General features: G+C 43.7%; 46 protein-coding genes (2 of these 46 running past the window's edge). 17 read left to right on the top strand and 29 right to left on the bottom strand.

Annotated elements, in window-relative coordinates:
* Both hrpA and AB4513_RS08280 read right to left on the bottom strand, forming a co-directional pair.
* A protein-coding gene (hrpA, locus tag AB4513_RS08285) for an ATP-dependent RNA helicase HrpA (protein WP_102258580.1) crosses the window boundary here: on the bottom strand, positions 1 to 1,363 show its start. 2,720 nt of this gene lie to the left of the window's left edge; the window shows 1,363 of its 4,083 coding nt (coding positions 1–1,363); the start codon lies at positions 1,361 to 1,363; the stop codon falls past the left edge of the window.
* A gap of 227 nt (positions 1,364 to 1,590) precedes the next feature.
* Positions 1,591 to 2,904, bottom strand: coding sequence for a MipA/OmpV family protein (locus AB4513_RS08280; protein WP_102258581.1), 1,314 nt, complete (start codon positions 2,902 to 2,904; stop codon positions 1,591 to 1,593).
* 81 nt (positions 2,905 to 2,985) lie between these two features.
* Here AB4513_RS08280 and AB4513_RS08275 point away from each other — a divergent pair, with 81 nt between their 5' ends.
* The 3 genes from AB4513_RS08275 (at position 2,986) to AB4513_RS08265 (ending at position 6,393) form a co-directional block, all read left to right on the top strand.
* Positions 2,986 to 3,471, top strand: a complete 486-nt coding sequence (locus tag AB4513_RS08275) for a hypothetical protein (RefSeq protein ID WP_102258582.1) — start codon at positions 2,986 to 2,988, stop codon at positions 3,469 to 3,471.
* Positions 3,472 to 3,495: 24 nt separating this feature from the next.
* Positions 3,496 to 5,550 (top strand): hypothetical protein, encoded by a 2,055-nt coding sequence (locus tag AB4513_RS08270; RefSeq protein WP_102258583.1) that lies wholly within the window; start codon positions 3,496 to 3,498, stop codon positions 5,548 to 5,550.
* A gap of 393 nt (positions 5,551 to 5,943) precedes the next feature.
* Positions 5,944 to 6,393: a TerB family tellurite resistance protein gene (locus AB4513_RS08265; protein ID WP_009847013.1), complete on the top strand. Its 450-nt coding sequence runs from the start codon at positions 5,944 to 5,946 to the stop codon at positions 6,391 to 6,393.
* A 33-nt stretch (positions 6,394 to 6,426) separates the two neighbouring features.
* Here the strand turns inward: AB4513_RS08265 and AB4513_RS08260 are convergent, their stop codons facing one another.
* The 6 genes from AB4513_RS08260 to AB4513_RS08235 form a co-directional block, all read right to left on the bottom strand.
* The gene (locus AB4513_RS08260) at positions 6,427 to 6,864 is read right to left on the bottom strand and encodes a hypothetical protein (RefSeq protein WP_029222865.1); all 438 of its coding nucleotides are present in this window, start codon (positions 6,862 to 6,864) and stop codon (positions 6,427 to 6,429) included.
* A gap of 5 nt (positions 6,865 to 6,869) precedes the next feature.
* On the bottom strand, positions 6,870 to 7,568 hold the full coding sequence (locus AB4513_RS08255; protein WP_032499115.1) for a helix-turn-helix domain-containing protein: 699 nt from the start codon (positions 7,566 to 7,568) through the stop codon (positions 6,870 to 6,872).
* Between the two features lie 419 nt (positions 7,569 to 7,987).
* Positions 7,988 to 8,683, bottom strand: a complete 696-nt coding sequence (locus AB4513_RS08250; protein WP_017102684.1) for a hypothetical protein — start codon at positions 8,681 to 8,683, stop codon at positions 7,988 to 7,990.
* Between the two features lie 15 nt (positions 8,684 to 8,698).
* Entirely contained in the window at positions 8,699 to 9,055 is a 357-nt protein-coding gene (locus AB4513_RS08245) for an antibiotic biosynthesis monooxygenase (protein ID WP_012604199.1), read from the bottom strand.
* A 369-nt stretch (positions 9,056 to 9,424) separates the two neighbouring features.
* Positions 9,425 to 9,955 carry a 3'-5' exonuclease gene (locus AB4513_RS08240; RefSeq protein WP_009847018.1) on the bottom strand — a complete coding sequence of 177 codons (531 nt, stop codon included), beginning with the start codon at positions 9,953 to 9,955 and terminating at the stop codon, positions 9,425 to 9,427.
* A gap of 87 nt (positions 9,956 to 10,042) precedes the next feature.
* Entirely contained in the window at positions 10,043 to 11,581 is a 1,539-nt protein-coding gene (locus AB4513_RS08235; protein WP_102258584.1) for a sensor domain-containing diguanylate cyclase, read from the bottom strand.
* A 348-nt stretch (positions 11,582 to 11,929) separates the two neighbouring features.
* Between AB4513_RS08235 and AB4513_RS08230 the strand changes: the two genes are divergently transcribed.
* The 3 genes from AB4513_RS08230 (at position 11,930) to AB4513_RS08220 (ending at position 17,550) form a co-directional block, all read left to right on the top strand.
* A complete protein-coding gene (locus AB4513_RS08230) occupies positions 11,930 to 12,562 on the top strand; it encodes a DUF2760 domain-containing protein (RefSeq protein WP_102258585.1) in 633 nt (210 codons plus the stop codon).
* Positions 12,562 to 14,571, top strand: a complete 2,010-nt coding sequence (locus AB4513_RS08225; protein ID WP_102258586.1) for an Hsp70 family protein — start codon at positions 12,562 to 12,564, stop codon at positions 14,569 to 14,571. The genes AB4513_RS08230 and AB4513_RS08225 overlap by 1 nt, the downstream gene beginning before the upstream one ends.
* A 138-nt stretch (positions 14,572 to 14,709) precedes the next feature.
* A complete protein-coding gene (locus tag AB4513_RS08220) occupies positions 14,710 to 17,550 on the top strand; it encodes an Hsp70 family protein (protein ID WP_102258587.1) in 2,841 nt (946 codons plus the stop codon).
* Between the two features lie 172 nt (positions 17,551 to 17,722).
* On the opposite strand, the gene AB4513_RS08215 is transcribed toward AB4513_RS08220, so the two are convergent.
* The 8 genes from AB4513_RS08215 to AB4513_RS08180 form a co-directional block, all read right to left on the bottom strand.
* The gene (locus AB4513_RS08215; RefSeq protein ID WP_102258588.1) at positions 17,723 to 17,938 is read right to left on the bottom strand and encodes a hypothetical protein; all 216 of its coding nucleotides are present in this window, start codon (positions 17,936 to 17,938) and stop codon (positions 17,723 to 17,725) included.
* Between the two features lie 269 nt (positions 17,939 to 18,207).
* Positions 18,208 to 18,681, bottom strand: a complete 474-nt coding sequence (locus AB4513_RS08210) for a DUF2947 domain-containing protein (protein ID WP_029222863.1) — start codon at positions 18,679 to 18,681, stop codon at positions 18,208 to 18,210.
* 120 nt (positions 18,682 to 18,801) lie between these two features.
* Positions 18,802 to 19,389: a ribosomal protein S5-alanine N-acetyltransferase gene (gene rimJ, locus AB4513_RS08205; RefSeq protein WP_009847025.1), complete on the bottom strand. Its 588-nt coding sequence runs from the start codon at positions 19,387 to 19,389 to the stop codon at positions 18,802 to 18,804.
* A 72-nt stretch (positions 19,390 to 19,461) separates the two neighbouring features.
* Entirely contained in the window at positions 19,462 to 21,006 is a 1,545-nt protein-coding gene (gene tyrR, locus AB4513_RS08200; protein WP_102249796.1) for a transcriptional regulator TyrR, read from the bottom strand.
* 187 nt (positions 21,007 to 21,193) lie between these two features.
* Positions 21,194 to 22,246: a YcjF family protein gene (locus AB4513_RS08195; protein WP_102258589.1), complete on the bottom strand. Its 1,053-nt coding sequence runs from the start codon at positions 22,244 to 22,246 to the stop codon at positions 21,194 to 21,196.
* Positions 22,247 to 22,260: 14 nt separating this feature from the next.
* On the bottom strand, positions 22,261 to 23,634 hold the full coding sequence (locus tag AB4513_RS08190; protein WP_102258590.1) for a YcjX family protein: 1,374 nt from the start codon (positions 23,632 to 23,634) through the stop codon (positions 22,261 to 22,263).
* Between the two features lie 211 nt (positions 23,635 to 23,845).
* Positions 23,846 to 24,031, bottom strand: coding sequence for a hypothetical protein (locus AB4513_RS08185; protein ID WP_004734731.1), 186 nt, complete (start codon positions 24,029 to 24,031; stop codon positions 23,846 to 23,848).
* 164 nt (positions 24,032 to 24,195) lie between these two features.
* Complete coding sequence (locus AB4513_RS08180) at positions 24,196 to 25,713, bottom strand: fumarate hydratase (protein WP_102258591.1); 1,518 nt, start codon at positions 25,711 to 25,713, stop codon at positions 24,196 to 24,198.
* A 254-nt stretch (positions 25,714 to 25,967) separates the two neighbouring features.
* Here AB4513_RS08180 and pabB point away from each other — a divergent pair, with 254 nt between their 5' ends.
* On the top strand, positions 25,968 to 27,401 hold the full coding sequence (pabB, locus tag AB4513_RS08175; protein WP_102258592.1) for an aminodeoxychorismate synthase component I: 1,434 nt from the start codon (positions 25,968 to 25,970) through the stop codon (positions 27,399 to 27,401).
* Between the two features lie 121 nt (positions 27,402 to 27,522).
* On the opposite strand, the gene AB4513_RS08170 is transcribed toward pabB, so the two are convergent.
* The 3 genes from AB4513_RS08170 to AB4513_RS08160 all read right to left on the bottom strand — a co-directional run bounded on the left by AB4513_RS08170 (position 27,523) and on the right by AB4513_RS08160 (position 30,559).
* Entirely contained in the window at positions 27,523 to 28,140 is a 618-nt protein-coding gene (locus tag AB4513_RS08170; RefSeq protein WP_102258593.1) for a porin family protein, read from the bottom strand.
* A 177-nt stretch (positions 28,141 to 28,317) separates the two neighbouring features.
* Positions 28,318 to 30,015, bottom strand: coding sequence for an ATP-binding protein (locus AB4513_RS08165; protein ID WP_102258594.1), 1,698 nt, complete (start codon positions 30,013 to 30,015; stop codon positions 28,318 to 28,320).
* Position 30,016: 1 nt separating this feature from the next.
* Positions 30,017 to 30,559, bottom strand: a complete 543-nt coding sequence (locus tag AB4513_RS08160) for a heme NO-binding domain-containing protein (RefSeq protein WP_102258595.1) — start codon at positions 30,557 to 30,559, stop codon at positions 30,017 to 30,019.
* A 324-nt stretch (positions 30,560 to 30,883) separates the two neighbouring features.
* Between AB4513_RS08160 and AB4513_RS08155 the strand changes: the two genes are divergently transcribed.
* From AB4513_RS08155 to AB4513_RS08145, 3 genes are all read left to right on the top strand, one after another.
* Positions 30,884 to 31,483 (top strand): CoA pyrophosphatase, encoded by a 600-nt coding sequence (locus tag AB4513_RS08155; RefSeq protein ID WP_102258596.1) that lies wholly within the window; start codon positions 30,884 to 30,886, stop codon positions 31,481 to 31,483.
* A gap of 309 nt (positions 31,484 to 31,792) precedes the next feature.
* A complete protein-coding gene (locus AB4513_RS08150; RefSeq protein ID WP_009847035.1) occupies positions 31,793 to 33,046 on the top strand; it encodes an aromatic amino acid transport family protein in 1,254 nt (417 codons plus the stop codon).
* A 120-nt stretch (positions 33,047 to 33,166) separates the two neighbouring features.
* Positions 33,167 to 34,528 carry an L-serine ammonia-lyase gene (locus tag AB4513_RS08145; RefSeq protein WP_009847036.1) on the top strand — a complete coding sequence of 454 codons (1,362 nt, stop codon included), beginning with the start codon at positions 33,167 to 33,169 and terminating at the stop codon, positions 34,526 to 34,528.
* Positions 34,529 to 34,631: 103 nt separating this feature from the next.
* On the opposite strand, the gene AB4513_RS08140 is transcribed toward AB4513_RS08145, so the two are convergent.
* The 3 genes from AB4513_RS08140 to queD all read right to left on the bottom strand — a co-directional run bounded on the left by AB4513_RS08140 (position 34,632) and on the right by queD (position 36,875).
* Positions 34,632 to 35,774: an amino acid permease gene (locus AB4513_RS08140; protein ID WP_102258597.1), complete on the bottom strand. Its 1,143-nt coding sequence runs from the start codon at positions 35,772 to 35,774 to the stop codon at positions 34,632 to 34,634.
* Between the two features lie 81 nt (positions 35,775 to 35,855).
* A complete protein-coding gene (locus AB4513_RS08135; protein ID WP_133151993.1) occupies positions 35,856 to 36,053 on the bottom strand; it encodes a hypothetical protein in 198 nt (65 codons plus the stop codon).
* A gap of 459 nt (positions 36,054 to 36,512) precedes the next feature.
* Positions 36,513 to 36,875, bottom strand: a complete 363-nt coding sequence (queD, locus tag AB4513_RS08130) for a 6-carboxytetrahydropterin synthase QueD (RefSeq protein ID WP_009847038.1) — start codon at positions 36,873 to 36,875, stop codon at positions 36,513 to 36,515.
* 326 nt (positions 36,876 to 37,201) lie between these two features.
* Here queD and AB4513_RS08125 point away from each other — a divergent pair, with 326 nt between their 5' ends.
* Positions 37,202 to 38,836: a methyl-accepting chemotaxis protein gene (locus AB4513_RS08125; protein ID WP_102258630.1), complete on the top strand. Its 1,635-nt coding sequence runs from the start codon at positions 37,202 to 37,204 to the stop codon at positions 38,834 to 38,836.
* Between the two features lie 170 nt (positions 38,837 to 39,006).
* Here AB4513_RS08125 and AB4513_RS08120 read toward each other — a convergent pair whose 3' ends face one another.
* On the bottom strand, positions 39,007 to 40,497 hold the full coding sequence (locus tag AB4513_RS08120) for a SulP family inorganic anion transporter (RefSeq protein ID WP_102258598.1): 1,491 nt from the start codon (positions 40,495 to 40,497) through the stop codon (positions 39,007 to 39,009).
* Positions 40,498 to 41,182: 685 nt separating this feature from the next.
* Between AB4513_RS08120 and asnS the strand changes: the two genes are divergently transcribed.
* Together asnS and AB4513_RS08110 are read left to right on the top strand one after the other, a co-directional pair.
* On the top strand, positions 41,183 to 42,583 hold the full coding sequence (asnS, locus tag AB4513_RS08115; protein WP_004734710.1) for an asparagine--tRNA ligase: 1,401 nt from the start codon (positions 41,183 to 41,185) through the stop codon (positions 42,581 to 42,583).
* 322 nt (positions 42,584 to 42,905) lie between these two features.
* Positions 42,906 to 44,282 carry a hypothetical protein gene (locus AB4513_RS08110; protein ID WP_102258599.1) on the top strand — a complete coding sequence of 459 codons (1,377 nt, stop codon included), beginning with the start codon at positions 42,906 to 42,908 and terminating at the stop codon, positions 44,280 to 44,282.
* A gap of 94 nt (positions 44,283 to 44,376) precedes the next feature.
* On the opposite strand, the gene AB4513_RS08105 is transcribed toward AB4513_RS08110, so the two are convergent.
* From AB4513_RS08105 to AB4513_RS08090, 4 genes are all read right to left on the bottom strand, one after another.
* Positions 44,377 to 45,537: a serine protease gene (locus AB4513_RS08105; protein ID WP_102258600.1), complete on the bottom strand. Its 1,161-nt coding sequence runs from the start codon at positions 45,535 to 45,537 to the stop codon at positions 44,377 to 44,379.
* 1 nt (position 45,538) lies between these two features.
* Entirely contained in the window at positions 45,539 to 46,216 is a 678-nt protein-coding gene (locus AB4513_RS08100; RefSeq protein WP_009847046.1) for a hypothetical protein, read from the bottom strand.
* Positions 46,217 to 46,636: 420 nt separating this feature from the next.
* Entirely contained in the window at positions 46,637 to 46,843 is a 207-nt protein-coding gene (locus AB4513_RS08095; protein ID WP_004734707.1) for a hypothetical protein, read from the bottom strand.
* Between the two features lie 127 nt (positions 46,844 to 46,970).
* Positions 46,971 to 48,374, bottom strand: coding sequence for a PLP-dependent aminotransferase family protein (locus tag AB4513_RS08090; protein WP_102258601.1), 1,404 nt, complete (start codon positions 48,372 to 48,374; stop codon positions 46,971 to 46,973).
* A 220-nt stretch (positions 48,375 to 48,594) separates the two neighbouring features.
* Here AB4513_RS08090 and AB4513_RS08085 point away from each other — a divergent pair, with 220 nt between their 5' ends.
* Positions 48,595 to 48,894: a hypothetical protein gene (locus AB4513_RS08085; protein ID WP_009847048.1), complete on the top strand. Its 300-nt coding sequence runs from the start codon at positions 48,595 to 48,597 to the stop codon at positions 48,892 to 48,894.
* Positions 48,895 to 49,192: 298 nt separating this feature from the next.
* Complete coding sequence (locus AB4513_RS08080) at positions 49,193 to 50,719, top strand: HD-GYP domain-containing protein (protein ID WP_009847049.1); 1,527 nt, start codon at positions 49,193 to 49,195, stop codon at positions 50,717 to 50,719.
* Positions 50,720 to 50,941: 222 nt separating this feature from the next.
* On the opposite strand, the gene AB4513_RS08075 is transcribed toward AB4513_RS08080, so the two are convergent.
* The gene (locus tag AB4513_RS08075; RefSeq protein WP_009847050.1) at positions 50,942 to 54,097 is read right to left on the bottom strand and encodes an Ig-like domain-containing protein; all 3,156 of its coding nucleotides are present in this window, start codon (positions 54,095 to 54,097) and stop codon (positions 50,942 to 50,944) included.
* Between the two features lie 261 nt (positions 54,098 to 54,358).
* Between AB4513_RS08075 and AB4513_RS08070 the strand changes: the two genes are divergently transcribed.
* A complete protein-coding gene (locus AB4513_RS08070) occupies positions 54,359 to 55,549 on the top strand; it encodes an amino acid aminotransferase (RefSeq protein WP_009847051.1) in 1,191 nt (396 codons plus the stop codon).
* A 122-nt stretch (positions 55,550 to 55,671) separates the two neighbouring features.
* Here AB4513_RS08070 and AB4513_RS08065 read toward each other — a convergent pair whose 3' ends face one another.
* Positions 55,672 to 56,313 carry an outer membrane beta-barrel protein gene (locus tag AB4513_RS08065; protein WP_102258602.1) on the bottom strand — a complete coding sequence of 214 codons (642 nt, stop codon included), beginning with the start codon at positions 56,311 to 56,313 and terminating at the stop codon, positions 55,672 to 55,674.
* 150 nt (positions 56,314 to 56,463) lie between these two features.
* Between AB4513_RS08065 and AB4513_RS08060 the strand changes: the two genes are divergently transcribed.
* Positions 56,464 to 57,671, top strand: partial view of a DUF294 nucleotidyltransferase-like domain-containing protein gene (locus AB4513_RS08060; protein ID WP_009847053.1) — the 5' portion only. 682 nt of this gene lie beyond the right edge of the window; 1,208 of the gene's 1,890 nt are visible here — the first part of the coding sequence; it begins with the start codon at positions 56,464 to 56,466; its stop codon lies beyond the right edge, outside the window.

Raw genomic sequence — 57,671 nt, 5'->3', positions numbered from 1 at the left:
GACCACAACGACCTTTACGCTGGTTAGCACTCGCTTGAGACACTGGCTCAATCGGTAGGCGCTGTACTTTAGTGCGGTAGCTGTAACGGCTGATACGCGCCGTACCCGGGTCGATGACATACTTAATACCCGGAACGGTTAACGAGGTTTCTGCCACGTTGGTCGCCAGAACGATGCGTCGACCAGTATGAGACTGGAAGATACGGTTCTGTTCACCCGCAGAAAGGCGTGCGTAAAGCGGAACAATTTCGGTATCACGCAAGTTACGTTTACTTAAAGAGTCCGCGGTATCACGAATCTCACGCTCACCGTTCATGAAGATCAAGATATCGCCTTGGCCTTCATCACACAGCTCATCAACGGCTTCAAAGATACCTTCGATTTGATCGCGGTCTGAATCACTGTCATCACCACCTAGTGGGCGGTAACGCGTATCTACTGGGTAAGTACGGCCTGACACTTCAATGATCGGCGCGTTGTTAAAGTGCTTCGAGAAACGCTCAGGATCGATAGTCGCCGACGTGATAATCACTTTCAAGTCAGGACGCTTTGGTAGAAGCTCTCTCAAGTAACCCATGATGAAGTCGATATTCAGGCTACGTTCGTGCGCTTCATCGATAATGATGGTGTCGTACTGGCTTAAGAAACGGTCGTGTTGAATTTCCGCCAGTAGAATACCGTCGGTCATCAATTTGATTTGGGTGTTTTCAGAAATTTGGTCGTTGAATCGAACCTTGTAACCAACGAATTCACCCAACTGCGTTTCCATCTCTTCCGCAATACGGTTTGCAACCGAACGCGCCGCAAGGCGACGAGGCTGAGTATGACCAATTAGGCCAAAACGACCTCGGCCAAGCTCAGAACAGATCTTGGGTAACTGAGTAGTTTTACCCGACCCCGTTTCACCCGCCACGATAACTACTTGGTTTTCAGCAATGGCTTTCGCAATATCATCGCGCTTTTGGCTTACTGGGAGAATCTCTGGGTATTCGATGGTTGGTTTCTGCGCAGCACGCTGAGTTGCCGTCATCATTGACTTGGCAATATCTAACGCAATCTCATCGAAGACAGCGTGCTTAGATTGTTCGTTCTTGATTTTACTCGCGCCAGTAATTCGCTTACTCAAACGGAAGCGATCACGCATCATACATTCGTGGAGCGCTTTACGAATAGATACTGGGCTATTCTGAGATGATTTTGTCTTTGTCGCTGACTGTTCAGCTTTCTTGGCATTTGCTTGTTCAGCATTTAATTGTTTAGCAGGTCGGTTCGATGCAGGCTTATTTGATTTCGCTTCGTTCTGTGGAGAACTTGGCTGTGCTGCATTCTTGTTGTTATCTGCTTTTTCCGGAGACGAAGTCAAAGCGTGTCCTATTCTTGTACTTATTAAACTCGCGCGATTATATCACAAGTCTCAAACAAAAAAGCCTGACAACAAAGGGAAAACCTTTTGCTATCAGGCTGATTAGTCACTCTCACGTTAGTAAAAGCGATGGAAGCGTGACGAACGCAAACCGAATGTTTCAAAAATCACAGTTAAAAACTAAACGCTAAAAACGCCTGTTATAAACTGCCTGCTAAAAAACGCGCTTAAAACTCGTACTGTAGATAAACCGTGTTGTAGTTACTGCCGCCTTTGATTCGACCAAACTGAGAGGCGTTTTCAAAAATAGCAGAGCGGTGATGCAACGAATAGCCGAACCATAAGTTGTTCAGGTCATTCTTACTCATTAAATCACCTACGTTTACGTCGAACGAAAAGTCGAGATAATTAAGCAAGTGGCTCCCGTTATAACCCTTCTCTTTCATCTCTTTCGCTTCGATGTAAGTCAGCGAATCGATGTAAGACATACCTTCTGCCACACCAACACGCCATTGAGTTGGCCAGTCGAAAGTGTAATACGCTTTAATTGCGACAATGTATTCGGTGCTGCTTGACTGAACATCTGAACTCCAGTGATGCGCGATACCTGGCGTTAAGTAGATGTCCAATGGGAAACCGAAGATCTCATCGGTTAACGGGTGGCCATAGAAGAATGAGGTCAACTGGTTGTTGTATTCGTCTTTCTCTCTGTTGAACTTCATGATGTCGCCAATATTCGATGGCGTCGCCCAGCCGTGTGCGACACGTAAATACGGCGCATTGCTCAGCTTAGGTTTTGGCGCTTTGGTTTTATCGTTGAAAAAGCCAAAACCAAGGTAAAGTTCGCCTTGATAACGGTCTTCGACAATCGACGAGTCATAGGCGTTATCATCCAGTCGAGTCACACTGGTTGAACCCAATAAATACAAGTTCGAAAACACATGGTAACGGGCTTCTACACCGACATTCAGGTCCACACCTGCGCCGATGGTTTCACTCGCTGCTGAGTAATACTCGCTGTTGAAATCCGCACTTTTATAACGCAGTGTCGCACGCGGAGTGAGCTCCCAGTCTCCGGTTTCATACTTGGCTTTCGCTCGTAAGTTACCGTGGAAGTTGTATTCACTGTCACTCATAAACTCCGTTTCGACAGACCAAGGCCCATCAAGTTGGTAAGTCAGTTGAGCACCAAAGTCAGCCGTATCACCTTCAATTTCATTCTGCTCAGAAGCAGGGATATCAATAAAGCGCATGCGAGAGATAGCATTAAGAGACCATTTCTCGTCATCGGGTTGATAAAGGTAAGCACCCATCTCAGTTCCATCAATGAACACATAGTCGTTCTTGAAAAATAGCATTGGAACAAAAGAGCTAACCGTTTGGTCGCCACCTGACGTGTCGTAAGGAATACTTGCCGTACGAAACATTGCAGCGATGCCCCACTCTTGCTCTTTCGCAGCCCACGCATTAGCACTTAGAAAAATGCTACTTAGGAAAACCGCGCCCGACGGAGTGAAAGTCGGTAAATATTTAAGCTTCATTCTTATGTAATTACTCTTTGTAATAAATTTTGTGTTACTGAATAGACATTTATTAGCGATAACGGCTAACTAAATTTAGGTTTGAGCGGCATTGGCCGTTACAATGTGGAATATTCTCGGTTAAATGAAAGCATTGTGAAAGTCTCCGAATTACAAAACATTATAGATCACTTACCCCAAGATTCCGATCCGGATATTGTTATTGGTGAAGCGTGGTTGCCTGAGCGTTTGGTGAATACCAACCTAGACGGCGACATGCTATTTCTTGAGTTCGATAATGCCCCTGAAGACAATCAAGGGGATGAAGAAGGCCGTGGTTTTGTTGAACACGAAATTGCTATGATTCGTGAAAAACTAGAGCAAGTGTTAGACGACACATCCGATACTAAGACCAAAGCCGATGCCCTATTGGCAATATTTCTAATGGGCCATGAACTTTCTAGCTCGGAAGTTATCGAACTCCTTGAAGCAGATGGTTCTGAAACACCTGAGTCTGAAATGATCGCGCCCGACATAACAGAGCCTGAAACGAACAAGCTCGAAACAAAACAACACCACGACGACTAGCCACCAACGATTTTAGGTACCGTATTGAAACCCTCTACGACATCATCTCTTCCCCTGTTACTCGCCGGACCCATTTTAAGAAAAACGACTGCAACTGAAGTCGTACTTTGGTTAGCCACCAGCTCGCCTCTGACAGGCAGAGCCGAACTGTATACCCGTAATTCTGACGTAGAGCCAGACCAACCGTTTTATACCTCATCGCTTGAAGATCATGATTCGATTCAAATCGGTACACATGCGTGGGTAACGCTCATCCGCTTACAAGGCGAGTTCCCGACGAATACACCTCTAGAGTATGACGTTCACACAGAGTCAGGCTCATTAAAAGAGCTTGCCCCTCACCTTGTTTACAACGGTAAATCTCGCGTTGAGTTTAAGATATCGACCTCGGCTGATTACATTCTTCATGGCTCTTGCCGTAATCCACATCATCCAAGCAAAGACAGCCTAGTCGCAGCAGATAACAAGATTGCCGATCAAACCGTCGCTGAAAGACCCGATATGCTGATGATGAGCGGCGATCAGATCTACGCTGACCATGTGGCAGGCCCAACACTTGATGCTATTCAGCAAGTGATTCAATTGCTTGGCCTAGTGGGAGAGAGCTTACCGACTGACTCGCAAGTTAACCGAATCAACAGCAGTGACGCCTTATTTGAGAGCGAATATCACTTATATCAACGTGATCAGTACTTGCCACACCACACCACTTCAGCATCCATGCTCGATAAGTTCTTCCCAAATCGTGGCGTACCGATTTTTAGCTCTACCGATTGTGAAAACCACTTGGTCACGCTGTCTGAGTTTATCGCGATGTACCTGTTAGTTTGGTCGCCGACACTGTGGCAGTGTGTCAATCGAGAGCGCTTAATTGAGAATAACTTCACTCAAGGTGGACGCCAATTAACACCGACTGAGCAGCAACAGTGGCGTGATGAAAGCGTCATCATGGATGATTTCATTGCTGGCTTACCGCAAGTACAACGTCTGTTCGCACATATCCCTACGTACATGATCTTTGATGATCACGATGTGACCGATGATTGGAACCTTACCGTGGGTTGGGAACATGCCGTAGACCAAAACCAGTTCGCAACTCAAGTCATTGGTAACGGCCTTGCGGCTTACTGGATGTGTCAGGGCTGGGGTAATAAACCGGAGAGCTTCGACGAGACATTCATCGAGCAAGCAAAACAGCTTTTTGTCGATCAACCGCGCGTTACTAAACAAACGCATAACGCTAAACAAACGCATGACGTTGAACAAACGGACAACCTTAAACAAACGAACAGTGAAACCGGCGATGCCGCGACTACTCACTCTGTTAGCGACATCGAGCCAAACAAGCATCGAGCCTTCATTGAGATGCTGAGTCGCTTTGAGGAGTGGCATTACACAATAGATACTTCACCCAAAGTCATTGTGTTGGATACCCGAACCCGTCGCTGGCGTTCGGAATCTCGTATGAATAAACCTTCAGGTTTGATGGACTGGGAGGCCTTGATTGAATTTCAACATCAATTGATGCATCAAGATAAAGTCGTGATCGTTTCAGCTGCACCGATGTTTGGCGTGAAGTTTATTGAAACATTGCAAAAGATGGCGACTACAATTGGTAAGCCATTGGTGATTGACGCTGAAAACTGGATGGCACATCCGGGCAGTGCCAATACGCTGATCAGTATCTTTACCCATACCAAAACACCGACCAATTTCGTGGTGCTTTCGGGCGATGTTCACTACTCCTTTGCTTACGATATCAAGCTTAGATACCGCCGAAATAGCCCGAACATTTATCAAATCACCTGTAGTGGCATTAAAAATCAATTCCCAGCGCCGCTGCTTAAATTCTGTGATGTGTGGGACCGCCTGTTATACAGTCCTCGCTCAGTTTTGAACTATTTCACCAAGCGAAAGCGCTTAAAGATCGAGAAGCGAAGCCCAGACAATCAAACCTTCTATCGCCTTTCAAACCGAAGTGCGATTGGTGAATTAAGGCTAGATGAGGATGGTAAACCACAGTCGATCACAACACTTAGTGGTGACGGTAAAACCACCCGCTTTCCTGAACCTTACTAGGGCGTGTTGACCTTTCGAGCTAATTTTTGCAGCGAGTTGCTGGGTATTTATACAAGGCAGAGGCTTCGATGTGTAGCTAGCCTACATGAGAAGCCGATAACGTAGTAGAAATGACCAGCAAACGCTGCCCGAAGGGTTCGGGCTGGGCGCCCCCGCAAAAAGCGTTTTACTCTTTGTTGAGGGAGATTTGCTTAGAATGACTAGGCTACTTCCCCCTCGCCGCGATTAAAACGCTTTTATCTCGAACAAAGTTTAACCGCGAAAGGTCAACACGCCCTAAACAAGTGTTCCTTATTGCTGACCTCTTCGTAATGTCAGTTTTAAGTAAAGACGCTTGCGATCACACTCCGTAGGCCCAATAGTAATAATATTCACCATAACTGGAATGCTCTTATGTTTAACTCACTTACCTCGTTATTTAAACAATTAGTTGACGGCTCTGATTTAGGCAAAACGCCCACTGCCTCACCTAACTTAGCCATCGCCAGCTTGTTATGCGAAGTCGCTGGTGCAGACCACGCGATCAACGAATCAGAGCAACAAGCCAAACTGCACTTACTTCAGCGTTTACTGAACATAACCGAAGAAGAATCAAAAGCTTTATTAACACAAGCTGAGCCTCAAGTTGAACAATCTGTTTCTCTGTACGATTTCACTTCTCAACTGCGAGAGCTTTCGCAGCCGGTTCGCATAGAATTAATCAAAGCTATGTGGGAAGTCGCGCATGCGGATGGAGAGATTGACCCACTTGAAGATTCAGTGATCCGTAAAACCGCAGAACTGCTCTACGTTGACCACAGTGACTTTATCAAAACTAAGCTGAACGTCATCGGTAAAAGCTAACCAAAGGCTCGATACTCACGTTTAGTGACTGGATCAACGTAAACGGTCGCCATGCATGATGCCTTTGAGCTCTAACGGCGTGCCCTTCTTAGTGACATAAAGGCCGCGCTGATTTGATACCAACACACTGCGCTTGCCTTGTGTTTGTTGAATGTATAAGTGCTTGATATTGAATGTCTGCTTATCTTGGGCCTGATCTTGATCCAATTGATAAAAGTAGTAATGATTCCCCCAGCGCAAGAACACGCCAAACATCTGCTTAGTTTGAGCGATATTCCCATCGATATCGTAACCAATGTACTGCATTTTGACTCGACCATTTTCCAATCGAAGTGATATTTTTTCCCAGCCTACCATCGGGTATTCTGCGGAAAATTTATAAGTACTTTTGGTTGCGAGCCCAGAAATTAAGCCTACATTTAGAATCACAAAAAACGTGAGTAAGATAGGCATCCAAAACTTACGATTCATATCACTCACCCTCGCTCATCGTCATTATCGTCATCGCAAGACAAAGATTTAAACTGGTGACTCATCTCTTTCCAGCGCCCGTTTATCAATGCGACGGCTTGGATATTCTGGCACCCAACTCCGATGCGATGCAGATAAAGCGAATCAACACCGAGTTCTGAGACGGTATTGAGTTCGGTTAATAATTCTTGATCAAAATTCAAACTGTCGTGATAAACATCCATGCCACGATAGCTCGTTTTATCCATAAAAAAAACGAACTGATAAAACAGCACGAGAAGAAGCGCGCTGACGACCATCCCTACGATACGAGATTGGTGACGAGTGAGAAAACTCTTAACCCTTCGCTGTTTATGAAGTTCCCGTTGTTGGGGTAATACAGATTCGCTTTTACTGTCATCACTGCGATCACTGTCAGTATTAAAAACCTCTAGCTCAACGGTTTCATTAGGAACATTAACTTGAGCTACTTGAGTTTGAATAGCAGAAATGGGTGTTGATAGATAACCACCAAGCTGTTGAGGTCTGCTAAAACTGTACCCTTGCTTCTGAACCGTTAAAATTTTGCACTCACAGTTCAGTTCATTCAACGCTGTACGAATGTTCTTTATCGCTACGTTTAGCGAGCTTCCTGTCACCACCCGCCCAGGCCAGCAATGTTCAAGAAGGAAGTCTCGGCCAATCGCTTTCGGGCTATTCATCACCAAATGTTCAAGGATCAAACTTTCGGATGAAGACAAGGTGACCTGCTTGTTAGAGCTCGAATTAATGAGAGTATTGTTATTCAATTCGATACCCGAAGCGTCTAAGGTGATCTTATCAGGGCTATTGGCGTTCATTTCGGCGAGGTGTTCATAAATAAAAAGGTCATCAAAAAAGTGTTTGTTTGGTCGAATTAATAGCAAACCATACATAGAAAAGAGTAGTGATAAGTTTAGCCAATAATTAAGCCAAATATAAGCTCAGCAAGTAACAAGATAAAATAACAACAAGGTGAGCCAGTCACGAAAACTCACTCACCTATGAACATAGCCAAGTTTAACTCTAAACTTGTCATGGTCCCATATTAAGACCTCGTCGTTACGCAATCTGAAAACGAGGTCACAATTCTGTTCTAGCGAAATTATAGTTCCAGTTTGAATCCAAGTTCACTAATCATAACTTCAGCGAAGCCTAACTTTACTGCATTCAACTGACTGGCAACTCCGCGAGCTTGTTCTTCGTTTTTAGCCAATATTGCCATTGAGTAAATGGGTCTGATCATCGCTTTTTGGTTTGGCTTCTCTTGAGCTATTTCTTGATGTTTTAAGTAAGCAGAAGTAATCACGCCTTGAGCGCTCCAATCGACAACCATTTGTAAATCTTGGCTGATAATCTCATCGACAATGAATTGATTCTCAGGCTCTGTCCAAGCGAGTTCGACTGCGTAGTTTTTGAAAGCGACGTCAGTGTTTAACCACTTATTACCAATGTCTCTGATTTCAGTCACCTCGACAAGCTCTTTGAATTGGAATGGTAGGTTACCAATCAACTCTCGAACGTGCTGTTCACTGTCCGCTTCAATCACAAACTTAATCATCGGAAATTTCTTGTCTCCGATAAAGCTTTCCGATACGAACATATCGTGTACCAAGCCCGCGTCAATTAAGTTAGCAAATGCTTTTTTCTGATGAGGCATCGCCTCAAATACCGCTTGAGCATCGTCGGTTTTCCAAGCGACTGACACACCGTATGCCGCAGCATGGGCATGGGTTGAAAAAAGAGTCGCTGAAAGTAGAAAGCTAAAAATAGCTAAAAAGGTTCCTAGAGTTGTTTTCATTATGTGGTTTCCTGATTAGTCGCGAATAATTTCATACAAGTTAGGGTCAGCAGAAACCCCTTCGATTTTTAAAGGTGGTAGCTCTTTTCTCATCACTTGTATTGCATCATGGAATTGCTTCTTACTCTCCCATTCAGCGACATTGATAAAGCGGTATGTCGCGTCCGAGCTTAAAGAGCGGTGCAGTTTGGTCGATAGGTATCCGGGTTGCTTCATCAATACGTCTCGCGCATTTTCCCAATACGTTAATGTAGCGGCCTCATGGGCCGGCTCTACTGAAAAGGTATTTATCAATACAACGGGTTGTGCCGAAACCAACGCACTTACGCTTAGCGCCCCCAGTGCCAATCCATACTTAATAATGTTCTTCATCCTATTCTCCTTGTTTTGGGTAAGCTAACGCTACCACCTAGCCCTACCCAATCAAGGTCGAGACCTGCGATTTAATATTAATTAAAAAGCTAAACTTCAAACCAATATTAGTCACTCGTAAAATAAGCGATGTAGCCATTCACTATTGATAAACCACTTGTTGAAATTAGGTTTCTTGGGATAGTCATTGCCCTTAACGTGAATAGTCATTGCCCTTAATTTGGATCGTCATTACCCTCAAATAACAGGCACAAAAAAACCACCTAATAAGTAGGTGGCTCTTCATTTTAATAACTCACAAGATTCAGGCTAACTTTAAGTGTTTAACCTTTCAGTATTTAACCAAGCGCCTCTCTGAAATACAAACGATTACAACATCGTCAGCGCAAGCTTTGCCAAGTTATAAGCGTCAACATAACCAGAGTGCTGACGACCTTCCCACTCAATGTTTTTCGCTTCTTGAGCAGCACGGTGACCAATACGTTTTTCTTTCAATCGATTCTGAACTCGATAAAGCGTGGCGATGTTCAAGAACTCGCTGAACGGAGGTTCGATGCCTTTCTCAATACACTCTTTGTGTAAGATAAGGTCGTCACGTCCCCACGCTGCATAGATTTTTTTTGGTCCACCGAAGTTCTTAATCATCGACTTGATGACAGATTCTAATGGACGACCTTGCTTTTCGATTTTACGAGGTGTTATGCCCGTTAGCTCGGCGCAGAACAGAGAGACTTCATCTTTCTCTGGCTTAACGTAGTATTGTGCTCGCTTGACGATAGTGCCAGATGCTAGATCAATTTCAGCAAGACCAACTTCAATGATCTCGCCTGTTGTTCCCACACCGTCTTCGCTCCAACAGCACATTTCCAAATCGAAACATACCACTCGATTGTGATTCATACGTCGCCTAATTCTCTCGTCAAAAATTTTGTCAAATTGTACATGAGCCCAATACAGAACTCGACCCTAGTTGCATCAAGTGCTCATTTAGCCTGCAATTGTAACGCGATTTCGGCCATTTGACTTACTTAGGTAAAGCATACTATCGGTTTTTTGAAGGAGCTCTTCGATGTCTTCTTTACTGCGGATGGTAGCACCGATACTTAGAGTACAACTCAATAGTTGACCTTTATGCTCACAGTGAGACTCGCTCACCGTATCTAAAATACATTCTAAATAACGTGCCAGCGCGTCGTGTTCAATGACGCTCGAAATGATACCAAACTCATCTCCTCCCATACGGAAGACATGATCGCCCTCTTTCAAACTGCCTGAAATCAACTGAATTACATGAACCAGTAAGGCATCACCAGCCGGGTGGCCAAATTGATCATTAATCCCTTTAAATTTATCGACATCAAATCCAATCAAGCTAAACGGCTTGTCACCTTGTATCGCTTTATCGAGCACCTTATTAAAGGCTCGTCGATTATAAATCTCTGTGAGGCTGTCATGATTGGCAAGAAAACGGAGTTCTTCCGTTCTTTCATCAATCATTTTATACAGGCGTACTTTTTCTTGGACTTGCAGTTTAACGATATAAGAAAGCAACAGTGAAATAGTCGTGCCCACGAGGGCAATCCCGGCCAACACCAGGTAACCATTAAACGAAATGCATGAGTCTATCTTGAAGTCGACAACCCATTCACGGTTAGTGAGTGTGATTTTCTTGGTGATATGTTGTCCAGTCACACCCTCATAACCTTTCGTTTCGAACAAGACAGGTGCATCTTCGGCTTCAAAACCGACATCACTAACGCGGACATAAACATTCATATCCCCAACCGTCGAAGCCAGCAAGTTCTCAAAATAGTATGTGGTGCGAACCACACCAATTACAACGCCGAGTAAGTTGTCACTCTCTCCCTCAAAGACAGGGTGATACACCAACATGCCACTCTTTTTTGTGCCTTTATCTAGCCCATCTTGTATCAAGCGAACTTTGTCTGAAATATTCGCCTTACGTGTCTGTTTGATATTATCTAGAACGAGATCAAATCGCTCTCTAGAAGAGTAAAAGCCAAGAACTTTGTTGTTTGGTTCTGTATTGGGGAAAATATCGCTAGCAACGAAAGCTGGCTGACCATCCAAAATGTAGCCATAGGTTTTTGCTTGGTTCTTAGGAATGGTATACAGCTTAAAGAATGGGTACTTTTCTTTCATTTTCGCCGTGTGCTCAGCTATCTCGTCTGCGGGCACTTTTTGCATCCACTGCAAGGCAATTAAACTCTTTGAATCATCTATGGTTTGCTTAGCAAAGCGATCAAACTTATCCCAATTTTCAGGGTCATTTGCGTAGAAAAAATTAGCACCAGACCCAATATATGCAACATCATTATCTATAAAGGCTTCCAAGCTCAATGTCTGGTGAGTAGCAAAACTATCCAAATTCATATTCAGCGCACGCTTTTGATTAAGCATGACTAATACAAAGCACAAAACAGTAATCAAAAAACTGACCGAAAATACGACCAACGGGAGAGTTTGTCTCTTCAACCCTGTTAGTGGGTCAGTAGTTTGGGGCATGCGGGTTCCAAATAGGCTCTATTGAATGAAAAGTATATAACGGACGGAAATAATGCTCCATTCATGTTTAGTCCTAAATGTCACATTAAACGGGCATTTTGTAAATTTTACTGACCCCCATGACCAATAACCAGACAAATCTCGATTAACTTTCAAGCTAACTCACCAAAAAGCCAGTTTATTGAAAACATTAAATAAAGCCCTTAAGCCTTGAATATGCTAGTATCCACCCATATTTATAGCTTGAAAGTGACCATTTCGGCCTTATGCCACTGAGTTTCTTTCCAACCTGTATATTCCTTTAAACCGACGAATATACCGTTAAATCAATTTTAAAGAGAAATCACTATGATCGTTGATTTGAACCTAATCCCACAAACGTTTGATATGCTTCACGCAGGCCTAACTGCATCAAGCGTTTTACTACTGCTAATTGCCGTTTCTCGTAAAACCAAAGTGGTTGAGAAAGTCGTAGAAAAACCAGTAGAAAAGATCGTTGAAGTTGAAAAGCCAGTTGAGAAAATTGTCGAAGTAGAGAAAGTTGTTGAAGTTGAACGTGTGATCGAAAAAGTAGTAGAAGTTGAATCTAAGCTGGCAACAGCACCAACAGATTCTGCAATGCAACTACTGTCTATCATGCAGCAAGAAGCTCGTTTAATTGACTTCCTAAAAGAAGACCTAACGTCATTCTCTGATGAAGAAGTTGGCGCAGCAGCTCGTGTTATTCACACTGGCGGTCAAAAAGTATTAGCCGATTACGTAACGCTGTCTCACATCCGCACTGAAGATGAAGAAACACGTATCACTATTGCTGAAGGTTTCAACCCTCAAGAAATTCGCCTAACTGGCAACGTAACGGGTAACGCACCATTCAACGGCACATTGGTTCACAAAGGTTGGAAAGCAACTAACATGAACCTGCCTAAGCTTGCTGAAAACTACGATGCATCTGTAATTGCACCGGCAGAGGTAGAGCTATAATGGAACACCAAACTCAGCCATCATCGCACGAGTCTTCTTCTCAAGAACATACGCCGCAGATGCATTCACAAGAGCTATCTTCTCAAGAGCAACATCAGGCGCCTAAGTTCAGTGTTGGTATCGATTTAGGTACCACACACTGCGTTTTGTCTTTCATCGACACAACAAATGAAGACGCTCGCGTTGAGGTGATGCCAATCCCTCAATTGACGGCTCCAGGTACAGTAGAAACTCGCAGCCAACTTGGCTCGTTCCTATACCAGCCGCACGAACATGAAATGAATGCGGGCTCTCGCGTTCTACCTTGGTCTTCTGAACCTAAAGCACTGGTTGGTGCCATTGCGCGTAACCTTGGTTCGAAAACCCCTATCCGTTTGGTTGCAAGTGCAAAATCTTGGCTATGCCACGGTGGTGTGAACCGTCGTGATGCGTTCCTTCCTGCAGGCAGCCCTGAAGAAGTTGAAAAGGTATCTCCGCTTAAGACAACTGAGTTGTACCTTGAGCACCTTAAAGATGCTTGGAACCACGCTAACCCAGAACACAAACTGGCAGACCAAGATGTAACGATCACGGTTCCTGCTTCGTTTGATCCTGCGGCTCGTGACCTAACAGCAGAAGCTGCGCGTAATGTTGGTTTCACTCACCTAACGCTTCTAGAAGAGCCACAAGCGGCTCTTTACAGCTGGATTGATAACAGCAACGACACATGGCGTGATGAAGTGAACGTTGGTGACATCGTTCTTGTTGTCGATATCGGTGGTGGTACGACTGACCTTTCGTTGGTTGAAGTAACACAAGATGAAGGCAACCTAAGCCTGAACCGTATCGCTGTAGGTGAACATATCCTACTGGGCGGCGACAACATGGACTTAGCTCTGGCTTACCGTCTGAAGATGAAACTGGCGCAAGAAGGTAAAGAACTGGCTCCTTGGCAGGTTCAAGCAATGACTCACGCGTGTCGCGATGCGAAAGAAGCACTGCTTAACGATGCTGAGCTTCAATCTGTGCCAATCGTTGTTCCAAGCCGTGGTTCTAAACTACTGGGCGCAACACTGAAAACAGATCTGACTCAGCAAGAAGTACAACAAACATTGGTTGATGGCTTCTTCCCGAAAGTAGCGGTGACTGAGCACCCAGTACAAAAGACGCGTGGCGCACTGACTCAAATGGGTCTGCCTTACGCTCAAGACGCAGGTATTACTCGTCACATTGCTGCATTCCTTTCTAAGCAAGCGAACGCGCTTTCTGGAAATAGTGAAACCGCTCAGCAAGATTTCAACCCGTTTGCAAACATGCCCGGTATGCCCGGTACAGAAACGCAAGGTGCAGAAGCACCAGCGGCAGACTTCATCAAACCAACAGCGGTACTGTTCAATGGTGGTGTTCTAAAATCTAACCTACTTGCAGATCGTCTTTCAGACACGATCAATGAATGGCTAATTAATGCCGACGCTGAATTTGCTAAACAACTTTCAGGTTTAGACTTAGACCTAGCGGTTGCAAGTGGCGCTTCATACTACGGCGCAGTTCGTCGTGGCCAAGGCGTTCGTATCCGTGGTGGTATCGCATCTTCTTACTACGTTGGAATTGAAAGCGCGATGCCAGCTATCCCAGGTATGGCTCCTCCAATGGAAGCACTGTGTGTTGCACCATTTGGTATGGAAGAAGGTTCAAGCGTACAAGTGCCTAGCCAAGAGTTCGGTCTAGTGATTGGTCAGCCAGTTCACTTCCAATTCTTCGGTTCAACCACTCGTCGTGAAGACCAAGCGGGTACGCACCTTGATCACTGGGCTCCAGAAGATCTGGATGAGCTTCCTGAAATTCAAGTGACACTGCCTGTTTCTGAAGGTCGTCGCGAAGGTGAAGTGGTTCCCGTAACTTTGGCGTCTCGTGTTACTGAATTAGGCACGTTATACCTAGAAGCGATTGCGACTGACAATGGTCAGAAATGGCATGTTGAGTTCGACGTTCGTGAAGACTCGAATAACGACTCAAACGTAGAAGCATAATGAATCAACGGCACCTTAACGGGTGCCGTTACTTTATCAATGCGATTCCCTAGCCCTGTATTAAAAGCATTCCAAAGACAATAATAAGACCAAGATTATCCATTAACTGGTCATCACTTTGGCAGAATAAGGTTTTGTATGACATCTCCTCGTTTTTTAGTCGGCATTGACTTAGGCACAACCAATACTGTGGTTGCCTACTGTGAAATCAACGACGACCTACAACATGCTCCCGTTTCTCTTTTCGATATTGACCAACTCATCGGCCCCGGTGAAGTGGTTCGCAAGCCGCTACTTCCATCATTTCGTTATCATCCCGCACAAGGTCAGATCTCCCCTTCCGATCTCACTATGCCTTGGGAACCGAGCTTGGTTGAAGGTGATATTCAAAACGTCATCGTTGGTGAGTGGGCTCGCGAACTGGGCGCAAAAGTTGAAGGCCGCCAAGTATCCAGTGCTAAGAGCTGGTTATCTCACCAAGCGGTTGATCGTAACTCCGACATTCTGCCTTGGGCAGGCGCAACTGACGTCGATAAGGTCTCTCCTGTTGTCGCAAGCGCAAGCTACCTGAACCACATCCGTCAAGCATGGAACTACCGTAACCCAAGCAATAAGCTTGAAGACCAAGACGTTGTGGTAACTGTTCCCGCTTCATTCGATGAGACAGCACGTAAGCTGACACTCGAAGCGGCAGAACTGGCGGGCTTAGGTAAGATTCTATTGCTCGAAGAGCCGCAAGCCGTTTGTTATGACTGGTATGCCCGTCACCAACAAACCGCTACAGACGAACTTCAACAGATCCCGCTGATTCTAGTGTGTGATGTTGGTGGCGGTACTACCGATTTAAGTTTGATCGAAGCGAGCTTCAAATCGGATAACGGTGGCAATCAAGAGCTCGCACTCGACCGTATCGGCGTTGGCGAACACTTGATGCTCGGGGGTGATAACCTCGATTTAGCTCTTGCCCACCTTGCAGAGCAGCGCTTCAATCAAAACAAAAAATTGAATGCTTCGAGCCTAACCAAGCTTATTCAGCAGACTCGCGCCGCAAAAGAGAGCCTGCTGTCTGCTAATGCGCCAGACGATGTGAAGATCACCATGCTGGGCAGCGGTTCAAAACTGCTTGGCGGAACGAAGAGTATTGGTTTAACCAAACAAGAAGTTCATCAGATTGCACTAGAAGGTTTCTTCCCGCTTTCAGAGTTTACGGAAGTACCCGACAAACGCCGCAGCGCGGTTGTAGAGTTCGGTCTACCCTACGCAGCAGATCCTGCTGTAAGTAAGCACGTTGCCGAATTCCTAGCGACCCACCAGCAAGTATCTAAAGCCGCATTGGAAAAGTCAGACTCTGTTGAGTTTGATGATACCAAACCTGCAATTCCTGTTGGTGTGCTACTCAATGGTGGTGTGTTCAACAGTGAACTGGTAACAGAGCGAATTACTCAGTTACTTGGCAATTGGAACGGTGCACCAATCACCGTCTTAGATAACCCTCACCCTGACTGGTCTGTAGCCCTTGGTGCTGTAGCTTTTGGTAAAGCACGCCGTGGTGCACAACTGAAAATCGGTGGCGGTGCCGCTCGTTCTTACTTCTTGCATCTACAAGAGAAGAACAAGATGGGCAAAGCGCTTTGTCTGCTTGCCAAAGGTACTGAAGAAGGCCAAGAGATACGCTTAAACAGCCGTCGTTTCTCGCTGACTTTAGGTGAACCAGTACGATTTAATCTACTGACTTCAACCCACGATCAAATTGCTCATGACACCACTATTCAAAATGGTGTGATGGTCAATGTCGACGCTGACTTGTTCTCCCCTCTTCCACCGTATATTTCTACACTGGAAGGTTCAGGTACTGCAGAGCTTCAGGCCAACCAAAAAGAGCGCGTTGAAGTGTTGCTTGCTTGTCAGTTAACCGAAGTCGGCACATTGAAAATGGAATGTGTGAGTACGGAAGATGACACTAAGCGTTGGTTGCTTGAGTTCGAAGTCAGAAACAAGCAAGGCGATGAGTCCGATAACTCTAAACTTCATCCAAGACTGGACGAATGTAAGGAGTTGATTTCTCGTCTGTACAGCGGCAACAAGAAAAGTGCTGAGTCTAAAGAGATCAAAACGCTGGCCAAAGATCTTGAGAAACGACTTGGTAAGCGCGAAGAGTGGGACTTTACGACTCTCCGTCACCTGTTTGATTCGTTCTCATTAGGTCGTAAACGCCGTCGTCGTTCAGAAGCACACGAGAAGAACTGGCTGCGTTTGGCGGGTTACTCGCTGCGTCCAGGCTTTGGCGATCCGACTGACTCATGGCGTATCGAACAAATTTGGGGCCTTTACCAACAAAACATTCAGTTCCAGAACCACCAAGGTTGGACGGACTGGTGGGTATTCTGGCGTCGTGTTGCGGGTGGCCTGAATCAAGAACAGCAAGAAACCATCTTGGCTGATATCGCGAAGTACCTTCACCCAGGTGCAATGAAGAACCCTAAGACAGCGAAAGATGCGCAAGACAATGGCTATGAAGCCATGGTGAGATTGGCAGCGTCCCTTGAGCAACTCGAGGTGGAAGATAAAGTTCTATTGGCTACATGGTTCTTGAGCAAAGCAATTAACCATAATCAGTTCGAACAGGCTCACTGGTGGGCTCTGGGTCGCTTAGCGTCTCGTACACCTTTATACGGAAGCCAACACAGCGTCATTCCAAGAGAGCAAGCAGAACAGTGGTTACCAAAGCTGCTTGACCAAAATTGGCAGAAAGAGCAAATGATTGCTTTCGCGGCAGTGGTGATTTGCCGCAAGACAGGTGACCGACAGTTCGATATCTCTGATGACTACCGTGCTCAAGTTCTTGATAAATTAAAGCAAAGCAAGGTACCTGATTCATGGCTAACGCTAGTGAGTGAAGTCACTGAACTTTCTGAGAGCGAGTCTAAACGCGTATTTGGTGATGCATTACCAAGCGGGTTAAGCCTGATTAATAACTAGGTTTAAAAACGATTAGCTTTAGTTGTTAATGAGTAAAGAAGCTAACGAGAAAAGAAAAAGCCACTTTCGATTCGTTGAAAGTGGCTTTTTTATTGGTGGCTTAAGGCTGGTATGTTTAGTCGACTTATCGCTTTTTGGTTAAGAGCCTCAGCCGTATTGCAGTTCATCATTGTTAATGTTTCGTTCCTGTTGGGTTGATAGGAAAATCCGTATTTTCATAAATATCAGATAACTTTTTCGGTTTCTTCTCTTGAGCTCCTTGGTTCGATTGATTATGAGTTTCGCTTAAAAGCCATTCCTCATGCATTTTTGCTGAATCCAAAAACTCTGGATCTTCCATTGCTTCCTTGCGAAGTTTATTTACACGTTCGAGAGTATCCCAAATCATAATACTTCACCTCCACTAAGGCAGTAATATAAAGATAGCTCAACCCCACAAAACTTCAACTAAGCCAATGAGATAGCGATCTCAATTTCGAAATTTAACTGCCTCTATGTCTGTAAAAATAGTCATCCTCAGCTGAGGTAAAATAATCGTTTCCTCCCGGTGATCTTCGAAGATCGTTAGGCATAAAAAAAGCGAGCTCAATGCTCGCTTTTTGTCTGTCTATCTGTTGATCGGATCGTCAACACTCGCACGATTAAATCACACCGAACTTAAGCACGGTTACCAATTTTAACCGTACCATTTGTAGCAAACCAAAGTGCTTCTGAACGACGGCGACCTAGTAAAATAGGGCCATCATCGTAGAACAAAAAGTTTTTCCAGTGCTTCTTAAAAACTGACCACTTAGTTTCGAGAATGTTATATTTTTCATAACAAAAATAAACAGTTACGTCATCTTGCCAATCAATGAAGTTAAGGATCTCTTCTGGCATTTCAGGCTCATCGGCTTCCCAATTTGCCATCCAGCTGATCTCTTCGTTCCAGTTAGATGCCTTGCTCGGCCAGTCTTGCGAACTTAGTCTCTCAGCATCAGGGCTTTGAGGGCTTACGTTCTCTTTCCAAAACTGAGATGCCCTTGCCTGTGTCATTGGTTTTATCTTTTCCAAATCTTCAGCGGGTAGTGGCATTGACTGGTGAGTGAAAATCCATTTTCTTTGGTATTCTTCCAAAGTTGTATATGACATCAAAATTCCTCAAATATCTTCTCAGGCTTATGGGCTTACCATGCCTATATGTTCTTTCGATACAGCGATGACTTAATTTTATTTATGTTCTCCGCTGTATCTAAATTCAATGTTTTACACTCACACGGAGCGTTTATCTTGCCAGTTTGGGTTTACCAGTGCCGTCAACACGTGATCTTCCCATTTACCGTTAATCTGTAGGTAATCTTTGGCAAAACCTTCTCGAACAAAACCAAGATGCTCTAATACACCCGCACTTCGTTCGTTGTGAGGCATATAGCCCGCCATTAAGCGGTGCATGTTCTGCACATCAAACATGTAGTCTTTAGCCATGCTCAAGCCTCTGCGCATGTAACCGTGGCCCTGTGCACTTTGCGCCAATGAGTAACCGACATTACAAGCGTAGAACGGGAAACGAGACAAATTACTGAACGATATGGTACCTAACATTTCATTTGAATCAGCATTAATCAACAAGCAATAATAGCCTAGCCCCAATTTATGGAGTTCGTTTAACTTAATCAGCCGTTGAGCCCAATCCGCTCTGTCAAAGAACGCATCCTCTCGGGTAGGTTCCCAAGGCTTAAGGTACTCTCTGTTCACCTGAAAGTACTCACTGATCATGCTCGCATCATAGATCTCAGCCGTTCGTAAAATTAGGTTGCCATCACGTTTATCAATACGTTGCTGCGTACTCGAATCTTCCATAGTCTTGTTCTTATTCTTTTGTCTCTTTTTCGTTACCGCCTCACTCTTACCGAATTTAGCAGTCTAATATCATCAGCTCTTTCTGATACCGTAATCACGAAGCTTATTCGCAATTGAGGTGTGAGATACATTCAAACGTTTAGCAAGCTTACGGCTTGATGGGAATGACTGATAAAGCTTCTCTAAAATCTGAGATTCATAGTCTTTCATGATCTCGTCTAGCGAGCCGTCTAAGCTTAAATTCGCCATTCCAGCAGTCATAGTGTCAAGCTGTGGCAGGTGGAATTGCTCAACCGTTAACGTATCTGAATCCAACTCTGTTAGTGCACGTAGAACCATGTTGTCTAACTGACGAATATTGCCTGGCCATTGGTAGTTACCTAATTGGTCGATTAGTTCTTGAGTCAACTTTGGTTTTAACATACCTAACTGCTGTGCGTACTTTGCAACGAATAGCTCCAGTAATGGCGCAACATCGTTTGAACGTTCACGCAAAGCAGGAATCGACAAAGTCAGTACGTTCAAGCGGTAGAACAGATCTTCACGAAACGAGCCCGAGTCGGCTAATTCAGAAAGGCGATGGCGCGTTGATGCGATAATACGAACATCCGCGTGCATCTCTTCTTCTTCACCAACACGACGGAATGAACCATCTTGTAGGAAACGCAGCAGTTTGATTTGTAGATGCGGGCTCATTTCGCCGATTTCATCTAAGAATACCGTACCGCCATTCGCTTGTTCAAAGATGCCTTTATGACCTTGCTCATGGTTGAATGAGCCCGGTGCATGTCCAAACAATTCCGTTTCTGCTACGTCATCAGGCATTGATGCACAGCTTAGAATCAAAAATGGAAAAGAAGATCGATTTGAACGGTTATGACACGATTTCGCCAGCATCTCTTTACCCGTACCTGTATCCCCTTCAATAAGCAGAGGTTGATCTAGCATAGCCAGTTTCTTAGCTTGACTGATCAAGGCTTTATGGCGATTAGAGACACCAACAAAGTGTTCAAAACCTAGGTTATTCTGTTCAGGGATGGCGTCTGGCGCGTTCATTTCTTGGTTACAAGAACGAATCGTCATTACTGCACTCGCCAGTACCGCCTCGTTGACATCACCACCTAGATAAATAGGCAGAATTTCAATAGAGAAATCTAGACCATCTAGCACCACGACTTCACGGTGACGCGTTACATCGCCTTCAATCCAACGAGCGAAGTTGAAGCTAGGAACGAACGTCGCTAGTGGCTCACCGATCACTTCTTCTTCTTGTTTGTTGAAGAGGTTCAATGCAGCGTGGTTTGCCATGTCGACTGAGCCTTTAAGGTCAATCGCAATCACAGGATCAGGTAGGTTTGCCAGCAGGGCAATCAGTTCAGTGTTATGCCTTTCGCTTGGCATAAACTGGATTTTACGTACATCCTTCACACCTGAAATTCGGCGAATTTCAGCCATAAGTTCACTAAAAGCATCAAAATTAATATCCGGGCAATTTAGGTAAATAATACCTTTAACATCAATTTCGATTCCTCGTAAATCAATGCTTTTTGAGGCCAAGATATCGAGCAACTCACGCGTTAAGCCGAGTCTGTCTTCACACAATACTTCAAGACGCACAAATAGTCCTATTATAGGTGTCAGGATAAGTTGACAGTAGTGTGAATTAAGCTCTAAGTTCAGTCAAGAAGAAGAGTAAACATATGTTTACTCTTCGCTCGCAAATCACTCAACTTCCTTGTGTATATAGACTTTATAGGAAGGTAATTCGCTTTATTTCCTACATTTCAATTTTAAGCACTTCGCTTTACTTTAAGGTAATGCGCTTTATTTCAGAAAGGACGGCTTTGCGAAGGTCGGATAGTTTTACTTTTCGCTCACTATGCCAAGGCATAGGACGCAGCAATGTCATGGCTTTTAAGCCCAGTCTCGCTGTGAGGATACCGACACCGAGCCCCTGCCCTGCTCGAGCTGAGACTTTACCTGCAAGATCCATCGAGACTAAGTCCATGCTCGCATCAATCGCCAGCTCACTTGCACCGGCCGCTGCCATGTTGATTAAGACCAACTTGAACAATTTAATTCGAGACCAGTAGCCCAGTTCAATGCCATACACATCAGCAAGCTTGTCTATCATAGTGAAATTTCGCCAAGCCACCAGCAACATATCTGCTGCCGCCAATGGGCTCACAGCAACCAAAGCCGCGGATTCGGTAGAGAACTTAGTGACGATCTGAGTAGCTACCTTATCTTGCTGACTCACGACCAACGCATCGTACATATCCAACACTTCAGCATCGCTGTGCGCTGGGTTAATGCTGTTTCGCCACTTATCATAAGCGGGTGATTCAGCGATAATACCGCCCTGCTTGGCAATGTTTTCACAGAACGCTTTGCCCTTACCGACACTTTGGCTTTGGAGTAGTTCTTCACTCTGCTCTTGCACACTAAAGTGATCTTTAAGTGAGCGCAGTTTCCACAGCTCTTTGCCTATTGCGCCTAAACCCAATGAAGCAATGGCAGCAATAAAGCCAGTCCAACCTAACGCAAGCCAGTCAGCCGTTTGAATCGCGGTAATCACCGAATCAATTGCCTGCCATCCAACTAGACCAGAGAAAGCGACCAATAAACCCGTTCCAAACCACTTCTTCTTTTTACTCGGTCGAATCACTTGTTCCAGTTGCTGCTCTGCGTCACCATCAAGGTCGGTTTCCACTTGTGGTGCAACGGGCACAAACTTCTCTTGTTCCGTGAATAGCTTTTGAGCACCCAAATCTGGGGTAACTTCATTCTTATCCGGCTCATCGAACGAGGTCTTCAACGGTTCATCAAAGACCTGTTTCGTTTTTAATTCACTCATTTCAATTGCCTCAATTACTTCAACTTGTCGCCAATGAGATACTCTAAAACCTTGTCGATTCTTAGATGCTGACAAGGCTCGTCAGAGTGCTGCTCCATCGGCCTAAAGCTCGTAAAATCAAACTGGTTGGTTTCCCAATACTGTTTGTTTGGCAGTTTACGCGGCACCTCTCCCGGATACATGGTTTGAGGGATATTATCTAAAGTCACACCTTGCAACGCCGGAACATTGTCTGAGCCTGACGAGATATAACCCGCGCTGGTCGCTTGAATAGACGCAATGCTCATGCAACTCATGTCGATGTGTTCAAACGCCGCCTGTTGCCAAGCAGGGTGTACCATCTGCTGTAACAGCGATACCAAGTTCGGATGTTGATCCGGTGTCACATGGTCAGCCTTAGTGGCAGCAAACAAGATCTTGTCAATCTTCGGCGCAAACAAGCGTCTTAGCATATTGCTTCGCCCGTACTTAAAGCTCTTCAATAACTGTTCTAACGCACCACGCATGTCCATGAAAGAGTCATAGCCTGCGTTAAGTGGTTGTAAGCAATCCACCAGCACGATTTGTCTGTCGAACGTGGCAAAGTGATTCTTATAGAACGCCTTTACGACTTTCTGTTGATACTCTTCATAACGCGCTTTTAAAACCGCATAGTTGCTGGTTTTTGAGAACTTACCCTCGGGAGCAGCGCACGGAAAAAATTGCAGCACAGGCGCGCCTTCAAGCTCACCCGGCAATACGAATCGACCCGGTTGTACCCAGTGCAATCCGTTATCCTTACAAGTATGAAGGTACTGAGTATAGCTATCGGCAATCGCGACCAGTTTCTTTTCTTCTGCTTCGGCTAGCAAGTCAATGTCGCCACGTATTGTGTTCCACTGTTGCGAATAGGTTTCTCTATCGCCTTTCAACGCGGCAAATTGAGATTGACTCCAAGTATCAAAATCCATGTCCAACAAAGGTAAATCAAGCAGCCATTCGCCCGGATAATCAACAATATCGAGATAAAGGGTGCTGTTTTTGCTCAGCAGCTTCTTTGCGCCTTTAGCTGGCTTATATTTGATTGCTAGACGAATCTCACTAACATCTCGCGTTGGCACTGGCCATTCTGGTGGTTGTGCATTCAACGACTCCATCGCTTCATCATAAGAGAAACGTGGGATCATCATGTTTTGTTGCGGGATGCGCTTTGCGCCAATAATTCTGCCATCTCTCGCCGATGCAAGTAGAGGCAGATTTTTGTGGGTAGACGTATGAAGAAGCTGATTAACCAGCGAAGTAATGAATGCTGTCTTACCCGCACGAGAAAGCCCCGTGACCGCTACTCGAATGTGAGAATCCGTTCCTCTGCTTATAAAGTCACTCATTTCTTGAGTTAGGTGTTTCATTTGAACGACTCCGTGATAATTAGGCCAGTCGGTTATGATAATAGATAGGCTAGCCTATGTTCTTTCCCTATTAGGGTTGTTTGTATGCTTTTGCTTTTTCTTTTACTAATAGTGGTGAGTATGCAATACCCATTCTTAATGCTAGATGAATAAAAGCCCCTGACTACATTCATAATCAGGGGCTTTAGAATTTGTCTGCGGTATCTGACTCTTAATCGTCTTCAATCAACTTGTAGATAACAAACAGTGCAATCTCTGCGATTAGCCAAAGTGCACAAGTAATCGTCACGTATTTATTATCAAAGATACTGATCCCTTTCAAGATCAGGTCGTAACCAACAAAAGCACCAATCACCACTGCCAAGATAATCTGTAGGATCTGAATAAAACGAGGCATTCCTCTCTCCTATGTTCTTATATCAAACTATGTGTTTATCACTATATCATTGATAATAAGACAAAAGTGCAAATAATGCTGCACTTTTGTCTTCAACTTTCTGTCAAGATTTGCAATTCAAACGCTGAAGTTAGCGACAATTACAATTTTTTGGCGTCGGTTAATTATGCTTTTTCAGCTTCAGCAATTTTCACTTTCCACGTGTCAGGGCCGATCTGGTGCGCGTTCACGCCATTAGAGTCAACCGCAACCGTTACCGGCATATCTTCAACTTCAAACTCGTAGATCGCTTCCATACCGAGATCTTCAAACGCAACCACACGTGCTTTCTTAATTGCTTTTGCAACAAGATAAGCGGCGCCGCCAACAGCCATTAGGTAAACTGACTTATGTTGTTTGATTGATTCAACGGTCGCAGGGCCACGTTCTGCTTTACCAATCATGCCCATAATGCCAGTTTCTTCTAGCATCATGTCGGTGAACTTATCCATACGAGTAGACGTTGTCGGGCCAGCAGGACCTACCGCTTCATCACCCACAGCATCAACAGGGCCAACGTAGTAAATGAACTTACCTTTCAGGTCGACGCCTTCTGGTAAACCTTCACCACTTTCAAGCATGCCTTGAATACGCTTATGCGCTGCATCACGACCGGTTAAGATCTTGCCTGATAGAAGAACCGTTTCGCCGGTCTTCCACTCTTGAACGTCTTCTTTAGTAATTTCATCAAGGTTAACAAGGCGTGTATTTGCGCCTGCTTCCCAAGTAATATCTGGCCACTCTTCTAGCTTAGGTGGCGTTAGTTCTGCAGGGCCGCTGCCATCTAATGTGAAGTGTACGTGACGCGTTGCCGCACAGTTCGGGATCAAGCAAACAGGCTTAGAGGCTGCGTGCGTTGGTGCTGTTTTGATTTTCACGTCAACCACAGTCGTTAGACCGCCAAGACCTTGTGCGCCAATGCCCAGTTTGTTTACACGGTTGAAGATATCTAAACGAAGCTCTTCTTCTGCGTTCTCTGGGCCTTTGTCGATAAGCTCTTGGATATCGATGTGTTCCATCAGAGATTCTTTAGCGAGTACCGCGGCTTTCTCAGCCGTACCACCAATGCCTATGCCTAGCATGCCCGGTGGACACCAGCCCGCACCCATTGTTGGTAGCGTCTTCTCTACCCATTCTGCAATATCATCAGAAGGGTTCAGCATAACCATCTTGGTTTTGTTCTCAGAACCGCCGCCTTTTGCCGCGATTTGAATTTCAACTTTGTTGCCTGGAACCATATTAATGTGAACAACCGCTGGTGTGTTGTCTTTGGTATTAATACGCTTACCTGCAGGGTCCATTAGGACAGATGCACGCAATGGGTTATCTGGATTGTTGTAAGCTTGACGAACGCCTTCATCAACCATCTGTTGTACTGTTTGATCCGTTTCCCACCTAACATCCATACCGATGTTCACGAAACAAGTAACAATACCCGTATCCTGACAAATTGGACGATGGCCTTCCGCAGACATACGCGAGTTGATAAGAATCTGAGCAATAGCATCTTTAGCTGCTTGGCTCTCTTCTTTCTCGTACGCTTTTTCTAGGGCTTGGACAAAGTCTAAAGGGTGATAATAAGAAATGTACTGAAGTGCGTCAGCGACACTGCTGATCACATCTTGCTTACGAATAACCGTCATTGCATGCCTCTTTATTGTTCTGGTTCCATGTGGGTTCATCGTTTGGCTATGTGTGCCGAATCGGATTAGATGGTTTAGCTTTTTATTGTGTTGAGCTGTATTTAGTTGCTTTAGCAATCGCTTGCATAGCTGTAAACTAAACCACTTGGATTACTCCGTTCTAATCAAGAACCCATTTTATTTTCAATTTATGATACTCTTGCTTCCTCTCACACGCCATGCAGTGATCGAACTCTTTGTCACAAATTAAACAAATGAATAACAACGAATTTCGCTCTATCCAAATCAAGCCGCTTGAATATCAATCAACTTTAGCTAAACAGCTGTTTTCTCATATTGAAAGCGTGCCGTGGGCAATGCTATTACGGTCGGCCTCAGAAAGCCACGTTGATAGTCGATACGACATTTTAGTTGCTCAACCCATCGCCACCTTCGAGACAATCGGTGCAAAAACGACCGTCAATGTTAATGAGACGTGCGAGGTTTCAGAGTCAGACCCTTTCGAACTACTCGACCAATATCAGCAGCAATTACTACCCGCAATCAGTGAGCACCCTGAACTGCCTTTCGTTGGTGGTGCTTTAGGGTATTTTAGTTACGATTTAGGGCGACGAGTAGAAGCTCTTCCCTCTCTTGCTAAGCGTGATATTTCTGCACCAGACATGGCGGTTGGATTGTATGAATGGGCTGTGATTGTTGATCATAAGCTTAAAGCTGCGTTCCTTGTTGGGCAAAACATTGATACCCATTGGGATTGGTTAACTCAACAACAATCGCCAAGCCAACAAGCAGAACAAGAAGAACAAGAAGAACAAGCAGAACAAGCAGAACAAGCAGAACGAACTCATCAGAAGTTTGGATTAACCACCCCATGGCAATCCAATATGACTGAACAAAGTTATGCCAATAAATTCGATAGCGTTCAAGAGTACTTGTTGTCGGGTGACTGTTATCAGATAAACCTTGCTCAGCGCTTCAATGCCCAATACCAAGGCAGTGAATGGCTCGCTTATGAAAAGTTAGAGAAGTACAACTCAGCTCCATTCTCTGGTTTTATCCGTTTAGCAGGCTGCACCATTCTCAGTGTCTCACCTGAGCGTTTTTTAGAGCTCAATAGTGGCACCATTGAAACCAAGCCGATCAAAGGGACACGTCCTCGTTCTGAAAATTCCATGATTGATGACGCCAATGCACAAGACCTGTTGAATGCTGAGAAAGATCAGGCAGAAAACCTGATGATCGTCGACCTGCTTCGTAATGATATTGGCCGAGTCGCAAAGCCGGGATCGGTTCATGTACCAAAGCTATTCGATATAGAGAGTTTCCCTGCTGTGCACCACTTGGTGAGCACGATAAGGGCAGAGCTTGATGTCCATCATTCAGCACATGACCTATTAAGGGCTTGCTTTCCCGGGGGGTCGATTACCGGCGCTCCAAAAGTTCGCGCGATGCAGATCATTGAGGAGCTAGAGCCTCATCGTCGCTCGGCGTATTGCGGTAGCATTGGTTATATCAGCCGTAATGGCAGAATGGACACCAGCATTACGATTCGTACGTTAGTGGCAGAAAACAATACGCTTTATGCTTGGGCTGGAGGAGGTGTAGTATTTGATAGTGATTGTGCTTCTGAGTACCAAGAGACTCTTGATAAGCTGAGTAGAATATTGCCTGTACTGGCTGATAGATAAATTTAATCTAGATTTATTAAAACGGGTTATTAAAAACAGCTAAAAAGCCAATCTGGAAAGTACTTTAATATTAAAAAAGCTAAGTGGGCAATCACCTACTTAGCTTTTCAATAACACTAGTCTAGAATGTGTATGTCGTCGCCAAATAGAATGAGCCTAGTGTGTGAACGTTAGATAACTCTTTGTTCTTTTCATCTTTCACTTTGATATCAGCTGCTTCCCAATCAATACCTGCACGTAATGCTAGAGCTGGTGCAGCAGGAATTGCATACTCTACGCCCACCCCCATTTTTATACCAGATACGGTTGATGACTTAGTCGCAAAGTATTTATTATTAGCACTGTTTTCAATTTCTGAATTTAAAAAGCTATAACCTAAAAGTGCATAAGGTCGAAGACCAATATCGAACGTATAACCAACATTCGCAGCAACGCTAATTGAACTAAAATCTGTTGTGAATGCTTTTGAACTGCCTACTTTTGTTGTAGACGTTCCATATTTAGTATATTGACCTTCGATACCAATAATACGGTTGATCTGATAACCGGCAATGAGTTTATAAGAAGGTGATTCAGTTTCAGTTGTTGTGGTTTTGCGAGTTATGGCCTTACCAAAACCACCATCATCAAGTTCAGTTGAACCAGCTCCTACTCCGATATAGAAACCATTTGGGTCTTTTTGTGCAGCCACTGCAGATAAAGGTGCAATTAGAGCAAGCGTCACTATCATTTTTTTCATATCGAATCCATTTTTATAGTTTTTCAAACCTCCTTAATATAATTAATAAAAGCGACCAATAAAATAAGTGAACGTATAGCATTGTCAGCTCACTTGTTACATTGACAATATACTCAAGACATTAGAGACAAATCAATAACGTTGCATATTCACTCACTACAAAGGCAATGATATTTATTAGCCCCACTTATTCAGCATTATCACTAAGTCGTTAGCGGTATAGGGTTTACTCAATATATCGTCCATACCAGATTCAATACACAACTCTCGCTCTTCTTTTGTCGTACCAGCGGTTAATGCAATAATTGGTTGGCTATATCCTGAACTTCGCAGTTTCTTCGTCGCTTCAAAACCATCCATGACTGGCATCCGGCAATCCATAAACACAATGTCATACTCATTATTCGACGCTAATTCCAACCCTTCTATACCATTACCGGCAATCGCTGGCTCTATTTCGTATTTGCGTAGCATTTGTTGGATGATGATCTGGTTCATCTTAATATCATCAACCACCAACACTTTAAGCAATGTCAATTCAACCTCAGACTCAAAACCTTTGGCGACACTATCGCGCTCAGCCAGTGTATCGACAACTTGAAGAGGGAGTGAAATGGTAAATGTCGTACCCGAACCAACAATACTGCTCACCTCAATGTCTCCCCTCATTAACGCAGCTAGCTTGCGACAAATCGCTAAACCAAGCCCTGTCCCTTCGTAATTTCGGCTACTTGAGTTATCGGCCTGTGTAAAAGGTTCAAACAGTGTCTTAATAGCAGATTGAGCAATACCAACGCCACTATCCTCAACAGAAAAAATAAATTGGTCGTTAAGCCATTTTATCTCTACGCTCACATGGCCTTGATCGGTGAATTTAATTGCATTGCCGATTAAGTTCACGAACAATTGAGTAATACGCTCTAAGTCACCGTAAAAGTGACTGGGTACCCCAACGGTTACATTGACATCAAACTGGATCTGCTTTTCAAGCGCTCGATTGGTAAAAATACTATCAATGGTATTTTTCAAATCTTGGAGTGCAAATGTTTTGGGAATTAATTCCAGCATACCCGCATTGATTTTACTGTAATCGAGAAGGTCATTAATGATGGTTCTAAGAAACTCACCGGATTGGCTCAAGTTATTCACGATCTCACGTTGAGAACTGCTCAGTTCGGTGTCGCTTATCAACTCCGCACTACCAAGAAGACCATTGAGTGGGGTTCTCAATTCATGGTTAATCATGGCGACAAAGTCACGCGTTGCCCTTTCGGACTCTTCCGCTCGTTTACGTGATTCTATATTTCGGTTAATCGCAAGTTGATGAGTTAACGCACTGCAGATAAGGTCCGTCACTAACAACAGTTGGCTTTGGATGAATTCGTAGTCTTGATCTAACAACCTGACCTGAACGATTAACGCGCCCACAATCACTTTTTCGACCTCTAATGGCACGGTAAGCAAGCAACCTTGCCAATGAGGTTCTTGAATGTCTTTCTCTATTACCTCGACTGTTTCATCACCATAGTCATGGGTTTGTAACTGAGGGATTAGATTGGGGGGTAACACCAAGCGACTGGCTTCAATTAGATAACTGTTAGTTACACTCGCCGTCAATTGGGACAACATCACGTCATCGAGATCACTCCTCAGAAACGCGCGTCCGAAATCAATCAACAGGTTGTCGATTTGTTCTTGGAATTCGATCCGTCGAATATTCGCATTTGAACGCTTTTCTAATTGGCGCAACGCAAGTTCAAGCTGTTGATTGGCCTCAAACAGTTCGAGACTCTTTTGCTCCAACAAGGCTTCAGCCGCTTTCCGTGCTGCTATTTGACGTTTCAGTTTTTTCTCTTGGGCAGATGCCAGATCCATATCACTTTTCTACTTTGAGATTAAACCTAACCACACTTTGGTCATCATTCTGAGGTGTCATTTCTACCACGATGGTTTCACCATGATAGTCAGCACACCCCTCGATTAATCCCAAACAAACGTGAGACATACATCGTGCGCTTTTATAGTCAAAAACAAGTTGCGCTTCGGTCGTGGTGATAAAGCTAAATTGTGGAGGCTCAGCATCTGGGTAGAGCTTCTTCACTTCTACGTGAATGTAACGCTCTACGTGCTGAATAAATTGAAAAGTGGTGTTGCTGTGGGCGAGGCTCGCTTTATTCGGTAATGAGGCCAGTAAGTTCTTAAAAACCGATTGTCCAAAAACACGTTGCAGGCTCGCTGCATCAATCTCGGTTTTCTTACTCAAGTTTATAATCAATCGAACAAGATCTTTGTGGTCGTAACTTCCGACTGATGTGTAGATCCCTTCATCTTCTGACATCTCTAGAACTTCTTCCAAAAGCTCTAACCCAAACTTGTCTTCAACAAGCTCTAAAAATTCGGTGAATATGATTCCTTTCATTTCATACCTTTTCTTCTATTTCTTTTTAGAATGGTCCACTAAGTCATTGTTATCAAATTCTTAAACAGAAAATGTACGTTTCATCACCCAATTTATGACATGGATAACGCTTACTAGTAGAAGTACACATATTCAAATATAGCAAAATCCGTCACTCTTAGAAGATTGGGAACATTTACCTTGAAAAACGCCGCTACCCAGTCCCTTCTTATTTCCAGTTATTGCCGGTACTAACGGAGGAAAGTGAAGGCAAATTCGAAATTGGTAATCAACACACGGTTATGACTATACTTAAAATCATAATAATCAATATATTGGCTTTATATGAACAAAGATAACTTCCTTCAACAATTCCAGCTCAACTCTACCGTTGGCTATCACCCAGAATCCGTTGAGCGCGTTTCACATATCAATGACGATCAATTGCGTAAAGCAGCAGTGGTAGTCGGCTTAGTGGAACGAGAGGATGGTTTACATGTTATTTTTACGAAAAGAGCCGCTCATTTAAAACATCACCCTGGTCAAATCAGCTTTCCTGGAGGGAAACACGAACTCTCCGATCCTTCTATGCAATTCACCGCACTTAGAGAACTTCACGAAGAGGTCGGAATTCGATCGGATCAGGTTAAAATTGTTGGGCAATTACCTACTTTGAGTACCATTAGTAAATTTTTAGTTACACCGATTATTGTAGTGGTCGATTCGGACTATAAACCCATCATCGATGAGAACGAAGTTGCTTCGATTTTTGAGGTACCCGCCACCTATGTTTTAGACCAAGCCAAGTTACACAGCCACACTGTTAACTTAAAAAAAATCAAGCATCGTGTTTTTGCCATGCCCTTCCAAGAGCACCTAATTTGGGGCGTTACGGCTCAAATCATCCAATCACTGCAGCAACATGTAGTGCAACAAATTACATAGAAACTACGTTTTGTTTAATCCTTGTTAACAAACACAGCCTTTTCCATGGAACAGATTTATTAATCCAATTTTACGCAAACGTTTCCCTGGTATAATTCTGTACAACTCCGCCTTTCGCATAAGATTAACTAATAGCAGGCATGAGCATAAATCACCTGTGGCACGCTATTTTCGTGATCAAAAATCCGTTTTTCGCATATCATGTGACACGCCGTTTCATTACATGATTTAGATCTATTTTTTGTAGAAGAAAATTCTGCAGAATTAGCCCCGACTTATTTCCTGTTCCCAAAAAATGAGTAATTTAACATGAACACAACAACTTCTTCGGCAAATGCCGTTACAGATACAAGCAAGTTTAACTATAAAGATTTTACCTGGTGTCTATCACTATTCGGCACAGCAGTTGGCGCTGGTGTACTATTCCTTCCAATCAAAGCTGGTGCGGGTGGTTTTTGGCCACTAGTTATCCTAGCTTTAATCGCGGCACCAATGACTTGGTTCGCACACAAATCTCTAGCTCGTTTCGTACTGTCTTCTAAGAACCCTGAAGCAGATATTACAGACACAGTTGAAGAACACTTCGGTAAGACTGGCGCGAACCTTATTACTTTCGCTTACTTTTTCGCTATCTACCCAATCGTTCTTATCTACGGTGTTGGTATCACAAACACGGTTGACTCTTTCCTAGTAAACCAAATGGGCATGGAATCTATTCCTCGTCCTCTTCTTTCTGGTGCACTTATCCTTGCTATGACAGCAGGTGTTGTATTCGGTAAAGAGCTGATGCTTAAAGCAACTTCAGCAATGGTTTACCCACTAGTATTCATCCTACTAGCATTGTCTTTCTACCTAGTTCCTGATTGGAACACTTCAATGATGGAAACAAGCCCAGAATGGTCAGCAATGCCTTCTATTATCTGGCTTGCGATTCCAATCATCGTGTTCTCTTTCAACCACAGCCCAATCATTTCACAGTTCTCTAAAGAGCAACGTCGTGTGTACGGTGAAGACGCGGTTAAGAAAACTGACGCGATCACTGGCGGCGCAGCAATGATGCTGATGGGTTTTGTAATGTTCTTCGTATTCTCTGTAGTACTTTCTCTATCTCCAGAGCAACTAGCAACAGCGCAATCTCAAAACATCTCGGTTCTTTCTTACCTAGCTAACGTTCATGAGTCTCCACTTATCTCTTACATGGGTCCTCTAGTGGCGTTCGCAGCAATCACTTCTAGCTACTTCGGTCACTTCCTAGGTGCTCATGAAGGTCTTGTTGGTCTAATCAAGTCTCGCTCTGGTTCTTCAATCAGCACGATTGAGAAAGCTTCTCTAGCGTTCATCGTTGTTACAACTTGGATTGTTGCGGTAGTTAACCCAAGCATCCTAGGTATGATTGAAACAATGGGTGCTCCAATGATTGCAGCTATCCTGTTCCTAATGCCTGTATTCGCAATGAACAAAGTACCAGCTATGGCTAAGTACAAAACTTCAGCACCTGTGCAAATCTTTACAGCTTTATGTGGTCTAGCGGCTATTAGTTCTGTAATCTACGGCGCTCTTTAATCTCAAGCCCTTTTTATAAGATGACATTCATCTTATATGGCGAGGTTAGACAAAAAATATAATGATAATAAATGAGCCTCCCTACTCCCCTTGGGAGGCTCTCTTTTTGAGGTAATCGCTATGATTAGTGTATTTGATATCTATAAAATCGGTGTTGGTCCATCGAGCTCACACACAGTTGGACCAATGAAAGCGGGTAAAGAATTTATTGATGACCTACGTTCAATGGGAAAATTGCGCGACATCACTAAAATCACCGTGGACGTATATGGATCACTATCACTGACAGGGAAAGGTCACCACACAGATATCGCAATCATCATGGGTCTTGCTGGCAATACTCCTGAGCGTGTTGATATCGATTCTATTGCAGGCTTCATTGCTCGAGTAGAAGAAACTGAACGTCTACCTGTCGGTATGCACTGTCATACTGTTTCGTTCCCTCGCGACGGCGGAATGAACTTCCACACTAGCAACCTTTCTCTACACGAGAATGGCATGAGCATTCATGCTTGGGTTGATGACGAAGTCGCATATTCAAAAACGTATTACTCAATTGGTGGTGGTTTCATCGTTGACGAAGAGAACTTCGGCAAAGAAGAAGAAAACCCAATTAAAGCACCTTACGAATTCACAACAGCGGAAGAGCTGGTTAATCAGTGTAAAGAAAGTGGTCTTTCTATCAGTACACTGGTTATGAAAAACCAAGCGGCTTTCCACTCAGACGAAGAGTCTCGCACTTACTTCGCTAACATCTGGAAAACGATGCGTGAGTGTATGGATCGCGGTATGAATACTGAAGGTATCCTGCCTGGTCCACTGCGTGTACCTCGTCGTGCAGCAGCACTTCGCCAACAACTGATCACGTCAGAAAAAACAACTAACGATCCAATGACAGTTGTTGACTGGGTGAACATGTTTGCTTTCGCAGTAAACGAAGAGAACGCAGCTGGCGGTCGTGTAGTAACGGCACCAACAAACGGCGCATGTGGCATCATCCCTGCTGTATTGGCTTACTACGATAAGTTCATTCAAACAGTGACAGAGAAAGACTACATCCGTTACTTCGCAGCTTCTGGCGCGATCGGTGGTCTTTACAAGCGTAACGCTTCTATCTCTGGTGCTGAAGTTGGCTGTCAGGGTGAAGTTGGCGTGGCGTGTTCTATGGCTGCTGCTGGTCTTGCTGAGCTTATGGGTGGTAGCCCAGAGCAAGTATGTATGGCTGCAGAAATCGGCATGGAGCACAACCTAGGTCTAACGTGTGACCCAGTTGCTGGCCAAGTACAAGTTCCATGTATCGAGCGTAACGGTATTGCTGCAGTTAAAGCAATCAACTCGACTCGTATGGCACTTCGTCGTTCTTCTGCTCCGACTGTTTCTCTAGATAAAGTTATCGAAACAATGCTAGAAACCGGTAAAGACATGAACGCCAAATACCGTGAGACTTCTCAAGGTGGTTTGGCTGTTAAGGTTGTATGTTAATCAATCTGAATTAACAAACAAATAATAAAAAGGAACGCCGAGGCGTTCCTTTTTTGTATCTGAAATTTGGCGAGGTATTTACTCAGCTCGCTAAATAGCCAGATTAAATCACTTGTGAGATTAGCAAGAAGCAACCAAACAGCAATGAAAAAAGCATCATTGGTCGACCACCTTCAGCACTGTATCGGCCTTCCGCCACCTTCATAAAGCGTTGCTTATGAACCATCACCAGAGGAACAAACACGGCTAAGAACACTAAGATGATGCCTGCATAGTTCAACACTTGTAGGAACTTATCTGCAGCAAGCAGTGAACCCGCCAGCGGCAAGATGAAACTAATGCAGTAAGTGACCGCTGTGTTTTGGTTAAACATGTCTCTGTTCTGGTTGAACAAAGACATCGCTACACCAAAGAAAGAGGTCAACAACGCCAAGCCGGTGAAGGTAGACAGAACGTTACCCACCCAAGGAGACTGAGCCTCAAAAGCCGCCATCAAATCTGATACGTTCTTGAAGCTTCTAAATTGCTCTTCGCTCAAGTTACCGACCACAGCAAACAACCAACATAAGTAACACACTAATGGGATCAGAGAACCGACGATCACCATGTTACGCAGCTGTTTGTCTGTCGCTTCGTGGTTGTAAGAAACCAAGGTTGGAATCACAACCATAAAGCCAAAGCTCGTAAACAGGATGGCACTGGTTTTAATTAGATCGACGTGCTCGTGGCTGGTTACCTGCATTAAGTTTTCTTGAGTCATGCTCGGCGCTAAGAACACCATGGTTGCAAACAAGCTAGCAAGCATCACGAAGAACAATGCGCGGTTGAGCTTATCAATCACTCCGGTGCCACTCGCGACAACTGCACCCGCAAGTAAAGTAAACGTGATTTGGCTCGTCGTTGCGCTAATGTCTACACCAAAATTAGACAGTAACTTACTCAGTAAATCACCTGCGCCCAGAATGTAAGCCATCAATAGGCAAATCAATAGCGCGTAAAGTAGGCCGTTGGTAATCAACTGCCCTTGTTTGCCCAGAGTTTTTCGAGCAATAGAGTTCAACCCTAGACCGCCACCGGCTTTGATGGTCGCTTCTAGAAGTAATAATGCTGCGTAAGTGGTGCCGAAACAGATCAGAACCATCAGCAGTGTGCCGTAAAGCAATCCAAAATGAGCTAATACCATTGGGATCGCAAGCATACCAGCACCGAGAGCGGTACCAGCGATAATTAGGGAGCTACCCATCATTTTAATATTCATTGTTTTTAACTTATTTGTTTAGTTTTTATAGGTGTGAGTCTTCGTACATCAAGCGGATGACAAAGGGGTTCAAATAGAAATAAAGTTATAAAACGAATAACAATAGGAGCGATAAGCAGTAAAGAAGCGTGCAGAGACGTTGTCGAACAGGGTGTTCAAAGGGGAGCTTGTCTTAAAGGAGGTAAAACGAGAAGCGTGAGCGAGCGTTAACTGATGTGGTGAACCTTCTGTAGGTTCAATAATCGGCGATGTAATCTTGAATTTCATGTATGTGTCCAATAATTGAGTCACATTCCATAGTATTTGAAGCAGCGTATCCGTTGCTGCCCTACCTCTAGCATTAGAGGTCTTTTCATCTTATCGAATGAGCCTCGAAACACAACGCTGTAACCACAATTTCTGCTATTAAATTGAACAAAACAGTCATTTGGATATAAATCGACCACCAAACCGCGTAAAACAATAATCATTTTTGATAAAAATCGGAACTATGAACTCCCCACTCCATTAACAACAAAGCTTGTATAAAGAACACCCAAACATATATGACAGCTACAAAAAAGGCGCTCTTGTAAGCGCCTTTCGTTCGATTATAGCTTTTAAGACTATAACCTTGAAAGCTATAGTATTGAAGACTGTTGCCTTGATAACTATAGCTTTGATAACTGTATCCTTGAAATCTACAGCATCGAAGACTTCAGCATCACAAACTACAGCATCGAAACCTTATTCACCGCGGTAGATACAACCCGCTGTGCATGTTTCTTTAATCTCAACCTTGCTCAAAAGTGGCAAGCTTGGTTTAAGTTCATTCCAGATCCATTTAGCCAATACTTCACTTGTCGGGTTTTCTAAACCTTCAATGTCGTTTAGGTAGTAGTGGTCTAAACGGTCGTAAATTGGTTTGAATACAGCTTTAATTTCAGAAAAGTCGATTACCCAACCTGTATGCGGGTCAACTTCGCCTTCTACGTACAAACGAACAAGAAAAGAGTGACCATGCAAACGACCGCACTTATGCCCTTCTGGCACGTGTGGAAGATGGTGGGCTGCTTCAAACATAAACTCTTTGTATAACTCAGTTCTCATTGTGTTTCTCAGGCTAAAAAAATGACACGCAATATTACGTAAAACCAATACACACTACAAGTTCTATCACCACTGTACGGCCTTATTAGCTTCAAGGGGGAGCTTGTTGCTACCCACTCACTTGAGTCACAATAAAACACATATAAAGATGGCTTGAAAATCACCATACGCTTAACCCTCTCGCCAAATGATAAACAAACCCGCTACATCACAGAAACATAACCACAACCGGAGTGTGGTCACACAATCGGTTATACCCCATAGGTGGTAGAGCTGCTTACACGTAAAGTATGCATGTCATTATACTTAATAAAAACAAACACCTTATGCGCTCAACAATCACCTTTAAAATCCTAGTGGCCCTCGCCATCGTGTTCACTTTTCTATTAGCAATATCGACCTACTTTCAATATTCGCAGCAAAAGCAACTTGTAAACTCAGTGTTAAGTGAGCAACTTCACGATAAAGCGAGCAACTATTTCGATAGCCTCAATATGATGATGCTCACTGGCACCATGGCACAAAAAGAGACCCTTCGTCAGAAAGCGTTAGCGCAAGAAGGCATTGAAAATGTTCGTGTATTGCGTGCTGATGCGGTAAGTAAATTATACGGGCCTGGCAATGGCAACCAAACACCTGTGGATGATATTGATAAACGAGCGCTAGCGGGTGAAACCGTTATCAAACCCTTTTCTGCCGATTGGGGAAAAGGCTTGGTTATTGCTCTGCCAATGAAGTCGAGCGAGAACTATCGCGGCACCAATTGTGTGGCATGTCATATGGCGCCAGAAGGGGAAGTATTAGGTGCAATTCGACTTGAATATAACCTTAACCATGTCAACTCGCTGATCAATACTCAAACGATGACAGCGATCGGTATCATGGCAGTGATCTCCTTTGCCGGATTCGTTCTTACTATGGGATTGATTCGTAAGATAATCGTTCGCCCGCTTCAACAAACCTCTCGCTTTATGACTCAAGTCAGCAGTGATAAAAACCTATCAACTCGACTGCCAGAGCAAAGCAAGGATGAAATTGGCACGCTTGCTAACTCCATCAACTCGTTCATGGGCACGGTTTCCGACAGCTTAGAGAGGGTACAAGACACCTCGCACAAACTGAATGCGTCTGCCAACCAACTGACTAGTGTTGCACAAATTACCGAGCAAGCCGCCAGCGATCAACAAAACGAAACCGCTGAAGTACAAAACAATATCGAAGGGATACAGGCGCAGCAAGTTAATGTAGAACAAGCCACTTTAACCGCGTCAGAACTCATCAATCACACCGCCGATGTGGCATGTAAGAGTGCGAACCAAGCACATGATGCAAGCAGTGAGATAAAGAACCTAGTCAGTAGCATAGAAGAAGTGAAACACAAGATACTGACACTCAATGAGCAAACCGGAGAGGTCTCTTCAATATTGAGTGTGATTCGTGGCATTGCCGATCAAACCAATCTTCTAGCCTTAAATGCGGCGATTGAAGCGGCTCGTGCGGGAGAGCAAGGTCGGGGCTTTGCGGTAGTGGCAGATGAAGTTCGAAATCTTGCATCACGAACGGCAGAGGCAACTGGCAGTATTGAGTCAATCATTCATCAGTTCCAACAAGGCAGTGAAGAATCGCTGAATTCTGCTGACCGCGTTTGCGAACAAGCACATCAAAGCTCAACAGATATCGACGCACTGTCCGTTGAGATGAACGGTGTCGTTGAAGAAATGAAACAAGTGTTGGCTCATGCACAAAATATTCAGCAACAGACGCAATCCACCACACAAGCAACCCAAGATGTGCAACAAAAAGTTGAAACCATCACTTCTCACGCCGACAACACATCGCAGTCTGCAGCTGAAACTCGTGGAATCAGTAATGATTTAGAAGAGCTGTCGGATCACCTTGAATCTCTTATCAACCAATTCACCTTATCGAACTCAAATACCAACGATAAAGGTCAGTCATAGGCCGTTAGAACTCCCCTAGCGACATCAACAAAAAAGCGCTCAAAGATGAGCGCTTTATCTTCATAACAATGTCTAGTTCGGGCTTTAAGATTTTAAGATTTTAAGATTTTAAGATTTTAAGATTTTAAGATTTTAAGATTTTAAGATTTTAAGAGCACCTTAAACCACGATTAGTGCGTAATGGAAACCGCGGTTAAATCTTTATGCTTGTGGTACATCGCGTGCTTGAATATCAGATTCGCACTCACGGTATCCATTCCTGCGACCTCTACATAAGCACCCTTTTTTCGGAACTTAAACACGACCTTATCAAGCGCCTCAACCGACGTGTTATCTAGGAACGATGCATCCGATATATCGATCGTCACTAAAGACGTGGCCTTGTCATAGTCAAATAGATCGACAAACGCATCTGAAGAAGCAAAAAAGACATGGCCTTTTACTCGATGGGTGGTGTGCAGTTCGTTAGTCACCACTTCATCAGATATAAAGACCATCGACTTGCTGGCATGCGCATAAAACAAAGCTGACAACACCACGCCAACTGCAACACCTATCGCGAGATTGTGCGTAAACACCACCACCGCTACGGTCGCTAGCATCGTCACATTAGTAGAGAGCGTGTGATCTTTAAGTTCAACAACAGAACGCCATGAAAACGTGCCGATTGAAACCATGATCATCACAGATACTAAAGCCGCCATCGGTATCAGCTTCAACCAATCAGAAACAAACACCACCATTAGCAACAAAACAACCCCAGCGATCATACTGGATAATCGGGTTAAGCCACCTGATTTGATGTTAATGATCGACTGACCGATCATCGCACACCCCGCCATACCACCAAATAGTGAGGCAACGATGTTCGCTACTCCCTGCCCTTTACACTCATTGTTTTTATTGCTTTCAGTATCGGTCAGATCATCGACTATGGTCGCTGTCATCAAAGATTCCAGTAAGCCAACCAGAGATAGAGCGATAGAGTATGGCAGGATGGTTGCAAGCGTATCGAACGTGAATGGAATATTAGGAATCAAGAATACCGGCAGTGAATCGGGAAGCTTGCCCATATCGCCAATCGTTCTCACATCTAATCCGAACAACAAACTAATGATTGTCAGGGCAACAATAGCGACCAATGGAGAAGGTATTGCACGACCAAACTTGGGAAAATATGGAAGCAAGTAGATGATCGCCAAACCCAAAGCTACTAACACGTAAACACTTGAAGGAACGTTGATCAACTCAGGAAGCTGGGCCATGAAAATGAGAATCGCGAGCGCGTTAACAAATCCAGTAATCACCGATTTGGAAACGAAATTCATTAGGTTACCAAGCTTAAGATACCCGGCTGCGATTTGAATGACGCCAGCTAAAGATGAAGCAGCGAGTAGATATTCTAGTCCGTGCTCTCTCACCAAGGTGACCATTAATAGCGCCATAGCGCCTGTTGCACCGGAAATCATTCCCGGACGACTGCCAACCAAAGCAGTGACGACACAAATACAGAACGAGGCATAGAGCCCTACTTTAGGGTCAACGCCTGCAATAATTGAAAATGCGATGGCTTCAGGGATCAATGCGAGTGCAACCACAATCCCAGATAATGAATCTCCTTTAACGTTTGATAACCAGCGTTTTTTTAAATAATTAAGCATGTAATTCTCTTTTACTTGTACAGCCAGTCCTGCCTTGTTGAGACATAATTTGATCGACTGTTTTTCTTGAATGAGCGAGCGCTCGAAAAGTGCGGGTGTAGAGAGAATGCAGGGGTTAAGGCGGCGTAATTAACACGTGAACATTAAACTCCTTTAGTGGGTGATTGTTTAGTAGAATGAAATCAACACCTGTGCTTTGTTTTTGTGGCGTTTGTCTTACACAGGTCAGAATGGCTGACAATATAGAGTGAGTGCTACTTTAATCACACGACCAATCTTGCAAACAAAGGTTTCATATATTGACGCTTTCTGAACAAACCAAAACTGTTTATGCCCTTCAGTCCCGTCGTTTGAACTACTCTAATTACAGCAGTTCAACAAGTAATGAAAACCCTTAACCATTCGCACTAGTCCACTTCCCTAGTTCTCTACAATCAACAATCACAAGGAAAAATCGAACAAAAAATACACCCTCAAACACATTTATTGTCAGTACACACAATATTTCTTTCACCAAGCAAGAATAAAGGTTGAAGCTGTCTGTATGACAGGTAATATGTTCAATCGATTTAAAAAGTTTATACAACTTAATGTTTCGGCTAATTATTGTGCAAATGTATGTTTATTTGCAGCAATGCCAGAGACTTTGAGTTGAATTTGTCCCTCAATGGAGAATGAAATCAACATGACTTACGCGCCTGTAACAGACGTACTTGGCGGCAAGCTAGCGGTAGACAGTGAAGTAACTGTTCGCGGCTGGATCCGTTCACGTCGTGATTCCAAAGCTGGAATCTCTTTCCTTGCCATTTATGACGGCTCTTGTTTCGACCCGATTCAGGCCGTGGTTCCTAATAATCTTAATAATTACGAAGACGAAGTATTAAAGCTAACAACTGGCTGCTCTGTTGAAGTAACAGGTAAGATTGTTGAGTCTCCGGCGAAAGGTCAAGACTTCGAACTAGCAGCAACTGACGTTAAAGTTGTAGGCTGGGTTGAAGACGCTGACACTTACCCAATGGCTAAGACACGTCACTCTATCGAATACCTTCGTGAAGTTGCTCACCTACGCCCACGTACGAACGTGATCGGCGCAGTAGCACGTGTACGTAACTGTTTATCTCAAGCGATTCACCGTTTCTACCACGAGCAAGGTTTCTTCTGGACTTCAGCTCCGCTTATCACTGCATCTGATGCAGAAGGCGCTGGTGAAATGTTCCGCGTATCTACGCTAGACATGGAAAACCTACCTCGCACTGACGAAGGCAAAGTTGACTTCAATGAAGATTTCTTCGGTAAAGAAACTTTCCTAACAGTATCTGGCCAACTTAATGCTGAAGCTTACGCTTGTGCACTAAGCAAGGTTTACACGTTCGGTCCTACGTTCCGTGCTGAAAACTCAAACACAAGCCGCCACCTAGCTGAGTTCTGGATGGTTGAGCCTGAAGTTGCATTTGCAGACCTTGACGATGTAGCGAAACTGGCTGAAGACATGCTTAAGTACGTTTTCGCTGCTGTTCTTGAAGAGCGCCGCGACGACCTTGAGTTCTTCGCTTCTCGCATCGACAAAGAAGCAATCACTCGTCTAGAGCAATTCGTAGACGCTGATTTCGCACAAGTTGACTACACTGACGCAATCCAAATCCTACTAGATTCTGGTAAGAAATTTGAATTCGACGTTGAGTGGGGCATCGACATGTCTTCTGAGCATGAGCGTTACCTAGCTGAAGAGCACTTCAAAGCGCCTGTTATCGTTAAGAACTACCCGAAAGACATCAAAGCTTTCTACATGCGCTTAAACGACGACGGCAAGACAGTTGCAGCAATGGACGTACTTGCACCAGGCATCGGTGAAATCATCGGTGGTGCACAACGTGAAGAGCGTCTAGACATTCTAGACGAGCGCATGATTGGTATGGGTATCGACCCTGAGCACATGAGCTGGTACCGCGACCTACGTAAATACGGCACAGTGCCTCACGCAGGCTTCGGTCTTGGCTTTGAGCGTCTAGTGTCTTACGTAACAGGTATGGGCAACGTTCGTGACGTTATCCCGTTCCCACGTACACCACGCTCTGCTAACTTCTAATCTCAGCTTTCTTCTTTCAGAGAAGTCAGTATAGATAGATAATTAAATAGATAAAAACCTCCGTATATACGGAGGTTTTTTTATTCCCCGAGATTATTTCCGTTACCCACAACCTCCCTTCCCCACCCACAAATTCTCCTGCGTATTCTCGATTCAAAAGCGGTTAGACGCGAAGATAACAAATCAACAAATCAACAAATCATATAGTTAAGCACTGTAATTTTATGTAATGAACACCTGACAAAGTCATACAGTATTGATGTCCTGTATAAATTATTCTTCTTACTAATTAATTTGTGAATATAAATTTTTAGGGACCCCAATGAAAACAAGCATTTTATCTGCAGCTCTACTAATCACTTTAACTGGATGTGGCGGAGGAGGCTCATCGACTCCCGCGAAAAAACCAACAGTTAAGCCAACGCAAAAGCCAGTGGTATTTATCTCTAAATGTTCGCAACCCTTACAAGGGGATACAGCCTTAACCTTCAAGATTAAGGGTACAATAGCGAGTGTCAATGGCGTTGCATGTAGTGGTAGCCCCAAAGCATTTGACGATATGATCAAAGCTCACCCGAATACAAAAACGCTGAACTTCATCGATATGGGTGGCTCTATGAATGATGATGCCAACATTCAACTAGCGTACAAAGTAAGAGCGAAAAAATTAAACACGTACATTAGCTCTATTGGACATGTCGCTTCGGGGGGAACTGACCTTTTCGCTGCGGGTGTGAAAAGAACGATTGAACCAGGTGCTCGATTAGGCGTTCACTCATGGGCACAAGGGTCTTTACAAGGGGCTTCATTGCCTGTTGGTCATAGTGAGCATAAACCCTACATTGATTATTATAAAAAGATGGGATTACCAGATCCGAGCGGCTTCTACTGGTTTACACTGAAAGCTGCTCCGGCTCAAGGAATGCATTATATGACTCCTGCTGAAGTATCTAAGTATGGTTTGGCGTCTGTAATGACGGGTGTTACAAAAGACCTACGAGCAAATTACACTCCTAAAAACAGCCTTTTGAACAACAACCTGTTAGACGTTGTTAGTGATAGTCTGAAAGCTGTAGCCGTTGAAAACCACGTAAGAAGCAGTGTCTATGTGCTCGACCATGTCTCCACACTTCTATTTAAGCGTTTCAATGTATCAAATAGAGACGAGTTAATCACTTACATAAAGCTCAATGGGAAACTCGACCCCGCAACGAAATCTTACGTCTTCGCAGCCACGTCAGACAAACCTGCGACGATCTATAACTCAAACAAAGATGTAATTCATTCATCTTACAGCTCCAATAGTAAGTATAAGATCCAAGCTAAACCTTTAATTGAAACTGGCTTGACGATACAAGACTATGGCGTCGAAGACACAACAACAAGTGTTCAAGTCGTATTAAATAGAAGTGATGTCAAAGTTACCGTAGGAAGTGAAGAGTTTTCTCTAACCAAAGCCTCTTCAAAAAATAAAATAAACCATTGCAAAATGGATAGCGCAGCGAATTCATCAGGTCACTTAGTAACGATTGCAAACTGTACAGAAAGCCGCCTTCAAGGTGACGTGGTACAATTGGTGAATTACAAGCGAACGACAAAAACACCCTTAATTGGTGGAACTCCCTCAGTAAAGAACTCCATTACTAAGACCGAGAACTTTGAATTCAATGCTAAGCAAAGTACGCTAATTACTAAGTAATTTTACAATGTGTAAAAAAAAGCCCTACTTAACATAAGTAGGGCTTCATCTTTATTTATTCTGCTTAAGTTTCATTTAAGCTGTCCAGACTAAATTAGTCAGCCTTGCGTACCAAAAAGTGATCGAGCATAATTTTTTCACCTGTACTTTGAAGAGGCTTGAATTCAATGACTAACTGATCGCCTTTCTGTTCAAATGCATTCACTTTCAAAAACAGACTTTCTTTGTCCGCTTTAATGTTATGAGCGACCTGACGACCATTAACAAACACATCAAATGCAGGCGCTTTAGAATTTACAGGTATCACTGTTTCAAAAGTGTACTTTTCCCCTTCTATCGCATAAGCGGTGTTATAAATACCACCATCCGCCGTCCAGTAAGTCGCATTGAAGTCCATACTTCCCGCTTTCCAGTAGCTGTAAAACGCGTGAAGATCTTCAATGTCATTCTGAGTTGTTGACGTCCATTTTACATCAGCAAGATTTACAGGTTTCGTATAGCTAAAACCATGCTCTTGCATGTCACTTTGTAATGAATCCAATCTTCCCAAAACATCATCGAAGGTATCTTGCCAACCAAGCTCACCATAATATTGAAGCCCTATCTCCCCAATAATATAAAACTCACCATCTCTCTCAATCGTGATACCAGAACCTGAATCCCCATGGATAATTAACCACTGCAAGTTACTTTGAGGCATGATCACTGGGTCATATTTGTACTCAGCTAACCATTTTTTGTCTGTGTCGTTGTACTTAACAAACTTTTTGCCACCATTACGTCCGTTATAGTTGCCAAAGCCAACGCTATTTACTTCATAGACTTCTGAATGATCAAACATCCCTTTCTCGGGCAACTTCGCCGGCTTGATACCGGTGATAGGCGTATCTAAGCGCACCAAAGCGAAGTCGTAAATACCATCGGTAAATTCATACTCCCCCCACTCACCATCAGGGTCAGTAGTCGCACGTGACGTATGAACAACATTGTACTTACCATTCTTATCTTTTTCATAAGAAGAACAAGTTACCGCATTTTCATATCCTTCACTTTTTGAACCTGACACATGATTTGCTGTGATAACCCAATACGGGTCGATTAAAGTGGCCGACCCTGCATTCATGTGGCAAGCAAAATCAAATTGAGTTTGTAAGGCAAACGCTTTGTGTTGAGTAACCGAGCGATCCATCTTGCCTATGCCCGCCTGCGCTGAAAAAGTAGCAACGATCGCTGATGCCAAAATAATTTTTTTCATGTTACTGAGCCTCTATCAATTGGATAGCTTCAATAGCGTGGTAACCCTGTCTAGCTTCAAAGTCGAACTGTCTATGTTGACGTGTATAAGTGATTTCGACGATATCATCAGGAGATTGGGATTCGAAAACTATCGTATTTTTGACACTGGTCATGTGAAAGGAGATATCATTTTTAATAGTGATACATTGCTTTTTAACACATGCGGTTACATCAGCAGAAGAGAGCCAATTGTGTGTATAAAGCTCTACAGAAAATCGCCCGCCTTTACCTGGCTGAACGTCAAAAGAGAAACCACTAGTGCCGACAAGTAAACCAGAGAAAGCTAGCTCTTGGTTGTAATCTGTAGAATCACCACCCTGCCAGTAATAACGGTTACCAATTGCGTTTTTGGTCTCTGAATTAACAACTTGTCGTAATTCACCAATAACATTTACGTCACTAATTAAGGTACTATTGGGTTTGTCTTTTCTTTGATGCTCTCCATATAAGAAAACCCAATCTAAGCCATTTAAGTCAACGTCTCTTGCGTAACGATACTTGCCATCATTAAGTTCATAACCGATGAACTCACTAGCGATCGACAAAGTATCTGTACCAATTTCTGAAACATTACTTAATTTATTTAAATCGACCTCAATCTCACTGGCCGCTGCATTAGTTGTTAGTAATGCCAACATGCAGAGGTTCAATTTTGCACATTTTAATCTCATATTTTCGCCTCAGTATTAGTTCCAAGTAATTGTAGGCTAAAGATAAGTTGAAAATGTAAGGTGCTGTAAGGGCTTTGTTCATCACGATTCAAACCTCACCGACTGATAGCTGGCACGAATAACCATAAACCCAACCATACCAATAGTTAATGATGATAAATTGCGTTTGCCAAGCTTTTGACTAAAGGTGATTTACTTTCCAAGTAGTGATTAGATACTCCTTACATGTGCTTACAACAGGTATGGATAATAATTGTATTTCATCAAGGATTTCTATTTCACGACGATAACAGCGATGCCTACGCAATTCCGTTTCATGTATACAACGAAAAAGCCCCACCAAATCATGGAGGGGCTCTGAAAGATCATTTTTGTGTACTCAAAAACTTAGTCGACATCTTGGTCGATAGCGTATTTTATCGCGAGACCGCAGATTGCCATCATAACGAATGGGATTGCGGCAGTCGTGTATTCTGCCCATGCCATATCAGCGAATGCTTTTGCCAGTAGTACGTGGCCGAGGATTAACAGAAGTGCACACACAATAGCAACGATAATCAACTTAACTTCGTTACCCATAGTCATTTTCAACATAACGGTATCTCCAATATTTGGTCTATCGATATTGAATCACAACTCGCTGGTCAAGAAGGCGTACAGTTGCATCGGAATCAGTCCGTACAGTTGGAATCATTGTCTTTTTTATGAGTGACTTACGGTTTTACGAGTGCGTAAGTTGACGCGCAAGCTTACCAAGTAAGATCAGCGCTTGCTCTTTCTCTGCTGTGAGTTCATAAGAGAAGTTCAATCTAATCGCGTTGTCTACTCTGCCCAACTCGCTAAAGAGGTCTCCAGAGGCGACGCTAATGCCTTGAGCAATCGCTAACTGATGGAATTGTTGACTGTCGAATTTGGCAGAAAAACGAATCCATACAAAGTAGCCACCAGCTGGGTCTTCTATCTCGATGGAATGTGGGAAATATTGCTTAATGACCTCTATAAATCGCTTTTTTCTCATTAGAAGATTTTTACGCAATTTACGAAGGTGATTGTCGTAGCTTTCGTGTGTCAAGAAGTGCGCGACACCAAGCTGCACAGGAGCACTACTCGACAGCGTAGAAAGAAGCTGAAGTTTTTGAATCGCATCGTTAAAACGCGAACTCACCACCCAACCAACACGATAGCCAGGGCATAAACTCTTAGAGTAAGAGCCGCATAGCAACACTAAGTCTGTTTTATCAAATGCTTTTAGCGGTTTAGGTTTATGCCCTTCGAAATATAGGTCGCCGTAAACATCATCTTCGATAATATAAGTCTTGTATTGTTCAGCAACCTCAACCACTCGGCGCTTCGCATCTTCAGACAAACTTGTCCCTGTCGGGTTTTGAAACGTCGTCATCAGCCAACACGCTTTCACATCCTGGTTTTGTAGTGCGCTTTCAAACTGCTCAATATTCAATCCATTGATTGGACAAACATCCACTTCGATAGGGTTGAGTCCTAACCTCTCGACAGCTTGCAGAGCACCATAGAAAGCAGGAGATTCAATCACAACGTAGTCACCGGGCTTGGTTACAGTTTGAAGGCTCAAGTTAAGCGCTTCCATAGCACCAGAAGTAATCACGATATCTTGATGGTTGACGGTAATACCTTGCTGCAGGTAACGTTGAGCGATTTGTCTTCTTAGGGACTCACTGCCCGGTGGCAGATTATTGATCACACTAGCACCTGTCATCTTCCTTCCCGCACTGGCGAGGTTTCGAGTCAAGCTAGGCAAAGGGAAAAGGTCAGGATCTGGGAATGCTGATCCAAAAGGAATAACCCCCTCTGCCGAACTCGATTTCAAAAAGTCGAATAAGCGATCATTAATGGCTTTCTTTTTGTGTACTAACGGCAGTTCATAATCAACGCCGTCCACACGTGGTGCAACAAAGTAGCCCGACTGAGGCTTAGCGATGATCCACCCTTCGCTTTCTAACAATTGGTAGGCTTGTAAGACAGTACTATTGCTGACGCTGTAATTGCGACAACTCATGCGGACGGAAGGGATCTTTTCTCCTGAACGCCACGTGTTGTTCGCTATCTGAGTTCGAATATCCTTTGCAAGCTCTTCATAACGCGCCATCTAATTGTACTACCTAGAGAAATTCTAATAAGCCTGAGATTTTATCACTAACGTTAACAACTATTGCTGCTATCCATATGATTGAGCCTAATTTCTATAATAGTGTGAATTGGTTCACAGATAACTTTGTATGCTTTGCTAAGTTTGTAACCAAGGCGAGAGCCAAGTTCGTTCTACGCCTCTATAATTTGATGTAATCCAAAAAACATGCGAGATAAAAATGAAAAAAATAGAAGCAGACCAGTTAAGTTATAAAGGAGAGTCAAACGGTGTTCATAGTTGGACAACACCGAGTGGCCAGCCATATTACTGGCACCCAGACTGGCTCCATATCGCTGAAGATGCAACAGGCTCACATCCAAAGCAGGAGATCGACGTCGATCAAGACCAAGCACCAACTGAGAAACACGCGGTGTCTGCTATTCTGAAACACCTAAACCAATGGGCATCAGACAAACTAGCATCTCACCCAGACATTGAAACCAACTCAATTGAATCTGAAATCAATCTGAAAAAGTAATTTGATTAGAGGTAAGTAGTCGTCAATCACTCTCGACTTTACTCAAATATATCGACTGAATAGTCTCGTATTTCAACCGGGACTATTCAAGTGTCTTCATAAAAACTGCCGTAATAACACCCATCTAGCTAACAATTATCTAACACAAACCAATTTTTTGTATCATTCAACAAAAGCTATCGATAGAATCCCCGACCTTATTCACACTCGCTATACTAGCCATACATACCTACCAACCTCGTGAATTAATACACAAAATACGTATTCGTAAACTTAGGAATAGTTGCGAGACCTTAAGATGAAAATGAACAAAGGCTTATCGATGGATACTTCAAATTACAATCAATCGCTAACGACTCAATTATACGTCATCGCTGGCGTGCTATTTGGCACCTACGGCAGTCGGGTATGCCCGATGCTCGAAAGCTTAACGACGTTAGAAATTTTCACCCAAGTCAGTAGTGTCTTTATCTTATTGTGGCTAGCGCGTCATTATTTGCTATCGCAGCACACCTTAGTCAAACAAGGTCGATTTGCACAACTCGATACTATGTTGTTCTTTGCCGCGAGTATTCCTTTCGCGCTCTACTACAACCTAAGCTACGACTTCACGATAGACAGTAACTTGAAAGTGCTGTTCGGCATGAGCCTATTTGGTTTCTTTACCGGTACCATTCTTCAACTGAAAGCGAAGCTTAGCCAAATAGATGAAATGGAGATGACTGGGCAATTTGACTTCCACCTGATAGGTGAAAGAAGTTCACTGGTTAAACAAATGATTGGTTTGGTCATCGTGCTTCTGGTAACACTGACCACCATGCTGACTATGGTGGCCGTCAAAGACATCTTCTGGCTAGAACACAACCCCGGCCGTTTGCTAGATGGTACGGGCAAGATCAGCGTGATCAAAGAGTTCATTTATTTGGCGGTTGTACTAGGTGGATACGCGATAACCATCATGACTCTATGGAGCCAGCTGATTAGACGTATTCTTCTAAGCCAAGAGCACGCATTAAGTAAAGTAACTAATGGTGAGCCAGGCGTTCGCTTACCTATATTTAGCTACAACGAGCTTGGGTCAATAGCATCTATGACCAATACCATGCTTGATAGCCTCGAAAACGCTCAAGACGAAGTAAAAACCACACGTGACGTCGCGATTGTTAGCTTATCTGCACTAGCTGAATCTCGAGACAATGAAACTGGCGCCCATATTTTACGAACTCAAGAATACGTAAAGGTACTCGCACTGGAGCTCAGCAAATCTGAAGCTCACGCGACCTTATTAACACCCAACTATATCGAGCTGCTTTATAAATCTGCCCCACTGCATGATGTAGGTAAGGTTGGAGTACCTGACAGTGTGCTGCTAAAACCGGGCAAACTGACGGATGAAGAGTTTGAGATAATGAAAGGTCACCCTGCTATTGGCGCCGAAGCGTTATCTATTGCAGAAAAGCAATTGGGAAGCAGTTCTTTCTTAAGAGTCGCGAAAGAGATTTCTCTCACTCACCACGAGAAATGGAATGGCAGCGGTTATCCAAATCAGTTGTCTGGTGAAGAGATCCCATTATCCGGTCGCTTAATGGCATTGGCCGATGTTTATGACGCATTAATATCGAAGCGAGTCTACAAGCCAGCCTTTACTCATGAGCAAGCGAAACAGATTATCTTGGAGGGCAATGGGACCCATTTTGACCCGCAAGTTGTCCAAGCTTTTCTGGCCGTCGAACAAGAGTTCGTTTCAATTGCCGCGACCTACAAGGATGGAAAAAACATGCAAAGTGAACTTGAACGAGAAAGCTTTGTTGCTCAACCTGATTAGTCTTTTCGAAAACCACTAACTATACAGGCTCCGACTATACAGGTTACAGTAAGTTATGGGGTGTTATACAGGCTACAATAGTTATATAGGTTAGGCCGCAGAGTGATTTTTTGAGTCAGCTTCATTCGAGTATTAAGTTAAACGAAACAGGAAGAGTGACTGAATAAGATTCTATAAAAAAACCAGCATATATATGCTGGTTTTTTTAGTTTAGAAGAAACACTATCTTAGTAGCTGTACACCACCAAGAGCCACGCCCGGGTTTTTTCCTTTGCTGTCAAGTTTTTCTACTTCATAGACCCACTTGAGCGTTGTTGTATCGGCTGGTAAATCAACGCGGTGAACACTGTAGCCGCCCACTTTTGTTTTTCTCGGTACACTCACTCGGTTGGTACCAATAGATGGTAGGCTAGACCAATGATTACCAGATTTGCTTAAAGTTCCATCAGAGATATTGTCTCCGATACTATAAGCCTTCCAGATTTCCGTACCATTTGCTAATAACTTAAGCGTACCTTTTGGAAGGTCCTGAGCACCAGTCCACCCTTTTCCAATAACAGCAGTTCTAAAGCGGACTGTTTTCCAATCTTTGCCACTTTGAGCCGTAACAGAAACCTCTGACTTTTTCTCATCCCCCCCCAAGTAAATATGCCCCTCCCAGTTAGTGGTACCTGCTGGGTTTTGCGTCCAAGTGTTCTTAAATTGGTCAGTTCTATTGCTATTGCCCCAACCAAACAAGCAAGGTTCACTCTTACTTACTTTACACGCTGGGTACTTAGCGCCGGCATTTTCTTCAGCGTAACTGAAGGAAACATTCTGCACGCCCGCTTTTAGTGCGTTACGAACAGACCATACGCTCCCCTTTTTACCATCAACATCAACGCGCCAATATAAAACATCGCTTGCTGGGTCTAGATTGACAGTGTGTGAACCTGAAACAGCAGAACTAGCACCTGATTGAACTTCTAACCAAGTGCTATTATCTGTACTGGTATACACTTTGTAAGCACTAGATTTAGATAATTTCCATGTAAACGTCTGATTACCATTAAATGGAAGTGACTGTCCATTATATGGGCGTGGTGTATGTGCATACTTTAGGTTGTCATTCGCAAGATCTTTCATCTCACCATCAGACAAAGCAAAAGAGCGCATCTCAATGTTATCAACTAAGAAATTACCGGCTATTTGCTCAGATTCAAGGTTGGCCGTTGCGTCTTTACCTGCGTCCATCCAAGGCTTGGCAATAATCAACCCTTGACTTGTTCCTGCATCTAAACGGCTACCCGCACCCCAAACACCGGCATAGCCGTCAGTAAGTTTAATATCGTCAACTTCAGCTTTATTGTTGTAAGCGTCAACTAGTGTCGCTTGCTTACCATTAAGCCAAATAGAAACTTTTTGGGTATTACGGTCAACACGTACAGCAACGGTATTCCACTGACTTAGGTTAAGTGCCTCTTTGGTTGTAACAGATACCTTTCTTAAGTCACTTCCACCAGCATAAGTTGCTAGTTGGCGTGAAATCATAAACCACTCAATAGCTCCCTCTTTGGTTAACTTTAGGTGGAAACCATCACTCCAAATACCTTTGCTAACCAAATCTATCGGATGTTCTAGTTTTACATTAGGTTTCACTTTCAGTGATAGTGTGAAATCGTCTTCAGCAAAGTCAAAATCATGTCCATAATGGGATTTATACTTTAAAGATTCCTGAACATCATTCTCTAGTAAATTAGATTTTACAGATTCATAAGCGCCTAGTTTAAGCGTCTTCGAATTAGCATAGCCTTGGTTGACCCAAACCTCTGAAATCGACTGTTTACTTGAGTTTTTAGCGGCGGCTAACTGCTCAGACAAGCCTGTTTGAGCGTTTACTACCCATAAGTCATCGATAGGAGCCTGCTCAAAATCAAAGCGAGCATATAAGTCAGGCGATGTGACTTTGACATGTACGACATCTCGGTCGAAAAGTTTCTTGCCATCAGTAATGATGTAGTGGAACTCATCTTCACCAATAAAACCTTTTGGGGCTTTATAAGTTACTTTTCCATTGGCGATTTTAAGTTCTGCACCCTGTGCTGAATATTTATCAACCTTATGGATAGAAATAGTGTCGCCATTCGCGTCAAAGTCATTTTTGAGCACATCTAAGCCAGTCGTGCTGTCTCGTTTTACGCTGAAATGGTCGATTTTAGCCGATGGAGGCAAAGGGTAGTCGGCAAGCCCAACCAAATTTCTTCTCAAACGGTTATTTTTATAACGTGTAAAGTTGATGTCATCAACATGAGCAGCGCCACCTTGAATACCTTCACCTTCAGCCGAGGTACTATGGCCTGTGCCTAAGTAGTGTGCGGTTTCATGTAATACAACGCCGTCTGCACCGATGATGTCACCAGGAGAGCGAACAATACTTCCGAAGTTTACGCCTAGAATCCAGTTGCCTTTCAGCCACAGCATTCTATGTTTGAGATCCCAACCTCGCGTTTTTCTTTGCTCATCCCACCATTTTATAGCAGCAACTCGAATAGGTTCATTCTCATGTTGGTAACCCCACGCCTTACAAGCGTCATGAGAAGCACTTTTTTTACAAGTTTGGTAATGGTCGTCCAGATAGCCCCACGTTTCGATCAACACATCATTGACAGAAAAACGCAACAAAGCATCTCGGCTCAACACATAGTCAACTAAATTAATGTAGTAATCGACAAGAACCATGGCGTCGTCCAAATTGCTATCCGCTTCTTGAACAAACGCTTGGTAAGAGACATGAACTGCCACTTTTACTTTGTGCAATTGAACTTGCGTTTTGTCTTTAGCAATTAAGTTATCTAAGCCAGACGTTGGTGCACTCGGCCTTTCATCTATGGTTTTAATTGCCTTTTGCATATTGTCTAAAATTGTAGACTGCGGCGTAACCGACGCTAAGTTTTGAGCTTTTGCTGTCAACTTATTCGCAGATAAGCCACTTATGATGTCTGCCTTTTCAATCGTCCATACTGTTTGACTACCACGGTAAGCCGTCACATAGAGTTTATTCTTAGTCGTCAGTGCTGCAATAACTTGCGTATTTTCATCACTGGTATCAACACCACGATAAACACGGATATCAGGGGTATTAATTGTACTTGCTGGAGCATGCCCATTAATACGGTGATCCCAAAGATATACTTTCATATCGGGCTCTCGGATCGAGTAACGATGGAGCTCTAAAGTACGCTTTTTACCATTAACCGTAATGGCTACTGAAAGATCCGGGGGTGATGCTTTCGTAGGCTTATAGACCATAGGTTTATGGCCTTCGTTTTTGCTATCTTTGCACCCACCAGCCATGACTACCGCTAGTACCACAAAACATAGACTTAGTATTTTCTTCATTCTATGTGGTTCCTTTATATCGACCAGTCTAAACATGAATAAAAACCATAGTAATAGCAATGAATTACGTTGAACAAAACAACGCCAACGTACAGTCGTTTCAAATGGAAATGCCGAAAAATCCCTTAAATCAAATTTTCGAAACTGTTAGTTATAAATCGTTTTAATAAATTCTAGGTTTTGAGTTGTATCAACCTTATATGAAAGGTATAAATACTGGAGTTATTATTACCTCCCTCTCAATTGACATGGATGAAGATTATGTTTGAAAAAGTGTTAGCAGCTCCCGCCGATCCTATTCTCGGCCTTACTGAAGAATTTAAAAAAGACTCTCGTGAAGAGAAAATTAACCTTGGTGTTGGCATCTACAAAAATGAAGATGGTCAAACGCCAGTACTTAAAACAGTAAAGAAAGCAGAAGCTGCACTTCTTGAAAACGAAAAAACCAAATCTTACCTAACGATTGAAGGTACCGCTGAATACGGTCTAGCGGTTCAGAAACTGCTTTTCGGTTCAGATGCAGAGATCGTAACGTCTCAACGCGCTAAAACAGCACAAGCTCCAGGTGGTACAGGTGCACTTCGCGTAGCGGGTGAATTCATCAAGCGCCAACTGGGTGACGTGAAAATCTGGATCAGTAACCCAACTTGGGCTAACCACAACGGCGTTTTCGCTGCTGCCGGTATCGAAACAGCTCAATACAGCTACTACAACGCTGAAACCAAAGACAAAGACTTCGCAGGCATGGTTGCTGACCTAGAGAAAGCTTCTGAAGGCGACATCGTTCTTCTTCACGGCTGCTGTCATAACCCAACAGGCATCGACCCAACAACTGAAGAGTGGGAAGTACTTGCTAAGCTAGTTGCTGAGAAGAAACTGCTTCCTCTATTCGATTTTGCCTACCAAGGTTTTGCTAAAGGTGTTGAAGAAGATGCAGCTGGCCTGCGCATTTTTGCTCAATACAACAAAGAGATTCTTGTTGCTAGCTCGTTCTCTAAGAACTTCGGCTTGTACAACGAGCGTGTGGGTGCATTCACTCTGGTTGCAGAATCTGCAGACGTAGCAACAACAGCGTTCTCTCAAGTTAAGAGCATCATCCGCTCTATCTACTCTAACCCACCAGCGCACGGCAGTGCTGTCGTTACTCACATCCTTGGTGATGCTGATCTACGTGCTGAATGGGAAGCAGAAGTAGCAGAAATGCGTGACCGTATCCAAGAGATGCGCGAGCTATTCGTAACGACACTGAAATCTGAAGGTGTTGATGCAGACTTCACATTCATCGAGCGCCAAAACGGCATGTTCTCTTTCTCTGGTTTAAGCAAAGAGCAAGTAACTCGCCTGAAAGACGAATTCGCTATCTACATTGTCGGTTCTGGCCGTATCAGCGTAGCGGGCATGACGAAGTCAAATATGGGTCCTCTATGTAAAGGCATCGCTGCGGTTCTTTAATCGAAAAAGAAACCTGCACTTGCAGACCAATAGATATGCAAAAGCCAGCTATTAAGCTGGCTTTTTTGTGTCTGCCTCCTTTATATGTCAGTTTTTAAGACGCTTAGTCTATATATCGCTAACTAATACTCTAGGAAGAACTCTACACCTAGCTCGTTAGTGCGTTCACTACGAATCTTACCTTCGCCATTTCTGTGTTGATAAGAGCCACCAATCGCAAACTTGTTGGTCACGAGATAACGTAAACCCACGTGGTAAATTTCTTCATCAAACAAGTCACTTCGGTTCACTTGCACACTACCGTTAGCAATCCAACGTTTCGCAAAGCCATAGTTGAGTTCGGCTTTTATCCCTTGGATAAACTCCGTGTCTGACGAGCGAGTAATGTTAGTTCCATTATCTTCGACTTCCCCCTTAGTAATACCAAGCAGGTAGTAAGCCACTATATCTAGATCTCGCTTAATACTGTAACGGTACCCAATGCCCGGCATAAGGGTATCCATTCGAGTTGTTGATTCATCTGGGTGAATGAAACGAGCACTGTAGTCACCCAACAATAGCCAATCATCCGTTATCGCATAGCTAATACCTAATCCATAGGATGATGCATTGTTATTGCTGCCTGCATCTTCATTCAAACTTCCCGAATGAGCGGTGGCGTATATATGGTCATAATCCAGAATATCCACACGGTGAGTTTCGGCCCACGAACTTGAAGAAAACATAAAAATTGCAGACACTAAACTAAGTTTCCACTTCGTCATTCCTATCATCCTTTAACTATCACCCTATTATTTGAAAGATTAGTCTATCCCTAAGACTTTAAAAAGGTTTTAGCTCACAGATTGATTTGTGACGGCAAAATATTATCAAATGTTGTACCATGAAATCATACAAACCAATGGATGATCATTATGGATGCTGAGTTATTAGAGATTCAAAACTTTCTGGCACAATACCCCCCTTTCACAGAACTCCCAGAGGAGATGTTGGCGAAAGTGACCAGTAGCGTCGAAATTTCTTATTACCGCCAAGATACCCCTATCATTCACTTTGGTGATCAGATTAACGACCTTTACATTGTTCGAAGCGGCGAAGTAGAAGTCTATCGTCGTAAAGGTGAGCTCTATAACCGGCTGGATGAGGGACACTTATTTGGCCAAATGGGGCTACTCACCAACAATAAAGTTCGCTTCCCGGTAAAAGCAACAGAAGACACCCTACTCTACTGTATCCCTGAACCTATTTTCCAAGAACTCTACGACAACTATGATTCATTCGCTGACTTTGTCGAAGTAGAAGATAATGCGCGACTGCGTCAGGCTAACTCAGACAGCAACGACGCTAACGATCTAACCACGTCAAAGGTAAAGACGCTGCTGACTAGCGAAGCGCCAATGATCGAAAAAACACGAACCATCCAACAAGCTGCTACCATGATGGCACAAGATAATGTTTCATCTTTGCTGATCATCGACCCGGATATTGTTGAAGATGATGAAGACGATTCGACGCCCGTTATTGGCATCATTACCGACCGTGATCTGTGTACCCGAGTTTTAGCAGAAGGACTCGATCCATCGGATGAAGTATCAAGTGTAATGACAGCAGAGGTTATCTCGCTCGATCATAATGCCTATGTCTACGAAGCCATGATGACCATGCTTCGCTACAACGTGCATCACCTACCAGTACTAAAAGATAAGAAGCCTATTGGTATTATTGAAGCGACCGATATTGTACGTTACGAATCTCAAAACTCGCTGTTATTGGTAAGCAGCATCTTCCAACAGCAAAGCATCGAAGATCTTAAAGTCCTTTCTGAGCAAGTAAAAGACAGCTTTGTGCGCTTGGTTAACGAAGACGCCAACGCCCACATGGTGGGTACCGCAATGTCGGTAATTGGCCGTAGCTTTAAACAACGAATTATTGAACTAGCCGAAGATAAACTCGGTAAAGCGCCGATCCCTTATTGTTTCCTCGCGCTCGGCTCGATGGGGCGTGATGAGCAGCTGCTCGTTACTGACCAAGATAACGCCATTATTCTTGATGATACCTACGATGAGAAAAAGCACGGTAAGTACTTTGAAGAGCTGTCGACCTTCATTTGTGATGGCTTAGA

This window comes from Vibrio sp. 10N.222.54.E6 (assembly GCF_041473955.1).
Classification (GTDB): Bacteria; Pseudomonadota; Gammaproteobacteria; order Enterobacterales; family Vibrionaceae; genus Vibrio; species Vibrio tasmaniensis_A.
The sequence above is the reverse complement of the archived record's forward strand: the minus strand, read 5'-3'. Positions and strand labels throughout refer to the sequence as shown.

Coding starts and splice junctions, on each gene's coding strand:
- AB4513_RS08095 (WP_004734707.1), bottom strand. CDS start 46,843: ATGTTGAAAATGACTATGGGTAACGAAGTTAAGTTGATTATCGTTGCT.
- AB4513_RS08120 (WP_102258598.1), bottom strand. CDS start 40,497: ATGCTTAATTATTTAAAAAAACGCTGGTTATCAAACGTTAAAGGAGAT.
- AB4513_RS08280 (WP_102258581.1), bottom strand. CDS start 2,904: ATGAAGCTTAAATATTTACCGACTTTCACTCCGTCGGGCGCGGTTTTC.
- AB4513_RS08110 (WP_102258599.1), top strand. CDS start 42,906: ATGAAAACAAGCATTTTATCTGCAGCTCTACTAATCACTTTAACTGGA.
- AB4513_RS08170 (WP_102258593.1), bottom strand. CDS start 28,140: ATGAAAAAAATGATAGTGACGCTTGCTCTAATTGCACCTTTATCTGCA.
- AB4513_RS08185 (WP_004734731.1), bottom strand. CDS start 24,031: ATGCCTCGTTTTATTCAGATCCTACAGATTATCTTGGCAGTGGTGATT.
- AB4513_RS08065 (WP_102258602.1), bottom strand. CDS start 56,313: ATGACGAAGTGGAAACTTAGTTTAGTGTCTGCAATTTTTATGTTTTCT.
- AB4513_RS08080 (WP_009847049.1), top strand. CDS start 49,193: ATGAAAATGAACAAAGGCTTATCGATGGATACTTCAAATTACAATCAA.
- AB4513_RS08075 (WP_009847050.1), bottom strand. CDS start 54,097: ATGAAGAAAATACTAAGTCTATGTTTTGTGGTACTAGCGGTAGTCATG.
- AB4513_RS08190 (WP_102258590.1), bottom strand. CDS start 23,634: ATGAAACACCTAACTCAAGAAATGAGTGACTTTATAAGCAGAGGAACG.
- AB4513_RS08140 (WP_102258597.1), bottom strand. CDS start 35,774: ATGATGGGTAGCTCCCTAATTATCGCTGGTACCGCTCTCGGTGCTGGT.
- AB4513_RS08180 (WP_102258591.1), bottom strand. CDS start 25,713: ATGACGGTTATTCGTAAGCAAGATGTGATCAGCAGTGTCGCTGACGCA.
- AB4513_RS08090 (WP_102258601.1), bottom strand. CDS start 48,374: ATGGCGCGTTATGAAGAGCTTGCAAAGGATATTCGAACTCAGATAGCG.
- AB4513_RS08100 (WP_009847046.1), bottom strand. CDS start 46,216: ATGTTGGCATTACTAACAACTAATGCAGCGGCCAGTGAGATTGAGGTC.
- AB4513_RS08160 (WP_102258595.1), bottom strand. CDS start 30,559: ATGAAAGGAATCATATTCACCGAATTTTTAGAGCTTGTTGAAGACAAG.
- AB4513_RS08215 (WP_102258588.1), bottom strand. CDS start 17,938: ATGATTTGGGATACTCTCGAACGTGTAAATAAACTTCGCAAGGAAGCA.
- AB4513_RS08135 (WP_133151993.1), bottom strand. CDS start 36,053: ATGAAATTCAAGATTACATCGCCGATTATTGAACCTACAGAAGGTTCA.
- AB4513_RS08260 (WP_029222865.1), bottom strand. CDS start 6,864: ATGAATCGTAAGTTTTGGATGCCTATCTTACTCACGTTTTTTGTGATT.
- AB4513_RS08125 (WP_102258630.1), top strand. CDS start 37,202: ATGCGCTCAACAATCACCTTTAAAATCCTAGTGGCCCTCGCCATCGTG.
- AB4513_RS08220 (WP_102258587.1), top strand. CDS start 14,710: ATGACATCTCCTCGTTTTTTAGTCGGCATTGACTTAGGCACAACCAAT.
- AB4513_RS08145 (WP_009847036.1), top strand. CDS start 33,167: ATGATTAGTGTATTTGATATCTATAAAATCGGTGTTGGTCCATCGAGC.
- AB4513_RS08085 (WP_009847048.1), top strand. CDS start 48,595: ATGAAAAAAATAGAAGCAGACCAGTTAAGTTATAAAGGAGAGTCAAAC.
- queD (WP_009847038.1), bottom strand. CDS start 36,875: ATGAGAACTGAGTTATACAAAGAGTTTATGTTTGAAGCAGCCCACCAT.
- pabB (WP_102258592.1), top strand. CDS start 25,968: ATGAATAACAACGAATTTCGCTCTATCCAAATCAAGCCGCTTGAATAT.
- AB4513_RS08210 (WP_029222863.1), bottom strand. CDS start 18,681: ATGTCATATACAACTTTGGAAGAATACCAAAGAAAATGGATTTTCACT.
- AB4513_RS08240 (WP_009847018.1), bottom strand. CDS start 9,955: ATGAATCACAATCGAGTGGTATGTTTCGATTTGGAAATGTGCTGTTGG.
- AB4513_RS08195 (WP_102258589.1), bottom strand. CDS start 22,246: ATGAGTGAATTAAAAACGAAACAGGTCTTTGATGAACCGTTGAAGACC.
- AB4513_RS08230 (WP_102258585.1), top strand. CDS start 11,930: ATGATCGTTGATTTGAACCTAATCCCACAAACGTTTGATATGCTTCAC.
- AB4513_RS08155 (WP_102258596.1), top strand. CDS start 30,884: ATGAACAAAGATAACTTCCTTCAACAATTCCAGCTCAACTCTACCGTT.
- rimJ (WP_009847025.1), bottom strand. CDS start 19,389: ATGGAAGATTCGAGTACGCAGCAACGTATTGATAAACGTGATGGCAAC.
- AB4513_RS08225 (WP_102258586.1), top strand. CDS start 12,562: ATGGAACACCAAACTCAGCCATCATCGCACGAGTCTTCTTCTCAAGAA.
- asnS (WP_004734710.1), top strand. CDS start 41,183: ATGACTTACGCGCCTGTAACAGACGTACTTGGCGGCAAGCTAGCGGTA.
- AB4513_RS08265 (WP_009847013.1), top strand. CDS start 5,944: ATGTTTAACTCACTTACCTCGTTATTTAAACAATTAGTTGACGGCTCT.
- AB4513_RS08105 (WP_102258600.1), bottom strand. CDS start 45,537: ATGAAAAAAATTATTTTGGCATCAGCGATCGTTGCTACTTTTTCAGCG.
- AB4513_RS08245 (WP_012604199.1), bottom strand. CDS start 9,055: ATGAAGAACATTATTAAGTATGGATTGGCACTGGGGGCGCTAAGCGTA.
- AB4513_RS08150 (WP_009847035.1), top strand. CDS start 31,793: ATGAACACAACAACTTCTTCGGCAAATGCCGTTACAGATACAAGCAAG.
- AB4513_RS08165 (WP_102258594.1), bottom strand. CDS start 30,015: ATGGATCTGGCATCTGCCCAAGAGAAAAAACTGAAACGTCAAATAGCA.
- AB4513_RS08070 (WP_009847051.1), top strand. CDS start 54,359: ATGTTTGAAAAAGTGTTAGCAGCTCCCGCCGATCCTATTCTCGGCCTT.
- AB4513_RS08235 (WP_102258584.1), bottom strand. CDS start 11,581: ATGCCCCAAACTACTGACCCACTAACAGGGTTGAAGAGACAAACTCTC.
- AB4513_RS08250 (WP_017102684.1), bottom strand. CDS start 8,683: ATGAAAACAACTCTAGGAACCTTTTTAGCTATTTTTAGCTTTCTACTT.